General features: G+C 59.2%; 51 protein-coding genes, 1 tRNA gene and 1 pseudogene (2 of these 53 running past the window's edge). 28 read left to right on the top strand and 25 right to left on the bottom strand.

Annotated elements, in window-relative coordinates:
• The 3 genes from hutU to hutC all read right to left on the bottom strand — a co-directional run.
• Positions 1–1,362: the 5' portion of a urocanate hydratase gene (gene hutU / locus AB4P97_RS25925; RefSeq protein WP_395601791.1), read on the bottom strand. It extends 336 nt beyond the left edge of the window; only the first 1,362 of its 1,698 coding nucleotides appear in the window; it begins with the start codon at positions 1,360–1,362; its stop codon lies beyond the left edge, outside the window.
• Between the two features lie 435 nt (positions 1,363–1,797).
• Positions 1,798–2,367, bottom strand: a complete 570-nt coding sequence (locus tag AB4P97_RS25920) for a HutD family protein (protein ID WP_395601790.1) — start codon at positions 2,365–2,367, stop codon at positions 1,798–1,800.
• Positions 2,364–3,074: a histidine utilization repressor gene (gene hutC, locus AB4P97_RS25915; RefSeq protein ID WP_181818442.1), complete on the bottom strand. Its 711-nt coding sequence runs from the start codon at positions 3,072–3,074 to the stop codon at positions 2,364–2,366. The genes AB4P97_RS25920 and hutC overlap by 4 nt, the downstream gene beginning before the upstream one ends.
• 145 nt (positions 3,075–3,219) lie before the next feature.
• Here hutC and AB4P97_RS25910 point away from each other — a divergent pair, with 145 nt between their 5' ends.
• The gene (locus AB4P97_RS25910) at positions 3,220–4,584 is read left to right on the top strand and encodes a formimidoylglutamate deiminase (RefSeq protein WP_395601789.1); all 1,365 of its coding nucleotides are present in this window, start codon (positions 3,220–3,222) and stop codon (positions 4,582–4,584) included.
• Between the two features lie 120 nt (positions 4,585–4,704).
• Here the strand turns inward: AB4P97_RS25910 and AB4P97_RS25905 are convergent, their stop codons facing one another.
• Positions 4,705–5,274, bottom strand: coding sequence for a lipocalin family protein (locus tag AB4P97_RS25905; RefSeq protein ID WP_047299365.1), 570 nt, complete (start codon positions 5,272–5,274; stop codon positions 4,705–4,707).
• A gap of 30 nt (positions 5,275–5,304) precedes the next feature.
• Complete coding sequence (locus tag AB4P97_RS25900; protein ID WP_042557222.1) at positions 5,305–5,559, bottom strand: lipoprotein; 255 nt, start codon at positions 5,557–5,559, stop codon at positions 5,305–5,307.
• A 193-nt stretch (positions 5,560–5,752) separates the two neighbouring features.
• On the opposite strand from AB4P97_RS25900, the pseudogene AB4P97_RS25895 reads away from it, so the two are divergent.
• Positions 5,753–6,829, top strand: a pseudogene (locus AB4P97_RS25895) (cache domain-containing protein); the annotation flags it as partial.
• Positions 6,830–6,970: 141 nt separating this feature from the next.
• Positions 6,971–7,735: a methyl-accepting chemotaxis protein gene (locus AB4P97_RS25890; RefSeq protein WP_390896384.1), complete on the top strand. Its 765-nt coding sequence runs from the start codon at positions 6,971–6,973 to the stop codon at positions 7,733–7,735.
• 134 nt (positions 7,736–7,869) lie between these two features.
• Here AB4P97_RS25890 and AB4P97_RS25885 read toward each other — a convergent pair whose 3' ends face one another.
• From AB4P97_RS25885 to AB4P97_RS25865, 5 genes are all read right to left on the bottom strand, one after another.
• Positions 7,870–8,472, bottom strand: a complete 603-nt coding sequence (locus AB4P97_RS25885; RefSeq protein ID WP_273877244.1) for a DUF924 family protein — start codon at positions 8,470–8,472, stop codon at positions 7,870–7,872.
• Between the two features lie 3 nt (positions 8,473–8,475).
• A complete protein-coding gene (locus tag AB4P97_RS25880) occupies positions 8,476–9,486 on the bottom strand; it encodes a class 1 fructose-bisphosphatase (RefSeq protein ID WP_042557219.1) in 1,011 nt (336 codons plus the stop codon).
• Positions 9,487–9,828: 342 nt separating this feature from the next.
• Positions 9,829–11,193: a DUF3999 domain-containing protein gene (locus AB4P97_RS25875; RefSeq protein WP_395601788.1), complete on the bottom strand. Its 1,365-nt coding sequence runs from the start codon at positions 11,191–11,193 to the stop codon at positions 9,829–9,831.
• A complete protein-coding gene (locus tag AB4P97_RS25870; RefSeq protein ID WP_395601787.1) occupies positions 11,190–14,762 on the bottom strand; it encodes a DUF2339 domain-containing protein in 3,573 nt (1,190 codons plus the stop codon). Before AB4P97_RS25870 ends, AB4P97_RS25875 begins: the two co-directional genes overlap by 4 nt.
• Before the next feature lie 252 nt (positions 14,763–15,014).
• Positions 15,015–17,465, bottom strand: coding sequence for a glycogen/starch/alpha-glucan phosphorylase (locus AB4P97_RS25865; RefSeq protein WP_261736230.1), 2,451 nt, complete (start codon positions 17,463–17,465; stop codon positions 15,015–15,017).
• A 257-nt stretch (positions 17,466–17,722) separates the two neighbouring features.
• Between AB4P97_RS25865 and AB4P97_RS25860 the strand changes: the two genes are divergently transcribed.
• Positions 17,723–18,160, top strand: a complete 438-nt coding sequence (locus AB4P97_RS25860) for a YkgJ family cysteine cluster protein (protein ID WP_042557215.1) — start codon at positions 17,723–17,725, stop codon at positions 18,158–18,160.
• A 161-nt stretch (positions 18,161–18,321) separates the two neighbouring features.
• Here the strand turns inward: AB4P97_RS25860 and typA are convergent, their stop codons facing one another.
• Both typA and thiI read right to left on the bottom strand, forming a co-directional pair.
• The gene (gene typA, locus AB4P97_RS25855; RefSeq protein WP_042557214.1) at positions 18,322–20,142 is read right to left on the bottom strand and encodes a translational GTPase TypA; all 1,821 of its coding nucleotides are present in this window, start codon (positions 20,140–20,142) and stop codon (positions 18,322–18,324) included.
• A 139-nt stretch (positions 20,143–20,281) separates the two neighbouring features.
• Entirely contained in the window at positions 20,282–21,736 is a 1,455-nt protein-coding gene (gene thiI, locus AB4P97_RS25850; RefSeq protein ID WP_210624047.1) for a tRNA uracil 4-sulfurtransferase ThiI, read from the bottom strand.
• 327 nt (positions 21,737–22,063) lie between these two features.
• On the opposite strand from thiI, the gene glnA reads away from it, so the two are divergent.
• The 6 genes from glnA to ntrC all read left to right on the top strand — a co-directional run bounded on the left by glnA (position 22,064) and on the right by ntrC (position 29,653).
• Positions 22,064–23,470, top strand: coding sequence for a glutamate--ammonia ligase (gene glnA / locus AB4P97_RS25845; RefSeq protein WP_042557212.1), 1,407 nt, complete (start codon positions 22,064–22,066; stop codon positions 23,468–23,470).
• A 128-nt stretch (positions 23,471–23,598) separates the two neighbouring features.
• Complete coding sequence (locus AB4P97_RS25840; RefSeq protein WP_395601786.1) at positions 23,599–25,659, top strand: hypothetical protein; 2,061 nt, start codon at positions 23,599–23,601, stop codon at positions 25,657–25,659.
• A 111-nt stretch (positions 25,660–25,770) separates the two neighbouring features.
• Positions 25,771–26,283, top strand: a complete 513-nt coding sequence (locus AB4P97_RS25835; protein ID WP_395601785.1) for a DUF4124 domain-containing protein — start codon at positions 25,771–25,773, stop codon at positions 26,281–26,283.
• On the top strand, positions 26,280–26,903 hold the full coding sequence (locus AB4P97_RS25830; protein ID WP_395601784.1) for a DUF4124 domain-containing protein: 624 nt from the start codon (positions 26,280–26,282) through the stop codon (positions 26,901–26,903). The genes AB4P97_RS25835 and AB4P97_RS25830 overlap by 4 nt, the downstream gene beginning before the upstream one ends.
• Before the next feature lie 231 nt (positions 26,904–27,134).
• The gene (glnL, locus tag AB4P97_RS25825) at positions 27,135–28,220 is read left to right on the top strand and encodes a nitrogen regulation protein NR(II) (protein ID WP_042557209.1); all 1,086 of its coding nucleotides are present in this window, start codon (positions 27,135–27,137) and stop codon (positions 28,218–28,220) included.
• A complete protein-coding gene (gene ntrC / locus AB4P97_RS25820; RefSeq protein WP_042557208.1) occupies positions 28,217–29,653 on the top strand; it encodes a nitrogen regulation protein NR(I) in 1,437 nt (478 codons plus the stop codon). The genes glnL and ntrC overlap by 4 nt, the downstream gene beginning before the upstream one ends.
• Positions 29,654–30,260: 607 nt before the next feature.
• Here ntrC and AB4P97_RS25815 read toward each other — a convergent pair.
• The gene (locus AB4P97_RS25815; protein WP_042557207.1) at positions 30,261–30,701 is read right to left on the bottom strand and encodes a hypothetical protein; all 441 of its coding nucleotides are present in this window, start codon (positions 30,699–30,701) and stop codon (positions 30,261–30,263) included.
• On the opposite strand from AB4P97_RS25815, the gene AB4P97_RS25810 reads away from it, so the two are divergent.
• On the top strand, positions 30,700–31,155 hold the full coding sequence (locus tag AB4P97_RS25810) for a tRNA (cytidine(34)-2'-O)-methyltransferase (protein ID WP_003220777.1): 456 nt from the start codon (positions 30,700–30,702) through the stop codon (positions 31,153–31,155). The genes AB4P97_RS25815 and AB4P97_RS25810 overlap by 2 nt on opposite strands.
• 181 nt (positions 31,156–31,336) lie before the next feature.
• Here the strand turns inward: AB4P97_RS25810 and secB are convergent, their stop codons facing one another.
• The 3 genes from secB to AB4P97_RS25795 are packed head-to-tail and all read right to left on the bottom strand — an operon-like array spanning position 31,337 to position 32,549.
• A complete protein-coding gene (gene secB / locus AB4P97_RS25805; RefSeq protein ID WP_042557206.1) occupies positions 31,337–31,822 on the bottom strand; it encodes a protein-export chaperone SecB in 486 nt (161 codons plus the stop codon).
• 57 nt (positions 31,823–31,879) lie between these two features.
• Positions 31,880–32,134, bottom strand: a complete 255-nt coding sequence (grxC, locus tag AB4P97_RS25800; protein ID WP_042557205.1) for a glutaredoxin 3 — start codon at positions 32,132–32,134, stop codon at positions 31,880–31,882.
• Between the two features lies 1 nt (position 32,135).
• Positions 32,136–32,549, bottom strand: coding sequence for a rhodanese-like domain-containing protein (locus tag AB4P97_RS25795; RefSeq protein ID WP_042557204.1), 414 nt, complete (start codon positions 32,547–32,549; stop codon positions 32,136–32,138).
• Positions 32,550–32,702: 153 nt separating this feature from the next.
• Here AB4P97_RS25795 and gpmI point away from each other — a divergent pair, with 153 nt between their 5' ends.
• From gpmI to AB4P97_RS25770, 5 genes are all read left to right on the top strand, one after another.
• Positions 32,703–34,232 (top strand): 2,3-bisphosphoglycerate-independent phosphoglycerate mutase, encoded by a 1,530-nt coding sequence (gene gpmI, locus AB4P97_RS25790; RefSeq protein WP_395601783.1) that lies wholly within the window; start codon positions 32,703–32,705, stop codon positions 34,230–34,232.
• A 253-nt stretch (positions 34,233–34,485) separates the two neighbouring features.
• Positions 34,486–35,790: a murein hydrolase activator EnvC gene (locus AB4P97_RS25785; protein WP_047299349.1), complete on the top strand. Its 1,305-nt coding sequence runs from the start codon at positions 34,486–34,488 to the stop codon at positions 35,788–35,790.
• Positions 35,791–35,821: 31 nt separating this feature from the next.
• Positions 35,822–37,141, top strand: a complete 1,320-nt coding sequence (locus AB4P97_RS25780; RefSeq protein WP_042557201.1) for a S41 family peptidase — start codon at positions 35,822–35,824, stop codon at positions 37,139–37,141.
• A 2-nt stretch (positions 37,142–37,143) separates the two neighbouring features.
• Positions 37,144–37,920, top strand: coding sequence for a divergent polysaccharide deacetylase family protein (locus AB4P97_RS25775; RefSeq protein ID WP_395601782.1), 777 nt, complete (start codon positions 37,144–37,146; stop codon positions 37,918–37,920).
• Between the two features lie 118 nt (positions 37,921–38,038).
• Positions 38,039–39,412, top strand: a complete 1,374-nt coding sequence (locus tag AB4P97_RS25770) for a Vps62-related protein (protein ID WP_395601781.1) — start codon at positions 38,039–38,041, stop codon at positions 39,410–39,412.
• Here AB4P97_RS25770 and AB4P97_RS25765 read toward each other — a convergent pair.
• From AB4P97_RS25765 to AB4P97_RS25735, 7 genes are all read right to left on the bottom strand, one after another.
• Positions 39,393–40,148, bottom strand: coding sequence for a substrate-binding periplasmic protein (locus AB4P97_RS25765; protein WP_395601780.1), 756 nt, complete (start codon positions 40,146–40,148; stop codon positions 39,393–39,395). The genes AB4P97_RS25770 and AB4P97_RS25765 overlap by 20 nt on opposite strands.
• A 341-nt stretch (positions 40,149–40,489) precedes the next feature.
• Positions 40,490–41,260, bottom strand: coding sequence for an imidazole glycerol phosphate synthase subunit HisF (gene hisF / locus AB4P97_RS25760; RefSeq protein ID WP_007897430.1), 771 nt, complete (start codon positions 41,258–41,260; stop codon positions 40,490–40,492).
• 93 nt (positions 41,261–41,353) lie between these two features.
• Positions 41,354–42,103, bottom strand: coding sequence for a 1-(5-phosphoribosyl)-5-[(5-phosphoribosylamino)methylideneamino]imidazole-4-carboxamide isomerase (hisA, locus tag AB4P97_RS25755; protein WP_395601779.1), 750 nt, complete (start codon positions 42,101–42,103; stop codon positions 41,354–41,356).
• A gap of 101 nt (positions 42,104–42,204) precedes the next feature.
• A complete protein-coding gene (locus AB4P97_RS25750; RefSeq protein ID WP_042557196.1) occupies positions 42,205–42,465 on the bottom strand; it encodes a DUF2164 domain-containing protein in 261 nt (86 codons plus the stop codon).
• Positions 42,466–43,104, bottom strand: a complete 639-nt coding sequence (gene hisH / locus AB4P97_RS25745; protein ID WP_008080553.1) for an imidazole glycerol phosphate synthase subunit HisH — start codon at positions 43,102–43,104, stop codon at positions 42,466–42,468.
• Positions 43,104–43,697: an imidazoleglycerol-phosphate dehydratase HisB gene (gene hisB, locus AB4P97_RS25740; RefSeq protein ID WP_042557195.1), complete on the bottom strand. Its 594-nt coding sequence runs from the start codon at positions 43,695–43,697 to the stop codon at positions 43,104–43,106. Before hisB ends, hisH begins: the two co-directional genes overlap by 1 nt.
• A gap of 273 nt (positions 43,698–43,970) precedes the next feature.
• Positions 43,971–45,635, bottom strand: coding sequence for an OFA family MFS transporter (locus AB4P97_RS25735; RefSeq protein ID WP_042557194.1), 1,665 nt, complete (start codon positions 45,633–45,635; stop codon positions 43,971–43,973).
• Between the two features lie 353 nt (positions 45,636–45,988).
• Here AB4P97_RS25735 and AB4P97_RS25730 point away from each other — a divergent pair, with 353 nt between their 5' ends.
• From AB4P97_RS25730 to AB4P97_RS25710, 5 genes are all read left to right on the top strand, one after another.
• A complete protein-coding gene (locus AB4P97_RS25730; RefSeq protein WP_395601778.1) occupies positions 45,989–48,214 on the top strand; it encodes an AsmA family protein in 2,226 nt (741 codons plus the stop codon).
• Positions 48,211–49,278, top strand: coding sequence for an A/G-specific adenine glycosylase (gene mutY, locus AB4P97_RS25725; protein ID WP_042557192.1), 1,068 nt, complete (start codon positions 48,211–48,213; stop codon positions 49,276–49,278). The genes AB4P97_RS25730 and mutY overlap by 4 nt, the downstream gene beginning before the upstream one ends.
• Positions 49,275–49,547, top strand: coding sequence for an oxidative damage protection protein (locus AB4P97_RS25720; RefSeq protein WP_008024947.1), 273 nt, complete (start codon positions 49,275–49,277; stop codon positions 49,545–49,547). The genes mutY and AB4P97_RS25720 overlap by 4 nt, the downstream gene beginning before the upstream one ends.
• 103 nt (positions 49,548–49,650) lie before the next feature.
• Positions 49,651–49,726, top strand: a tRNA-Phe gene (locus tag AB4P97_RS25715).
• Between the two features lie 125 nt (positions 49,727–49,851).
• On the top strand, positions 49,852–50,199 hold the full coding sequence (locus AB4P97_RS25710) for a hypothetical protein (protein ID WP_395601777.1): 348 nt from the start codon (positions 49,852–49,854) through the stop codon (positions 50,197–50,199).
• A gap of 13 nt (positions 50,200–50,212) precedes the next feature.
• Here AB4P97_RS25710 and AB4P97_RS25705 read toward each other — a convergent pair whose 3' ends face one another.
• Positions 50,213–50,494: a YceK/YidQ family lipoprotein gene (locus AB4P97_RS25705; protein ID WP_395601776.1), complete on the bottom strand. Its 282-nt coding sequence runs from the start codon at positions 50,492–50,494 to the stop codon at positions 50,213–50,215.
• Between the two features lie 375 nt (positions 50,495–50,869).
• Between AB4P97_RS25705 and AB4P97_RS25700 the strand changes: the two genes are divergently transcribed.
• The 6 genes from AB4P97_RS25700 (at position 50,870) to vapC (ending at position 54,675) form a co-directional block, all read left to right on the top strand.
• Positions 50,870–51,928, top strand: coding sequence for a YhcG family protein (locus AB4P97_RS25700; protein ID WP_042557189.1), 1,059 nt, complete (start codon positions 50,870–50,872; stop codon positions 51,926–51,928).
• A gap of 67 nt (positions 51,929–51,995) precedes the next feature.
• The gene (locus AB4P97_RS25695) at positions 51,996–52,970 is read left to right on the top strand and encodes an alpha/beta fold hydrolase (protein WP_042557188.1); all 975 of its coding nucleotides are present in this window, start codon (positions 51,996–51,998) and stop codon (positions 52,968–52,970) included.
• Between the two features lie 29 nt (positions 52,971–52,999).
• Entirely contained in the window at positions 53,000–53,413 is a 414-nt protein-coding gene (locus AB4P97_RS25690; protein ID WP_042557187.1) for a hypothetical protein, read from the top strand.
• A gap of 6 nt (positions 53,414–53,419) precedes the next feature.
• Positions 53,420–53,872: a hypothetical protein gene (locus AB4P97_RS25685; protein WP_042557186.1), complete on the top strand. Its 453-nt coding sequence runs from the start codon at positions 53,420–53,422 to the stop codon at positions 53,870–53,872.
• Positions 53,873–54,037: 165 nt separating this feature from the next.
• On the top strand, positions 54,038–54,268 hold the full coding sequence (vapB, locus tag AB4P97_RS25680; RefSeq protein WP_042557185.1) for a type II toxin-antitoxin system VapB family antitoxin: 231 nt from the start codon (positions 54,038–54,040) through the stop codon (positions 54,266–54,268).
• A complete protein-coding gene (gene vapC / locus AB4P97_RS25675) occupies positions 54,268–54,675 on the top strand; it encodes a tRNA(fMet)-specific endonuclease VapC (RefSeq protein WP_042557184.1) in 408 nt (135 codons plus the stop codon). The genes vapB and vapC overlap by 1 nt, the downstream gene beginning before the upstream one ends.
• 70 nt (positions 54,676–54,745) lie before the next feature.
• Here vapC and gabP read toward each other — a convergent pair whose 3' ends face one another.
• A complete protein-coding gene (gene gabP, locus AB4P97_RS25670) occupies positions 54,746–56,137 on the bottom strand; it encodes a GABA permease (RefSeq protein ID WP_042557183.1) in 1,392 nt (463 codons plus the stop codon).
• A gap of 553 nt (positions 56,138–56,690) precedes the next feature.
• On the opposite strand from gabP, the gene AB4P97_RS25665 reads away from it, so the two are divergent.
• On the top strand, positions 56,691–57,418 hold the 5' portion of the coding sequence (locus AB4P97_RS25665; RefSeq protein WP_042557182.1) for an ABC transporter ATP-binding protein. Its footprint extends 46 nt past the window's final position; only the first 728 of its 774 coding nucleotides appear in the window; its start codon is at positions 56,691–56,693; its stop codon lies beyond the right edge, outside the window.

Genomic DNA, 57,418 nt, shown 5'->3' with positions numbered 1-57,418 from the left:
GGAGTCGAGGTGGTCGCGACCGATCACGATTGGCGCGGACAGCTCACCGCTGCGAACCATTTCGTTGAAGGCCAGACCGAGCTTGGCGCGCAGGCCCAGGCCAACCCAGCAGATACGTGCCGGCAGACCCTGGAAGCTGATGCGCTCGCGGGCCATGTCCAGCCAGTTGTGCAGGTGGGCGTCGTCCGGGATCAGCTCTTTGACCTTGGCGTCGGTTTTGTAGATGTCTTGCGGATCACCCGACAGCGCCGCCCAGCGGAACGGGCCGATGCCACGGCAGAACAGCGGACGGATGTAAGCCGGCACGAAACCCGGGAAGTCGAATGCGTTCTCGACGCCCTCTTCCTGCGCCATCTGACGGATGTTGTTGCCGTAGTCGAAGGTCGGAATGCCTTGTTTCTGGAATTCCAGCATCGCTTTGACGTGCACAGCCATCGACTGCTTGGCCGCTTTGATCACAGCGGCCGGTTCGGTCTTGGCGCGGGCGCGGTATTCGTCCCAGGTCCAGCCGGCCGGCAGGTAGCCGTTGAGTGGATCGTGGGCGCTGGTCTGGTCGGTGACCATGTCCGGGCGCACGCCGCGCTTGACCAGTTCCGGCAGGATTTCCGCCGCGTTGCCCAGCAGGGCGATGGAGATCGCTTTGCCTTCTTTGGTGTATTTGGCGATGCGCGCCAGCGCGTCATCGAGGTCAGTAGCTTGCTCGTCGACGTAGCGGCTTTTCAGACGGAAATCGATGCTGGCCTGCTGGCATTCGATGTTCAGCGAGCAGGCGCCGGCCAGGGTTGCCGCCAGAGGCTGAGCGCCACCCATGCCGCCCAGACCCGCGGTCAGGACCCACTTGCCGGTGAGGTTGTCGTTGTAGTGCTGACGACCGGCCTCAACGAAGGTTTCGTAGGTGCCTTGAACGATGCCCTGGCTGCCGATGTAGATCCAGCTGCCGGCAGTCATCTGGCCGTACATGGCCAGGCCTTTGGCGTCGAGTTCGTTGAAGTGCTCCCAGCTCGCCCAGTGCGGTACGAGGTTGGAGTTGGCGATCAGGACGCGCGGGGCGTTGCTGTGGGTCTTGAACACGCCGACCGGCTTGCCGGATTGCACCAGCAGGGTCTCGTCGTCATTCAGGTTGGTCAGGCTCTCGACGATCTTGTCGTAGCACTCCCAGTTACGGGCGGCGCGACCGATACCGCCATAAACCACCAGCTCTTTCGGGTTCTCGGCGACTTCCGGGTCGAGGTTGTTCATCAGCATGCGCAGCGGCGCTTCGGTCAGCCAGCTCTTGGCGGTCAGCTTGTTGCCGCGGGCGGCACGGATTTCGACGTCACGGTGCTTTGTAAATGCAGTAGCAGTACGGTTGTTATCAGTCACGAAAAGACTCCTCAGCGATCAATTCAAACCAACCCTGGCAGTGGGCAAGCAGCCTGCGCGCATCAATGCGCGACAAGCGAATCAGTGGACGCTGCGGACTCATACGCATACGTCTTTACTTGTACATACAAGCATATGCAATCAAGCGGCCAACTTGGTGACGCGGTGTTCAAGAAAAATCGCGGACACGGCTGGAGATCGCCTGAATCAAGGGTTCTGGCGATGATGAAATTTTTCGCGGGGCTGGTTTGGGGAGTTGGGGGATGGTTACGAGAGCATGGTTTCGCGCCACGCTGGGGCGTTCGGTAACAAGTTGGTGCGTGGTTGGGAACACCCCAAAAGCAAAAGATCGCAGCCTTCGGCAGCTCCTACAGTGGGATTGATGTACACCCTGTAGGAGCTGCCGAAGGCTGCGATCTTTAGATTGTTTGTGAATCAGCGTGTAGTGAGTTCGATCACGCAGCAACCGGCATTGACGGATATCTCAACCAGCCCGGTGTTACCGTCCAGTTGCAGGCAGTCGTGTCGGCCAAGTTGTGCCGTCTTCTCACCGACCACAATTTCAAGCAACTCACTGACACTGAACACCAGCACCGTCCCCGCCGAACTGAAAAACCGTTGCTCGCCATCCAGCCACTGCAACCGCGCGCTATAACGCTGCGGCGCATAAATCAGGTTGAAGTCGCGAATCGCCCCACCGAGCAAGGTGCAGGAAACCTGGCTCTCACCGCTGAATGCAAAGGGATCGAGCGGTAGCAGTGGCCGAGTATCGTCGCCGTCGACGCACAGGGTCATGCCGTCACCCTGCAACACGGTAATCACCCGCTGGTAACCGGCAAAGCTCGAAAAACCGCCGGACTCGGCGATGTCGGCAATCGAAAGACGCCAGCCGAAACCGTCGAGGCCAGCGCCAGCGTCACGGGTGATTTCTTCAGTGCTACCGCCGCCGTTTTTCCACGGCATGCGCGGATAGCCTTCGGCGCGTAGGACTTTCAATGAACTCATTTATGGAACCGCCCTTCCAGACGATGACGGGAACCGGGGTGAATCAGACGCGCAGCGGTCACCGGCTGACGGCCCGACCACGTGCGGCGGCGGATCAGCAGGCATGGCTCGCCTTTTTCGATCTGCAGCAACTTGCACTCGGACGCTTCGGCCAGGATTGCTTCGACCACATGCTCGCCCTCAGTCAGCGGCGCCACCTGGTTCAGATAGGCGTATGGCGTTTGCAGCGTGAAGTCCTGCTTGAGATATTCCGGGGCGACCAGCGCGTTGACGAAACGGTCTTCGATTTGCACCGGAATATCGTTTTCGTAATGCACGATCAGCGAGTGAAATACCTTTTGCCCTTCGCGCATGTCCAGCGCCAGTGCGCGCTCGGAACCGGCAGCCTCTTCTTCGAGGGTGATGACCTGGCAGGTGTGGCGATGACCGCGGGAGGCGATTTCATCGGCGATGTTATGCACTTCAAACAGCGCGGACTGGCTCTTCGGCTCGGCGACGAAGGTGCCGACGCCTTGCATACGCACCAGCAGGCCGTCGGCGGTCATCTCGCGCAGCGCGCGATTGATGGTCATGCGGCTGAAACCGAGCTGATTGACCAGTTCGCTCTCGGACGGCACGCGGTAGTGCGGCGGCCAGTTACCGCTGTCGATCTGCTGGGTGATCATCTGTTTGACGCGAGCGTACAAGGGCGCCGGACTATCGCCCATGTTCGCGGCCAACGGGGAAACTGGAGGCGGAGTCGGCACGGTGGATCCTTGTTCGTCGGTAGAGGTTGCTAGCTTGCCGGAGTTTACCGGGCAGGCAAACGTCTGTATATGTATATACAAATAACACACGATGGGGTGCTGAACCATGTCCGCCTTCTTTGCCGAACGCGCGCTGCTGCCTAACGGATGGGCCAATAATGTACGTCTTGAGGTCAGCGCCGATGGCCTGCTGACCCAAATCCTGGCCGATTCCACCGCAGATGGCGCCGAACGGTTGAGCGGACCGTTGCTGCCGGGAATGCCCAACCTGCACTCCCACGCTTTTCAGCGAGCGATGGCCGGACTGGCCGAAGTCGCCGGCAATCCCAATGACAGTTTCTGGACCTGGCGCGACCTGATGTATCGCCTCGTCGGAAAAATCAGCCCGGATCAACTCGGCGTGATCGCCCGTCAGCTGTACATCGAAATGCTTAAGGCCGGTTACACCTCGGTCGCGGAATTTCACTATGTTCACCATGACAGCAATGGTCAGCCTTATGCCGATCCGGCTGAACTGGCGTTGCGCATCAGTCAGGCTGCCAGCGAAAGCGGCATCGGTTTGACCCTGCTACCGGTGCTCTACAGCCACGCCGGTTTCGGCGGCCAGACGCCAAACGACGGCCAGCGCCGATTTATCAACAGCACCGAAAACTACCTGAATCTGCAATCGCGTTTGCAGCCCTTGTTGGCGCAGCAAAAGGCGCAATCACTGGGTCTGTGTTTCCACTCGTTGCGCGCGGTGACCCCACAGCAGATCAGCGAAGTCCTGGCGGCCAGTGACAAGCATTGCCCGGTGCACATCCACATCGCCGAACAGCAGAAGGAAGTCGACGACTGCCTGAGCTGGAGCGGTCGCCGCCCGCTGCAATGGCTGTATGAAAACACTGAAGTCGATCAGCGCTGGTGCCTGGTCCACGCCACTCACGCCAACCCGGAAGAAGTCACGCTGATGGCCAAGAGTCGCGCCATTGCCGGCCTGTGCTTGACCACCGAAGCCAACCTGGGCGACGGGATTTTCCCGGCGGTGGATTTCATGGCTCAGGGCGGGCGCATGGGTATCGGCTCTGACAGCCATGTGTCGCTAAGCGTGGTCGAGGAATTGCGTTGGCTGGAATACGGCCAGCGTTTGCGTGATCAGCGGCGTAACCGTTTGTATGGCGCGGATCAGCCGATGGTCGGACGCACGTTGTACGACGCGGCACTGGACGGCGGCGCTCAGGCACTGGGGCAGCCGATTGGTGCGCTGGAAGTCGGCAAGCGCGCTGACTGGATTGTGCTCGATGGCAACGATCCGTATCTGGCGACGGCGAGTGGGGACGGGATTTTGAATCGCTGGTTGTTTGCTGGCGGTGATCGTCAGGTGCGTGATGTGCTGGTCAATGGTCAGTGGGTTGTGCGTGATGGCCGGCATGCCGGCGAAGAGGACAGTGCGCGTGCCTTCACCCAGGTCCTGCGCGACCTCCTCGGCTGACACAAAACAAAAATGTGGGAGCGAGCCTGCTCGCGAAAGCGGTGTATCAGCAACATTTTCGTTAACTGACACGCCCTCTTCGCGAGCAGGCTCGCTCCCACATTTGATTTGTGGTGGTGTTTAGTTTGAAGTCTTGGCCATCTGCCGATCCGACGCTCGCCAGATCAACCGCGTCGTGTCGTAACCCTGCTGGCGGGCCTTGCTCAACAGTTCTTCGCGCACCACACCGTTGACGGTTGGCGTGCGCGACAGCAGCCACAGGTACTTGCGACTCGGGTCGCCGACGATAGCGGTCTTGTAGTCGTCGCTGACGTACAGCACCCAGTATTCGCCCTTCGCCACACCCGGAATCAGGCGCGAGAACCAGTTGTCGAATTCGACCCACAACTTGTCGGTCTTGCCCGGCACCTGTGGATAAGCCGTGCCCTTGGCCTCTTCCCACTGCCAGTCAGGGGTCAGGCAGCGATTGAGCACCGCAACATTGCCGTCAGGCTTTAGGGTGTAGCGGGCTTCGGATTGCGCGCAATTGCGCTGGAAGTACATCGGCAAGCGCGCCAGCTCGTACCAGGTCCCCTGATAACGCTTGAGGTTGACGCTGTCGACGGTTTTCGGCGCCAACGAATCCACGCCGGAAGTGGCGCAGCCGGCCAGTACCAGGCCGGCAAAAAGGACAAATAATAACCGCTTCATTTTTCTTCTCCGTGGGCGCGAAGCCCCGGTTTACTTCAGGCCTTGGCCGGAAAACATCAGCACTTTGTCACCGGCGTATTGCACGCTGATAAAGCTGTTCTTGTCGCCCCAGGTGCAACTGGACATGCCGAGCGCGCCCGAGCAGTCAGTCGGTTTGCCGAGCAGGGTCTCCACTTCAGCCTTGGCCATGCCAGCCGAGAGCTTCGCGTAGTTTTCCTGATTGACCTTGCTGCATGCGGCCAACAGCACGCAAAACGACAGAAGGGCGATAGATCGCAGCGACATTGTGTAACTCCTGGAACGAGGGGGGGATGGCAGGGTGCCAACCAGAAGCTTAGAAGAGAAAACCGTCATCTGGTTCCGTACACAAAAGGCTATTTATTAGCCCGCCCGTCTGACTTTTACCTTTAAATCAGTCACTTTCCAGGGCTATTGAGCATTTCGTCGCATTTAAGCAAAGCCGCCTAATCTTTGGCGCATGGCGGTCGAAATAAATGGCAGCGCAAAGCCCGATAGTGTGGCAAATTGCCGCCCTTTCTTGACCAGCCCCTTCGCGGTAGTTCATTCGATGACCAGAAACATGAAATTCAGCCACAAAATCTTGTTGGCTGCCGCCCTCGTGGTGGCCGTTGCGTTCGCCTGTTTCATTTTCTTCAACGACTATCGACAACGCGAAGCGCTGAGCAGCAGTACCGAGTCGACCATGCAGGAACTCGGCAGCCTGACCACCAGCAACATCCAGACCTGGCTGGAAAGCCGCATTCAACTGCTGCAATCGCTGTCCCAGCAGGTCGCGGTTGACGGCAACGCCCCCGCCAGCCTGAAACGCATCATCGACCTGCCCGCCTACACCGGCAATTTCCAGCTCAGCTACTTCGGCGGTACTGACGGCGTGATGTTCTCCGTGCCCGCCGGCAACCGCGCGCCGGATTACGATCCGCGCGCCCGCGGCTGGTACAAAGCGGCCAACAGCGCGCAGCAGACCATCGTCACCGAACCGTACATTGCCGCCTCGTCGGGCAAACTGGTGATCACCGTTGCCACCCCGGTGCAGCGCCAGGGCCAGATGCTCGGCGTGGCCGGTGCCGATATCGACCTGACCAGCGTCAGCGCGATCATCAACTCGCTGAACTTCGGCGGCCACGGTCACGCGTTCATCGTCAGTGCCGATGGCAAAATCCTGATTCATCCGGACAGCAAACTGGTGCTCAAGACCCTGGCCGAGGCTTACCCCAACGGCGCACCGAAAGTCAGCCCGGGTCTGAAAGAAGTCGAATTCAACGGCAAGACCCAGCTGATCTCCTTCACCCGCGTCAACGGCGTACCGTCGGCCGACTGGTACGTCGCGCTGGTCTTGGACAAAGACACCGCATTCTCGATGCTCAGCGAATTCCGCACCTCGGCGCTGATCGCCATGGTCATTGCCGTGGTGATCATCATCTTCCTGCTCGGCATGCTGATCCGCGTGCTGATGCAACCGCTGCTGACCATGGGCCGCGCCATGCACGACATCGCCGAAGGTGAAGGCGACCTGACCAAACGTCTGGTCATCCACGGCAACGACGAATTCGGCGCGCTGGGCACATCGTTCAACCGTTTCGTTGAGCGTATCCACACCTCGATCCGCGAAGTGTCCTCGGCAACCGGCCAGGTAAACGAAGTCGCCCTGCGCGTGGTCGCAGCCTCGAACTCGTCGATGTACAACTCCGATCAACAGGCCACTCGCACCAACAGTGTGGCGGCAGCGATCAACCAACTCGGCGCCGCCGCCCAGGAAATCGCTCAAAACGCCGCCCTCGCCTCGCAGCATTCCAGCGAAGCGCGCAGCCTGGCGGTCGACGGTCAGCAGGTTGTGGATAGAACCATCCACGCGATGCAGCAGCTCTCGGCGAAGATCAGCGATTCGTGCGGCAACATCGAAACCCTGAACAGCAACACCGTGAACATCGGCCAGATTCTGGAAGTGATCACCAGCATCTCCCAGCAAACCAACCTGCTGGCACTGAACGCCGCGATCGAAGCGGCGCGTGCCGGTGAAGCCGGTCGTGGTTTCGCCGTGGTCGCTGACGAAGTGCGCAACCTCGCGCACCGCACGCAGGATTCGGCGCAGCAAGTGCAGAAGATGATCGAAGAGCTACAAGTCGGCGCACGTCAGGCGGTCAGCATAATGACCGAGAGCCAGCGCGAGAGCGAAAGCAGCGTCGGCATCGCCAACCAGGCCGGCGAACGCCTGGGCAGCGTGACCCAGCGCATCGGCGAGATCGACGGGATGAACCAGTCGGTCGCAACGGCGACTGAAGAGCAGACTGCTGTGGTTGAGTCGATCAACGTTGATATCAACGAGATCAACACGCTGAATCAGGAAGGTGTGGAGAACTTGCAGGCGACGTTGCGGGCTTGCTCGGATCTGGAGCAGCAGGCGGCGCGGTTGAAGCAGTTGGTGGGTAGCTTCAGGATCTAAATTACTGCAACTGACCCTCTCGCGGGCAGGCCCGCTCCCACAGAGATCTTCGGTGTTCACACAATGTGTGCTCCACCCCAAAACACTGTGGGAGCGGGCCTGCCCGCGAAAGCGGCATCAGCCGCACTGAAGATTTAGAATCTGGACCCGGGTTCGGAAAGAAACGCCAACTCCTCAGCCGTAGACTCCCGCCCCAACACCGCATTGCGATGCGGAAACCTTCCAAACCGCGCAATCACCTTCTGATGCCGCTCGGCATAATCCAGATTGTCGGCAAACACTGCCCGCTCCGCTTCCGGCTGTTCAGCCACAAGCTCCATGAATCGGGAAACCGCTTCGTTCTGCACCGCGAGGTTTTCGCAGTGTTCGAACACCAGATAAATGAACACTCGCTGAATGGGCTTTAACTGCCGATCAAAATCCGCAGCAATGCCTTGCGCGACGAGCTTCTGCGCACGCAAATCACCGGAGAACGCTTTGGGAGAGTCGCGAAAGATCATTCGCGGCAGTTGATCGAGCAGCAGCACCACCGCCAGCCAACCTTCGGGACATTGCGTCCACTCGGTCAATTCGCCAGCCAGGGCCTGATCGACAAAGACCCCGAAACGCGTCTGCGCTTCGAGGTCTTGACTGTCACGCTTACCGAACCACAACTTGCCCTTGTCAGCCGATATCTCATTCGGTGATTCGGCATTTCCGAACCACCAATCGAGCAACGGCTGCCAGGGCGCGTTCATGGTTTATTCCTTGTGGTAAGCCGTAGCGCGTGCGACTTCTTCTTTCGAGCCCAGGAACACCGCTACACGCTGGTGCAGCCCGTCCGGCTGAATGTCGAGGATGCGCTGGTGACCGTCGGTGGACGCGCCGCCCGCCTGTTCCACGAGGAACGACATCGGGTTGGCTTCGTACATCAGACGCAGTTTGCCAGGCTTGGATGGCTCGCGGCTGTCGCGTGGGTACATGAACAGACCGCCACGGGTCAGGATGCGATGCACGTCGGCAACCATCGCCGCGACCCAACGCATGTTGTAGTTCTTTTTCAGCGGACCTTCTTCGCCGGCCAGCAACTCGCCAACATAACGTTGTACCGGAGCTTCCCAGTGACGCTGGTTGGACATGTTGATGGCGAATTCCTGGGTCGATTCAGGAATGGTGATGTCTTCGTGGGTCAGCACGAAGCTGCCCATTTCGCGGTCCAGGGTGAAGCCTTTGACGCCGTGGCCCAAGGTCAGCACCAGCATGGTCTGCGGGCCATAGATCGCGTAGCCGGCAGCAACCTGCTGAGTGCCTGGCTGCAGGAAAGCCTTTTCGTTCAGCGGCTCGTTCTGGGTCAGGTATTCGTTCGGGCAACGCAGCACCGAGAAGATCGTGCCGACCGGCGCGTTGATGTCGATGTTCGACGAACCGTCCAACGGGTCGAATACCAACAGGTACGCGCCTTTCGGGTATTTGCCCGGGATCTGGTAGGCATTGTCCATTTCCTCGGACGCCATGCCGGCCAGGTGACCGCCCCATTCGTTGGCTTCGAGCAGGATCTCGTTGGAGATCACGTCGAGTTTCTTCTGCACTTCGCCTTGCACGTTTTCAGTGCCCATGCTGCCCAGAACACCACCCAGGGCGCCTTTGGACACGGCGTGGCTGATTTCTTTACAGGCGCGCGCCACCACTTCGATCAGGAAACGCAGATCGGCAGGAGTGTTGTTGCTACGGGTCTGCTCAATCAAATAGCGACTCAGGGTAACGCGGGACATGGACGGCTCCGGTGGAATGGGGGGCTAAAAACCCGCGCAGTTTACAGGGAGTCTGAAAACGTAGCGAGCGAAGACGCCCGGTAACGTGCGTCGGGGCGCAATTGCCTGTATCAGACGTGAATGGGTACAGAGAGTTCAGGTAGCGGGTTTAGCGTAGTTGGAAATCAGATGAATGTGGATGCGGCCAGATTGGTCAGGTCTTGAATATTGACTGACTGTCAGGTCCTCATCGCTGGCAAGCCAGCTCCCACAGGTTTTCCTGGCGTACACAAAATATGTGGTCGGACCAGAATCACTGTGGGAGCTGGCTTGCCAGCGATTGGCGCGCAGCGCCGGCCATTCTCAGGAATTGGTCGGCGGCTTGCGCAACAGACTGAACGCCATCGCCCCAAGAAACACCACACTCAGCAACAACACCGCCCACAGCCCGATCTTCTTCCAATTGGTCCCAGCCACGGCTGCTGTGGTCGTGGTCGACGTCTGAGTAGCCACCACATCCCCCTGAACCGTCGCCTTGCCCAATGTCGCCAGTTTCTCCGGTTTGAAATCCGGTATCAGCGTCGTCAACGGCAGATTCGCCGTTTTCACATTCGGATTCCCCAACGCCAGACTGTACGGGCCCTCCCCTCGCGCAAGGAAGATCACCTGCGTCGCCCGTATTGCGTATTTCAGGCTCGGCACCTGTTCACCCAAACCGCCGCCGCGCTCATCCACAGTCAGCTTCAACTGCTGCACGGTTTGCCCGTACAGCTGCAATTCGTTCTGCACCACGTCCTGAGCATTCTGCGTCAGGCGATAGAGCAGACCGCTGCTCAACGTCTGCCACGGCAGGCTGCTGTCGCGTCGACCCGCCAAGGTTACCGGCGCCAGACTGTTCGATTGCTTCAGCTCGACCTGGACCCGCTCGACATTCAGCCCCATCGGCAACTGCCAGGTGTATTCGCCGGGTTTGCTGCTACTGCCCGCCAACGCTTGCGACCAGACCAACGGCAGCGGCACGTTACGCGGGTCGCTGCTTTTCAGCTGGGCCGAGGTCAGGACCGGTGCCGAATTCGGCGACTCCCAGAGCAGTCGCAGATAACGCGCCGATTGCCCCGGCAGAGTCACCTCATGCTGCTCGATCCGCTCATCGGAAAAGGTCAGCCGCGCCACCTGCCCCTCGCCCCACGGCTGCCAACGCTGCAAGTCGTCGCTGGCCTCGATGCTGAAACGCTGGAAGCCATCGCGCTCGCTGGTCCAGTCGAGGATCAACTGCTGCAATGGTGCCTTGATCGCACTGGCATCAAGCAACCAGCCGCGCAGCACTTCTTCACCCGCCTCCAACTGACTGGATGGCTGCACCTCAACCAGCGTGCCGTTGGTGGTGGATTGCACCCGCACGTTGGGCGCGCGCTCAGTGGCGTCGGCGGCGTTGTACAGCGGGAACCACTTCACCTCGTGCAACTGGCCGTCGTCGCGGGTTTTCGCCGATTCGCGGGCCAAGGCGTAGGCCTGTGATTCGCCGGCAGCGTTGAATACACGCAAGTCGCTGAGATCGGTCTGGCGCGCCTGCAATTGCGCGCTCAGCGGCAACTCCAGGCGATACCACGGCCCATCGCCCGTCACCGACAGCGGCACCTGCGTGGCGAAGTCCGCCGGTTTTTCCTGAGCGCCGGCAACCATCACCACGCCCAACGCCAACCACCCCAGATTCAGCATGCGACTCAAGATGCAACTCCTTCGGTTTCCGGGGCTGGCTTTTGCGCCGCCGGGTCAGCTTCGACGCGTTTGGGTGGCAGCGGCGCGAAGTAGCCCACCACCAACAGCAATACGCCAACGCCGATAAACGAGACGATCCGGGCGAGGCCGCCACGGTTGCTCAGTTCGACAAAAATCAGTTTGGCCACCACCAGCGCAATCAGCGCTGCACCGATCAGCCAGACTTCACGACGATGACGCAGGTGTCCGCCGATCATCAGTCCCAGCGCCATCAGCGTCCAGACGATGGACAACCCGGCTTGCACCAGCATAGAGGCGAGCAGCTGATCGAGTTCGAATGGAATGCCGGCCCAGTGGTGCGCGGCGCGGGTCACCAACGCGGTGCAGAAAGCGAACAGTGAAACCCCGGCGACCAGTTGCGTGGCGTAATCGGCGTAGTCCTGACGGATCGACAGCTGCGAAACTGCGCTGCGTGACCAGACGTAAATGCCGAACAAGGCGAACAGCAAACCCAGCTCCAGCGGATTGAGCAGCGGCACGTACGGCAATGGCTCAGCGTTGCCATCGCTGACCCCGTTGGCCATCCAGAACCACGCAAGCATCAACACTGCCAAAGGCGCGGCGGCATACAGACGATACTCGCGGGCGAACGCCGCCATCGGCCAAGGCCAGTTGCGCGGTGCTGCCGCCAGCAACAGATACAGACTCGGCAGAAGCGCCCAACCCAACCAGCGCCAGGCGTTGTATTGCTCGGACAACAGGAGCAAGCCGTAGCGCAACTCCAGCGCGAGCACGCCGATCAGCAGCCAGCAACCGAGCACATGGGCGGCACTCAAGGCCCGTGCCGGCAACATTGACGCCAAACGGCGCAAGCTGAAGAAGTGCACAGCGAACACCAATGTCCACGTCAGCCAGCCGAAGTCTGCCGCTGGGTGATAACGCGAGTGCCAAGCCGCCAGCAACACCAAGCCTGACGCGGGGATCAGCAGCGTGCAAAGCAAGCCCAGCGCCGGCCACTTCAAGCGCAGCGACAGCAGCGTCCACAACAGAACACTCAACGCCGCCACCAACAGCAGCAACGTACCTTGCAGTGTCACCGGTGCAAAACGCAGCACCTCACTGACCCACGCCAACGCCCACCAACCAGCGCCCCATACCAGCAAGACTTGGGACAGACGCTGCAAACTCAGCGCATCAAATGCTGAAGCGTGATTGCCCCGTTGCAGGCGCCAGGCACCGATCATCGCCGCCAGCCCCAGCACCAGCGGCGTCCAGAACCCACCATGGGCCAACGGCTTCAGACCTTCGGAAGACAACGGCCCGAGCAACTCGGGGCCGGCGAGCAAGAACGCCGCGCCACCGATCACCTGCAACAGCAGTCCGAAGACAAAACTCACACGCTGTTGGAGGTACAGGCTCAGCCAGATAATCAGCAAACCGCTGGCGGCCCACACCGCACTCGCCGTTTGCCACGGCAGGACAAACAACACCGCCAGATTGATCAGCGCCAGGCCGGCCAGCAGCACCACCGACAAACCGCGCAACAGGCGTACGTCGCCGCGCACCATTTCGTCGCGAGCGGCCAAAAGCATGCCGGCGATCAGCGCCAGGCCAATCAAGGATGCGCTGAGCAGACCGCTCCAACCGGCACTCAATACCGCCGCCGAATCTTCGCCAGCGCCCTGCAGCCGCAGCAGGAACAACGCACCGCCGAGCAATTGCACTCCGAACGCGGTGAACAGGAACGTGCGCGATTGCAGCCGCAGGCCTACAAACAAGGTCGCCAGGCCGGCCAACGCCCAACTGATCGCCGTGCCCTGAATGAAGAAAAACAACGGCGCCAGCAGATAAAGGAACGTCAGCCCCAGGCACGCCAACACCGGCAACCCCTGGCGTTCCCAAAGCGAAGCCTGCTCCGGCGTGGCTTTGCGCAGTTGATAGAAGCTGAACAACAGCGCCGCGCCGAGCATCAACGCGCCCAGTGGAGCACCATCGAGCAGGCTCCTTTCGCCGATATTCAGTTGGCTGAGAAACGCCAGCGCAGAACCGAACTGCAGCAACAACGCAAAGGCCCGGGCGAACGGTCGATGCTGACGCAAGCCCAGCCAGAAAATCCCTGCGCCCTCCACCGCCCATGCCGCCGACGTCCAGCGTGCATCAAGGCCCAGCGGAATCGCCAGACTGGCGAAAATCACCCCAAGTGCCAGACAGGTTTCGCCCAGCAGTACCGCGCGCCCGCCCATCAACACCTTGGCCAGGCCCATGTAAATCATGCCCAGCGCCAAGGCACTGAATGCGGCGGCGAACTCAAGATGCTGGACCAGCGCAAACTGCAACCCGAAGCCCACGATTGGCGGGCCGAACAGCATCGTTCCGTCAACGTAATCGCCCTTGCGCGCCGACCAGTGCAGCAGCGCCTCGCGATCACCGTCCGCAGGAGCGTCAGGCATATCGAGCAATTTACGCCGGGCAAACAGCAGGCCGATGGCGAGGTACATCAGGAAGAACAGAATCAGGAATGGCTCGGTGCTCAACAGCAGTTCCGGCGCGTAAGAGCGCAGGCCCCAGGCGAAGCCAATGCCGAAGGTGCCGACGAAACCGATCAAGTTAAGCAGGCGCCAGGCCTTGAACCAGGCGATGGCGAGAATGCCGGCATTCAGCAGCGCGAAATAACTGAACAGCGCGACATGGTTGCCGGCGCCGGTCGAGGTCAGGATCGGTGCGGCGAAACCACCCAGCGCAGCCGCGGCAGCCAGGCCCAACGCATCTTGCGTGATGGCGAGGATTGCCGAGAACACCGTGACCGCCACCAGCAAACCCAGCGCGGCGGAAGGATCAAGCAGCGGATGCAATCGCATCGCCGCAAACACCGTCAGGTACAGCACCGCGATCCCGGTGCCTTGCAGCATCAATGCGTAGCCGTTGTTACGCTGGCGCAGCCACCAGCCCAGCGCCAGCAAACCCAATGCCGCGGCCGCGACCCCGGCGTAACGCAATTCGATCGGCACCACCATGCCTTCGGTGGCGTAACGCAGCAGAAACGCCAGACCGAAAAACAACAGCACCACGCCGACACGCAGCACGGTGTTGCCACCGAACAACCAGTTGCGTGCAGCGCTGATGCCGCGCTCGAAAAGGTTCGGGCCACGGGGTTCGGCGGGTTGTTTGGGTTCGGTAGTGACGGCGTCCAGACGCCAGACATCGTCCGGCAATGGTTGACCGGCTTCGCTGGCGACGGCGGATATTGGCTCACGTTCGGGCGGCAGTTCCCAAACCAGTTCGGGTGCCGGGGCGTCTTCGACGATGTCGACAGACTCACTGACCGGTTCAACGCCTGGCGGTGTCACCGCATGAGAAGGCGAGCCTTCCAGCAGAAACAGACGCTGCGCAACGCCTTGCAAAGCCTCCCTGACCTGTTCAAGTTGGTGCTGTTGCTCGGTCATCTGCGTGCCCAGGCGCGCGATGCGGATCGTCTGACCAATCGCCAGGCCCAGCAGCGCACCCAACAGCGCATCACTGAGCGATTCGTCGAGCAGCCAGCCGAGCACCAGCCCGATCAACATGAACATCCATTGCATGGTCGATATCCCTAAGCGGCCCACAGGGGGCGAGTCCGGCAATTGCATCAGTCTAGGCACAAACCTTGTGGGAGCGAGCCTGCTCGCGAAAGCGTTGTCACATTCAACAGAAATGTTGACTGACAAACCGCTTTCGCGAGCAGGCTCGCTCCCACAGTGGCTGTGTTGTGCCTGAACCAGCACTGACCGGCGCTCAGTATATCGATCCGGCCCAACAACCGTTGGGCCTTGCGTACATTTTGTTGCGGAAAGTTACTCCAGCGCCTTCCAGATATCCGTGGCGTACTCGCGGATTGTCCGGTCGGACGAGAACCAGCCCATCCGCGATGTATTCAACACCGCCGAACGCCACCAGTTATCAGCGTCATGCCAATGCGCTTCGACGCGCTTCTGTGCTTCCCAGTAGGAGTCGAAGTCGGCGCAGACCAGGAAGCGGTCGTAGTCCACAAGCGAATCGATCAGCCCGGTATAGCGCGAAGTGTCATCCGGCGAGAACACGCCGCTGCGGATCGCTTGCAACACATCGTTGAGGCGATGGGATTCCGCGATGTCCGGCGCAGCGCTGAACTCGTGGTTCTGTTTGCGCGCTTCAACCTGCTGGGCGCTGAGGCCGAAGATGAACATGTGCTCGGCGCCAATACGCTCGCACATCTCCACGTTGGCGCCATCAAGGGTGCCGATGGTCAGCGCACCGTTGAGGCCGAACTTCATGTTACTGGTGCCCGACGCCTCGAAACCGGCGGTGGAAATCTGCTCCGAAAGGTCCGCCGCCGGAATAATGCTCTCCGCGAGGCTGACGTTGTAGTTAGGCAGGAACACCACTTTCAACAGGCCACGCACGGTCGGATCGTTGTTCACCACCCGGGCGATATCGTTAGTCAGCTTGATGATCAACTTGGCCTGGTGATAACTCGCCGCCGCCTTACCGGCGAAGATCTTCACGCGCGGCACCCAGTTGACTTCCGGCTCAGCGCGAATCGCCTGATACAACGCCACGGTGTGAAGCAGATTAAGCAATTGGCGTTTGTACTCGTGGATCCGTTTGACCTGCACGTCGAACAACGCCGCCGGATTGACCGCGACCCCCAGCCGTTCATGAATCAGATAGGCCAAGGCTTTTTTGCTGTGCAGACGTTGTTCGGCGAAGGCTTTGCGGAACGCAGGTTTCTCGGCGAATGGCTCCAGATCCAGCAGGCGTTCTTCAGGGTTGTCGAGCAGGTCCGGGCCGAGGGCATCAACCAGCATCGACGTCAGCTCGGAGTTGGCCTGGTACAGCCAGCGGCGGAAGGTGATGCCGTTGGTTTTGTTGTTGATCCGCTCCGGGTAAAGCTTGTGCAGCTCGGAGAATACGGTTTTGCGCATCAGTTGCGTGTGCAACCCGGACACGCCGTTGACGCTGTGCGAACCGAGAAACGCGAGGTTGCCCATGCGCACCCGACGACCGTTGTCCTCTTCAATCAGCGACACCGCGCGCAGCACGTCGAAATCATGAATGCCCTTGGCGCGCAGCGAATCGATGTGCTGGGCGTTGATCAGGTAAATGATCTGCATATGCCGTGGCAGCATGCGTTCCATCAAGCCGACCGGCCAGGTTTCCAGCGCTTCGGGCAGCAATGTGTGATTGGTGTACGAGAGCGTATCGACCGTCACCTGCCACGCCGCATCCCATGCCACGTCGTAGACGTCGACCAATTGGCGCATCAGTTCGGCGACGGCAATCGAGGGGTGCGTGTCGTTGAGCTGGATGGCGGCGTGATCGCCCAGGGTCAGCACCGAGGTGTGCGTGTTGCGATGGCGACGCAGCAAATCCTGCAACGAGGCGGCGACAAAGAAGTATTCCTGACGCAGGCGCAGTTCCTGCCCGGCCTCCGTGCTGTCCGCCGGATAGAGCACGCGGGAAATACTTTCGGCACGGGCCACTTCAGCGACAGCGCCCAGGTGGTCACCAGCGTTGAAGCGCTCCAGGTGCAGATCTTCCATCGCCCGCGCACGCCACAGGCGCAAGGTATTGACGCTCGCCCCACGCCAGCCGACTACCGGTGTGTCGTAGGCAATTGCGCGGACGGTCTCGGCAGGTGACCAGACTTGCCTGGATTGGCCGCTGGCATCGATGACGGTTTCCACGCTGCCACCGAAGCCGATGGGGTAGGCGACTTCCGGACGCTCGAACTCCCACGGGTTGCCGAAATCCAGCCAGTGCTCGGTCTGCTCCTGCTGCCAGCCATCGACGATGGCCTGGCGGAACAAACCGTGTTCGTAACGAATACCGTAACCGTGGCCAGCAATGCCGAGGGTCGACATGCTTTCCATGAAGCACGCCGCCAGTCTGCCGAGGCCGCCGTTGCCGAGCGCCGCGTCGGGCTCCAGCAGGCGGATGCGCTCAAGATCGACGCCGAGCTCGGTCAGGGCTTCACGCGCCACATCGAGCAGGCCAAGGTTGCTCAGGCTGTCGTAGAGCAAGCGGCCGATGAGGAATTCCAGCGAGAGGTAATACACCCGCTTCTGACCTTTGCGGTAGATCTGCCGGGTGTGGTCCATCCAGTGCTCGACCATGTGATCACGCGCGGCCAACGCAATGGCTTCGAACCAGTCATGGTCGAAGGCGTGATCAGGGTCTTTGCCCACCGCGTAGGTGAGTTTGGTCAAAACGGCGTCGCGGAATGCGGCCACCTCTGCTTCGCGAACTAGTGGTTCTTGAGTCATTGATACGACCTCGGGCGAGCGGGGAATTGTCTGAGCCTAGACGGTCTGACCGACGGCGGAGGCTCTGGTTCGGCAGTATTTCCTGAGACAGGAGATGGCCCGGCATTACCCTGGCGGATGAGCTAATGAATGCAGGGGCCGTGCCGAATTGTTCGGCAAAATGCCTGCATGCAGAAAAAATCTGGCGAAAGGTTGTTCAAAAATCCACCAGTCCCGGTATGATCGCGCGCCCTGATGCACACGCCTGGTAACTCCCGATGATGAAGCCCAACCTGATTGCCGCCGCCGAGATCGATCGTCTCGATACGTGGGCCAAATATACGGCCCCGATGTGTGGCTCTTGTATCTCCAGCTGCTGCACGCTGCCGGTCGAGGTCAAGATCAAGGATCTGGTGCGCATCGGCGTGGTCGACGAGTTCGAACTGGGCGATCCGCCGAAGAACATCGCCAAGCGTTTGCAAAAGGAAGGCTTGGTTGAACGCTTCAACCAGAAGTCGGGCATCTTCACCCTCCAGCGCATGAGCAACAACGATTGCTACTACCTGGATCGTAAGAGCCGCCTGTGCACCATTTATGACAAACGCCCGGACACTTGCCGCAACCACCCGAAGATTGGCCCACGGCCGGGGTATTGCGCGTACAAGCCGAAGGAAGTGGTGCGCGAGCAGAATTTTCGGGCGATCGAGAAGTTCTAAAAATCAAAAGATCGCAGCCTTCGGCAGCTCCTACAGGGAAATGCGTTCCAATGTAGGAGCTGCCGAAGGCTGCGATCTTTTTTGCTTTTTACACTCCAGACAAACAAAAACGCCCCCGGTCTCGCGACCGGGGGCGTTTTCATTCAGCCTGAACTAAATACTTAGATCTTGGCTTTCTTGGCAGCGCGGGTACGCTCGCTTTCGTCCAGGATCTTCTTGCGAAGACGGATGGACTTAGGAGTAACTTCGCACAGCTCGTCTTCCTGGATGTATTCCAGAGCCTGTTCCAGAGTGAACTTCACTGGTGGAACCAGAGCGATGGTTTCGTCTTTACCCGAAGCACGCATGTTGTCGAGCTTCTTGCCTTTGGTTGGGTTGATACCCAGGTCGTTGTCGCGGCTGTTCTGGCCGACGATTTGACCGGTGTAGATCTCTTGACCGTGTTCAACGAACAGCTTGCCACGCGCCTGCAGGGTTTCCAGGGAGTAGGTCAGAGCCTTGCCGGTTTCAACCGAAACCAGAACGCCGTTCTGACGGCCGGACATGTGGCCCGACTTGACGGTGTCGTAGCGATCGAAGATCGAGGTCAGGATGCCAGCACCGTTGGTCAGGGTCAGGAACTGGTTACGGAAACCAATCAGACCACGAGCAGGGATGTTGTATTCCAGACGCACACGGCCTTTGCCATCCGGCACCATGTTGCTCAGGTCGCCCTTACGCAGGCCCATCTCTTCCATCACTTTGCCCTGAGCTTCTTCAGGGATGTCGATGGTCACGTTTTCGAACGGCTCTTGCTTGACGCCGTCTACTTCACGAATGATCACTTCCGGACGGCCCAGGGCCAGTTCGAAGCCTTCGCGACGCATGGTTTCGATCAGTACCGAGAGGTGCAGCTCACCACGGCCGGAAACCTTGAACTTGTCAGCGGTGTCGCCTTCTTCAACGCGCAGAGCAACGTTGTACAGCAGCTCTTTGTCCAGACGGTCCTTGATGTTACGGGACGTCACGAACTTGCCTTCTTTACCGCAGAATGGCGAGTCGTTTACCTGGAAGGTCATCGAAACGGTTGGCTCGTCGACGGTCAGAGGCTTCATCGCCTCGACAGTGTCCGGGTGGCACAGGGTGTCGGAGATGAACAGCGAGTCCATACCGCTGACGCAAACGATATCGCCTGCGAAAGCTTCTTCAACGTCGATACGGTGCAGACCGTGGTGACCCATCAGCTTCAGGATACGACCGTTACGCTTCTTGCCGTCGGCACCGATAGCAACAACCGGAGTGTTCGGCTTGACGCTACCACGAGCGATACGGCCAACGCCGATAACACCCAGGAAGCTGTTGTAGTCCAGTGCCGAGATTTGCATCTGGAACGGACCTTCACGGTCAACTTTTGGCGCTGGAACGTGGTCGACTACCGCTTGGTACAGCGGGGTCATGTCTTCAGCCATGTCGGTGTGATCCAGACCGGCAATGCCGTTCAGGGCCGAGGCGTAAACAACCTGGAAGTCCAGTTGTTCTTCGGTAGCACCGAGGTTGTCGAACAGGTCGAAGATCTGGTCCAGAACCCAGTCCGGACGCGCGCCTGGACGGTCAACCTTGTTGATGACCACGATCGGACGCAGGCCGGCTTCGAAAGCCTTCTTGGTCACGAAACGGGTTTGCGGCATAGGGCCGTCTTGAGCGTCAACCAGCAGCAGAACGGAGTCAACCATCGACATTACACGTTCAACTTCGCCGCCGAAGTCGGCGTGGCCCGGGGTGTCCACGATGTTGATGTGGTAGCCGTTCCAGTTGATGGCGGTGTTTTTCGCCAGAATGGTAATACCGCGCTCTTTTTCCTGGTCGTTGGAGTCCATCACGCGCTCGTCGTTGAGCTCGTTGCGCTCCAGAGTGCCGGATTGACGCAGGAGTTTGTCTACCAGGGTGGTTTTACCATGGTCAACGTGGGCAATAATGGCGATGTTGCGTAGATTTTCGATCACTTGTGTATCTCGATCAGAGGATTCGGTTTGCTGACAAGTCTTGGCAGCGATTAGCAGTAGTGTCCGGCATGGCCGTTACAGCTTGACGGCGGTGTCGGGGGGCCGGTGACGCAGGCCACAGGCAAACAGCCCCGGGCACTTAGCTCGGTCGATAAACGCGCACATTGGCATGCCCCTCACTGAGCAAATGGTGGGCATGCAGGCGACTCATCACGCCTTTGTCGCAATACAGCAGGTACTGGCGAGTAGGGTCCAGTTCCTTGAAACGTGCGTTCACTGCATAGAACGGCATCGTCTGTACCTCTATGCCGGCAAGCTCCAGCGGTTCGTCTTCAGCGGCATCCGGGTGACGGATGTCGATGACGATCTGACCGGCCAGCGCTTCGCCGACTTCTTCAATCTGCAAATCCTGGCCCAATTCATCGATGACTCGATCAATGGCGACCAGTTTGGCGTTGGCGAGCGCACGCTCGAGCACCGCCATATCGAATTCTTTCTCTTCGTGTTCAACGCGGCCACGCTTGGCGGCGGTCTTCGGATTGACCGAGATGACCCCGCAGTACTCCGGCATGTGCCGGGCAAAATCGGCAGTGCCGATTTCGTTGGCCGTGTCGATGATGTCCTGTTTGTGCGCAACGATCAGCGGACGCAGCACCAGCTTGTCGGTCACGCAGTCGATCACCGACAGGTTCGGCAGCGTCTGGCTCGATACCTGGGAGATCGCTTCGCCGGTGACCAGCGCATCGATGCTCAGGCGGTCGGCGATGACAGAGGACGCGCGCAACATCATACGCTTCAATACGACGCCCATATGACTGTTATCGACTTTACCGAGAATTTCGCTCAACACTTCTTCGAACGGCACACTGACAAATAGCACGCGTTGCGAGCTGCCGTACTTCTTCCAGATGAAGTGCGCGACTTCCATCACGCCCAATTCATGGGCACGACCGCCCAGATTGAAGAAGCAGAAGTGCGCCATCAGGCCGCGGCGCATGATCTGGTAGGCCGCAACGGTGGAGTCAAAGCCGCCGGACATCAATACCAGCGTCTGCTCCAAAGCGCCGAGCGGGTAACCGCCGATGCCGTTGTGCTGGCTGTGGATGACAAACAACCGTTTGTCGCGAATTTCCATGCGGACTTCGATTTCCGGCTTTTTCAGGTCGATTCCGGCGGCGCCGCACTCACGGCGCAGCTTGCTGCCGACGTATTTTTCGACGTCCATCGAGCTGAACACGTGCTTGCCTGCACGTTTGCAGCGCACCGAGAAAACCTTGCCCGCCAGCGCATCGCCGTAGTGCTGTTTGCACTTCTCGGTGATGTCGTCGAAGTCGCCCAGCGGGTACTCGTCGATCTGCAAAAAGTGTGCAATGCCCGGCATGCACGTCAGGCGTTCGCCCATCTCTTTAAGGGCTTTGGCGTCGGTAACACGGGTTTCCAGTTCGAGGTTGTCCCACACACCGTTCACCACCACAGCCGGGTCCAGATCGCGGAGCACGGCGCGGATGTTTTTGGCCAACTGGCGGATGAATTTCGTCCGGACAGGTCGACTCTTGATGGTGATCTCGGGGAAGACTTTTACGATTAGTTTCATGAAAACAGCGCGCGCAGGGCCAGCCGAAAAAGGGGGGCGCGGATTATAGCGGAAATTGCTCAAGGTTTAACCAGTTAATGTGCAGAAGGTTTTGCATGCACCAAAACAGGTCATTTTCAGATCAAGACGCTACATTAGAGGGCGATAATTTCTGCATTAAGACGTTTTGCACCTTAATAAGCGTGAATATGGGGCATAAAACCCATGCTGGGGCACTGGCATGCAATTTGCTCCCTTGTGAGGCAGGTTGCCTTGGCAGAGTATTCGCGCCGGCATCACCACTATTAAGGGCATCCACTACCCGCCCTAATTCACCCGGAGGACACTATGTCGAAGTCGGTTCAACTCATCAAAGATCATGACGTCAAGTGGATTGATCTGCGCTTCACGGACACCAAAGGCACTCAGCACCACGTGACCATGCCGGCTCGCGATGCGCTGGAAGACGACTTCTTCGAAGTCGGCAAGATGTTCGACGGTTCCTCCATCGCTGGCTGGAAAGGCATCGAAGCCTCCGACATGATCCTGCTGCCGGACGACGAAACTGCCGTTCTCGACCCGTTCACCGAAGACGCCACCCTGATCCTGGTGTGCGACATCATCGAACCGTCGACCATGCAAGGCTACGATCGCGACCCGCGCGCCATTGCTCACCGCGCCGAGGAATACCTGAAGACCACCGGTATCGGTGACACCGTCTTCGCCGGCCCAGAGCCAGAATTCTTCATCTTCGACGAAGTGAAATTCAAGTCGGACATCTCCGGCTCGATGTTCAAGATCTACTCCGAACAAGGTTCCTGGATGTCCGACCAGGACATCGAAGGCGGCAACAAGGGTCACCGTCCAGGCATCAAGGGTGGCTACTTCCCGGTTCCGCCGTTCGACCACGACCACGAAATCCGTACTGCCATGTGCAACGCACTGGAAGAAATGGGCCAGACCGTTGAAGTTCACCACCACGAAGTGGCAACTGCCGGTCAGAACGAAATCGGTGTCAAGTTCAACACCCTGGTGAAGAAAGCTGACGAAGTTCAGACTCTGAAATACGTTGTACACAACGTTGCCGACGCTTACGGCCGCACCGCTACCTTCATGCCGAAGCCGCTGTACGGCGACAACGGTTCGGGTATGCACGTACACATGTCCATCTCCAAAGATGGCAAGAACACCTTCGCTGGCGAAGGCTATGCCGGCCTGTCCGAAACCGCTCTGTACTTCATCGGCGGCATCATCAAGCACGGTAAGGCACTGAACGGCTTCACCAACCCGGCCACCAACTCCTACAAGCGTCTGGTGCCAGGCTTCGAAGCGCCGGTAATGCTGGCCTACTCGGCTCGCAACCGTTCCGCCTCGATCCGTATTCCTTACGTCAACAGCCCTAAAGGCCGCCGTATCGAAGCACGTTTCCCGGACCCGGCTGCCAACCCGTACCTGGCTTTCGCAGCACTGCTGATGGCCGGCCTGGACGGTATCCAGAACAAGATCCACCCAGGCGATGCCGCTGACAAAAACCTGTATGACCTGCCGCCTGAAGAAGCGAAAGAGATCCCACAAGTTTGCGGCAGCCTGAAAGAAGCCCTGGAAGAGCTGGACAAGGGCCGTGCGTTCCTGACCAAGGGCGGCGTGTTCTCCGACGACTTCATCGACGCTTACATCGCGCTGAAATCCGAAGAAGAAATCAAGGTCCGCACCTTCGTACACCCACTGGAATATGAGCTGTACTACAGCTGCTGATCCGGTAGCGCTGCGCTACGCGGCGTGACAAAAAGAGGCCTCCTTCGGGAGGCCTTTTTTGTGTGCGCTCATCCATGGATAATCCGCCGTTTCTGCGCCGCGACTGGCGCCTTGACGAAGGGATTCGTATGAAGTGGTTATGGGCTCTGACCCTGATGGCCGGCCTCGCCAGCCAGACTGTTAACGCGGCCGAGTTTTATGAAAACAAAACGCTGGCTCATCCGCTGATTCAGGGTTTGCAGGAGAGCTCGGCCACTCTGGCATTTATCAAAGAAGCCGGCGGTGTCAAAGGCTATTACTGCGTATGCGACAAGCCTGAGGCTAGCCCACAACGGCTGGATGACTTCGGCCAGGCCTCCATCGAATCGGTGTTCCTGACGCAACTCGACAGCGAAGATCCCATCCGCCTGGTGCTTTTCAAGCAGCAAACGAAATACCGGATCTACGCCTACAAATACGACGCCAGCAGCCAGCTCTACACACGCGTCACAGGACTGCAAAAAGCCCTCGACCGAATCGCCGAAGGCCAGAAGCGGCTCGACGCCCTCACAATCAAGAAAGCAATGGCGCAGCTAACGCCGATCAACTATCGCTTCTACTACGAGCAATCGGGCATTCCCGAGTTTGACCAACTCGATCTCACCGCAGGAGCGCTGGTCGGTTATTTCGATGAACAGACCAAACCACTCGACATCAACACGCCCGGCACTGGTCAGTACTATTTCAAAAAAACCTATCAGGAAAAAAACGGGCGTTTTCTCACCGTCACGTTTTGGCGCGGCATCAATACGTCCCTTAACGACGGCAATCGCATGCTCTACAACTACCAGGTCAGCCGCATGGCCTGGGAAACCGCGCCCGCTACTTTCAGCGGTAGCGAGGATGGCGATTCGGTTTCCTTCAATTTCGGCGAAATCAGCGGCCAAGGCTCATACGAAAAAGGTGTGCGCGTGGGTGCCTGGTCTTTCACCAAAGAGTCTAAATACTCGGCCAGCGGTCACTATGTGGCGGGCAAGCGACAGGGTGAATGGGTCGAAACCGAATATTCGAAGACCTTGACCGGCCAGTATGTCGACGGTGAACGCGAGGGGCGCTGGACGATCCTCGACGATGGCGATCCCGATAACACGACGACCGGGTTCCAGACATACAGGCGTGGCGTACTCGATGGTCCGAGTGAAGAAATCACTGGCACCATTACCGTGCGTGGCAATTTTATCAACGATCAGCGCGAAGGCCCTTGGGTGACCGAAGCCGGCACCGGTTTTTACCACAATGGCGTGCAAAGCGGTCTGTGGACGCTCAAGGCTGATAAAGGCCACAGCCAGACAGTGAACTTCGTTGCCGGCAAAAAGGATGGCGAGTTACGCGACACCGATGCCAGCGGTGTCCTGACGTTGATCGAGCATTACACGGCTGGCGTACTGAATGGCACTCGCGAGGGCTACAGCCCAAGCGGTAAACGGCTCTACTCGCAGTCCTACGAAAACGGCAAACTCGAAGGCCGATCGCTGGGTTACAGCGACGACGGCCAAGTGCTGATGAACGATATTTCCTGGCATAACGGAGAGCGCGAAGGTCCCTATCTGACCTTTCTGCACGACGGCACACCTGCAACAGTTGGACGCTTTGAAACGGGGCGCTTTATCGGCCTGATGAAACGCTACGACGAAAATGAAATGATCTATGAGGAATCCAATTGGTGCCGCTTCGACAAGAACGGCCCGACCATTGATCGCTGTGGAAAATTTCGTACGTTCACCCACGGCAAACTGACCAACGAAACGGATTTTTTGTTTGGCAGCAGCCAGGCCGAAGTCAGTTACGACTACAAAACCGGCAATAAGACCCGCGAAAAGATCATCGGTGAAAACGACCAGATCACCGTGCGCACGTATTACGAAAACGGCCAGATCGAATGCCAGAAAAACTCGGTGGGCTTCAGTTGGATGACCGTCAACCAACAACAAGTCAAAAGCTACGAATACGGCGGTGATCTGGCCGGTGAACAGCTTTGCTATTACCGCAACGGCGTGGTCAAAAGCCGGGCGTTTTACGACAAGGGGCCGGTCGGTTGCACGATCCAGTACGACGAGACCGGAAAACAAACCTACCACGGCCCTGAAGGCTGCCCCAGCCCCGTAGCGCCCGTCGGAAAGCAGAAACGCATGCTCAACTTCAGCAGTTGAGCAATCAGTCAAAACCGGGATGGTTTGTGTGAGCGGATGTTGTCTCAGTTAGGCTTACCGTCGTCCCTGGCCTATGCTGCAAGCCAATCTCATTGTTGATCGGTCGAGCCCATGGGTCGTGGTCTTCTATTCCTCCTGCTGGTTATTGCCCTGCCCGCCGTCGCGCAGATCTACAAATACACCGACGCCAACGGCCACACGGTGTACAGCGATCATTCGCCGGACGGCGTCGACGCGCAGCCGGTGGAGTTGCCGCCGCTCAACCGTGTCGAATCGCAAACGCCGAGCACGCCCCCAGCGGTCGAGACAGACAATCGCCAGCCTGAGCGCAACGCTTATGAGGTGCTGGAACTGGCCGGCCTGCCCACTGAAGAAGCCCTGCGCGCCAACAACGGCACCTTCACTGTCAATGTGCTGATCAAGCCGCGCCTGCAACCGCCGCATCAATTAAGACTGGTTTTGGACGACGAGCCTTACGGGCAGCCGAGCAACGTGCCAATCCTGCAACTGGTGAATGTCGATCGCGGCGAACATCGTCTGGCCGTGCAGGTGATCGACGGCGAAACGATCGTCCAGCAGAGCCCGCCAGTACTCTTCACCGTGCAAAGGGTGCACAAGCCATGATCCGCGCATGGCTGATCGCCGCGCTGGCCATGACAGCGCTGCACGCCTCGGCCGAGGTGTTCACTTATATCGATGCGCAGGGCAATCGTGTCTACACCGATCAGCCACGGGGCAACGCCAAGCGGGTGCCGCTGACCACCAGTAATCGCATGCCGGCTACCCCCACGGCTGCTGCGCCGATGACCACCGCGAAAAAATCGCCGGAACAACCCCCGTTCCATTACGACATGCTGCGCGTTCTGGTGCCCGAGCCCGACGCGACCATTCGCAGCAGTGCCGGTGAGCTGATCGTCAGCATCACCAGCGAGCCCGGCTTGCAAAAGGGCCATCTGTATCGCTTGCTGCTGGACGGCAAAGCCACCGGCGAGCCCGGCGTCAGCCCGGTTTTTCCGCTGAGCAATATCGACCGTGGCAGCCATAGCCTCTCGATAGAAATTCTTGATGCGCAGGGCCGCACTGTCGAGCGCACCGCCAACCAGCCCTTCCACATGTTGCGCATCTCGCTCGCGCAAAAACGCCAGGTTAAACCCTGCGTTAATGAGGACTACGGCGTGCGCCCCGAGTGTCCGCTGAAAGACAAACCCGAAGAGCCTAAAAATCCCTTCCTGCGTTTCTTCTAACGCCATTCAGCTTTGCGCACTATATTGGTGCAATAGATTGCACCGTACTCACATTCCATCCCATTTTGGTTCGAAACTTCCCGTTCCAGCTGGCAGAACGCCACGCAAACGAGCGTCAAACGCCCGTTTCAGGGGTTGAACGCTTCTTTTCGGAGCCTTGGTTTGGTTTTTGCATTTTCCATCTAAACACGCTTGTTTCTTGCGCACGCTCCGCCCCCAAAAGAGGCCTTGATGACTATTAGCGACGCAATCCCACGCTTGCTGCTCGACAACCTGACCACCGCCACCATCTTGCTCGATGCCGAATTGCGCCTCGAGTACATGAACCCGGCAGCGGAGATGCTGCTGGCGATCAGCGGCCAGCGCAGCCATGGGCAGTTCATCAGTGAGCTGTTCACTGAGTCCACCGAGGCGCTCAACTCGTTGCGCCAGGCCGTGGAGCAGGCGCACCCGTTCACCAAGCGCGAAGCCATGCTCACCGCCCTCACTGGTCAGACCCTGACGGTGGATTACGCGGTGACGCCGATCCTCAACAACGGCGCGACCCTGCTCCTGCTGGAAGTCCACCCGCGAGATCGCCTGCTGCGGATCACCAAGGAAGAGGCACAGCTGTCGAAGCAGGAAACCAGCAAGATGCTGGTGCGCGGCCTCGCCCACGAGATCAAGAACCCGCTCGGCGGCATCCGTGGCGCTGCGCAATTGCTGGCCCGCGAGCTGCCGGAAGAAAGCCTGCGCGATTACACCAACGTGATCATTGAAGAGGCCGATCGCCTGCGCAATCTGGTCGACCGCATGCTGGGTTCGAACAAGTTGCCGTCGCTGGCCATGTGCAACGTTCACGAGGTGCTCGAGCGCGTGTGCCATCTGGTCGAAGCGGAGAGCCAGGGCTGCATCACCTTGGTGCGCGATTACGACCCGAGCATTCCCGACGTGTTGATCGACCGTGAACAAATGATTCAGGCCGTGCTGAACATCGTGCGCAATGCGATGCAGGCGATCAGCAGCCAGAACGAGCTGCGTCTGGGCCGCATCAGCTTGCGTACCCGGACCATGCGCCAGTTCACCATCGGCCACGTCCGCCATCGCCTGGTGACCAAGATCGAGATCATCGACAACGGCCCGGGCATTCCGGCGGAACTGCAGGAAACCATTTTCTTTCCCATGGTCAGTGGCCGCCCGGACGGTACCGGGCTGGGCCTGGCCATCACCCAGAACATCATCAGCCAGCACCAGGGCCTGATCGAATGTGACAGCCATCCAGGCCACACCACGTTCTCGATCTTTCTGCCACTGGAACAAGGAGCCACATCGACATGAGCCGTAGTGAAACCGTGTGGATCGTCGATGACGACCGTTCTATCCGTTGGGTTCTGGAAAAGGCCCTGCAGCAAGAAGGCATGACCACCCAAAGCTTCGACAGCGCCGATGGCGTGATGAGTCGTCTGGCCCGTCAACAGCCAGACGTGATCATCTCCGACATCCGCATGCCGGGCGCCAGCGGTCTGGACCTGTTGGCGCGGATTCGTGAGCAGCACCCACGGCTGCCGGTCATCATCATGACCGCTCACTCCGATCTGGACAGCGCTGTCGCCTCCTATCAGGGCGGTGCGTTCGAGTACCTGCCAAAGCCGTTCGACGTTGATGAGGCGGTGTCGCTGGTCAAGCGCGCCAATCAGCATGCGCAAGAACAGCAAGGCCTGCAGGTCGTGCCAGCACTGACCCGCACCCCTGAAATCATCGGCGAAGCGCCGGCGATGCAGGAAGTGTTTCGTGCCATCGGCCGCTTGAGTCACTCCAACATCACCGTGCTGATCAATGGCGAATCCGGCACCGGTAAAGAATTGGTCGCCCACGCTCTGCACCGTCACAGCCCGCGTGCGGCCTCGCCGTTCATCGCGCTGAATATGGCGGCGATCCCCAAGGACCTGATGGAGTCCGAGCTGTTCGGCCACGAGAAAGGCGCGTTCACCGGCGCGGCCAACCTGCGTCGCGGGCGCTTCGAACAGGCCGATGGCGGCACGCTGTTCCTCGATGAAATCGGCGACATGCCGGCGGACACCCAAACCCGTTTGCTACGGGTTCTGGCCGATGGCGAGTTCTATCGCGTTGGCGGCCATGTGCCGGTCAAGGTTGACGTGCGGATCATCGCCGCGACTCACCAGAATCTGGAAACCCTGGTGCACGCCGGGAAATTCCGTGAGGACTTGTTCCACCGCCTCAACGTGATCCGTATCCACATTCCTCGCCTGTCGGATCGTCGCGAAGACATCCCGACGCTGGCCCGACACTTCCTCAGCCGCGCGGCGCAGGAACTGGCGGTCGAGCCGAAGTTGCTGAAAAGCGAGACTGAGGAATATCTGAAGAACCTGCCGTGGGGCGGCAACGTGCGACAGCTGGAGAACACCTGCCGCTGGATCACGGTCATGGCGTCCGGGCGCGAAGTGCACATCAGCGACTTGCCGCCAGAGTTGCTCAACCTGCCGCAGGATTCGGCGCCAGTGACCAACTGGGAGCAAGCGCTGCGCCAGTGGGCCGATCAGGCGTTGGCGCGTGGCCAGTCGAACCTGCTCGACAGCGCAGTGCCGGCGTTTGAGCGGATCATGATCGAGACGGCTCTGAAGCACACCGCCGGGCGTCGTCGTGATGCCGCGGTCTTGCTGGGTTGGGGGCGAAATACCCTGACGCGCAAGATCAAGGAATTGGGGATGAAGGTCGATGGCGGGGATGATGATGAGGGGGATGAGGGGTAAAAACCTCGTTCGCTTGAGGCCGTATGTGTACTCAAGATATCTCCCCCTCACCCCAGCCCTCTCCCGAGGAAGAGGGAGCCGATTTATGTCGCTGCCAAATGTGAGTTCGACTCGGACTTTCATGTCGGCGTAGTTCTTTATAACAACTCGGTCAGTCCCCTCTCCCTCTGGGAGAGGTTAGGGTGAGGGCAATTCAGCCGTGCACCACCGTAATGCACTTTGACCCGCAATCGAGCATATCCGGCGGCTGACTAGCCAAATCCAAACCACTGCAAAACTTCAACTTCGAAAACACGAAAGCCCCGTAATCTGGGGCTTTCGTGTTTCCGACAGCTGCTTTTGTTTCAAAAAATTAAAACCTGGCACACCTCCTGCAATAACTCTTACAGGTGATTCGTTTCACCACCCGTTTCGGGGACCTTGGTACAGGCAGGCCGGGGATTCCCCTCTTTACATCGGGCTCGCACCGCAAAGCGACGAGCTCACCCTTTTGGGATCCTTGGTACAGGCAGGCCGGGGGTTCCCTCTTTACACCGGGCGTTTCGCTCAAGCGAAAGTCCACCCCGTTTTGGGAACCCTGATACAGGCAGGTCAGGGATTCCCGCTTTTATTGCTCTCGCAGGTGAATCTCCAGCCGCCAGCGGTCATCGACCTCGCTGCCGGCCCAATCGCCCTGCAGCGGCCGCGCCGCCAGCACCGTCAGCAACAACCCGCCATCACTCATTCGCGTACGCCAATTCACATCTTTGCCATTGAGCTTGAGCTGGCCTTTCTGCGACCGCCCATCAGCCTGAAACAACAGCGCCACCGTGCCGTCGATGATCTCGCCGTGCAGTTTCGGTTCGTTGTTGAACCACACCACCAACCCGCTTTCAGTCACTTCGACCTGCTGCAATACGCTCGGATCTGGCGTGGTCAGGCGGCCAATCATCAAACCGATCATCAATCCGACAATCGCCAACGAACCGATCACCCGCGGGAATAGTTTCGAACGCGAGTCCGCTAGCGGCGTAGAATGCGCGTCATCTTTACCTTCGGAGCCGTGCATGTTTCACGTCATCCTTTTTCAACCAGAAATTCCGCCGAATACCGGCAACGTTATCAGGCTGTGCGCCAACAGCGGCTGCCACCTGCATTTGATCGAACCGCTTGGCTTCGAGATGGACGACAAGCGCCTGCGTCGGGCCGGTCTCGACTACCACGAATACGCCACGCTGCAACGCCACGCCGACCTCGCCAGTTGCCTGGAAAGTTTAGGCAATCCACGCCTGTTCGCGTTCACCACCAAGGGTTCGCGGCCGTTTCATGATGCTGCGTTCGTGCCGGGCGATGCGTTCATCTTCGGCCCGGAAAGCCGAGGCCTGCCACCAGAAGTGCTCGACGCCCTGCCGGCCGAACAGCGCCTGCGCCTGCCGATGCGCGAAGGCTGCCGCAGCCTGAACCTGTCCAACACCGTGGCGGTGGCCGTGTATGAGGCGTGGCGGCAGAACGACTTCAAGTAACACTGCAGCGGATCTATCAACCCTCTGTAGGAGCTGCCGAAGGCTGCGATCTTTTGATCTTGTTTTTCGGGGATCAAGATCAAAAGATCGCAGCCTTCGGCAGCTCCTACACGAAGGTTTCGTTTGCCCCATGAAAAAAGCGCCGTTTGAAGGCGCTTTTTTCATGGGGCAAACGAAGCTTTTATTGAACGGTTGGCGTCTCGCCGCTTTCCTGCATGCGCTGCAGCTCTTGCGCGTACAGGGCATCGAAGTTCACCGGAGCCAGCATCAGCGCCGGGAACGAACCGCGGGTTACCAGGCTGTCCAGGGTTTCGCGAGCGTACGGGAACAGGATGTTCGGGCAGAACGCACCCAGGGTGTGGCTCATCGAAGCCGCGTCCAGGTTCTTGATCAGGAAGATACCGGCCTGTTGCACTTCAGCGATGAAGGCGACTTCTTCACCGTTTTTCACGGTAACGGACAGGGTCAGTACGACTTCGTAGAAATCGCCTTCCAGTTCTTTCTGACGAGTGTTCAGATCCAGACCGACCGCCGGGTCCCACTGCTGGCGAAAGATCGCCGGGCTTTTCGGGGCTTCGAAGGACAAGTCGCGTACGTAGATGCGCTGCAAGGAGAATTGCGGTGCGGTTTCTTCTTCGCTGGCTGCAGTGTTCTGTTGGTCAGTCATCTCAGATCCTTTCTGATCTTGGGTCTTTTAGGGAGTGCTGTACGTGGGTGCAGCCGTTCAGGCCTTGAGCAGCGCGTCGAGCTTGCCGGCGCGCTCCAGGGCGAATAAATCGTCACAGCCGCCGACGTGCTTGCTGCCGATCCAGATCTGCGGCACGGACGTGCGTCCGGCTTTCTGGGCCATTTCGGCACGCACCTGCGGCTTGCCATCGACCTTGATCTCTTTGAAGGCCACGCCTTTGTTCTCGAGCAGGTACTTGGCTCGCGAGCAGTAAGGGCAGTAATCGCTGGAGTAGACGATGACTTCGCTCATGTCACTTCACCAACGGCAGGTTGTCGCCTTTCCAGCTGGAGATCCCGCCGGACAGCTTGGCGGCGGTGAAGCCGGATTTCATCAGTTCGCGGGCATGAGTGCCAGCGGTCTGGCCCAGGGCATCGACCAGAATGATGGTCTTGGCCTTGTGTTTTTCCAGCTCGGCGACGCGTGCGGCCAGTTTGTCCTGAGGAATATTCACCGCGCCAACGATGTGGCCGGCAGCGAAATCCTTGGCTGTGCGAATGTCTACCACCACGCCTGCATCTTTGTTGACCAGCGCGGTCAGCTCACCGGTGCTCAGGCTTTTACCGCCGCCCTGCATCGTGTGCGCCAGCAGCAGAGCCAGCAGTACGACGAAGATACCGACAAGAATGTAGTGGTTAGTGGCAAATTCAATCAGGTGAGCAACCATCGAAGGAGGTTCCAGGGCGTTAAAATGTCGGCCAGTATACACAGCCACTATGGTGGGCCAAACCCCGTCCGGCGGTGACGCGGTCGGAACTTCGCTTTAAACTCCAACTCCCTTTTCCATCGCCCTCTTCTTTATTAGCCACGAGTGGATTCCATGACTACCACGCCTAAACCTTTGGTCCTGATCATTCTCGACGGCTTCGGTCACAGCGACAGCCCCGAATCCAATGCCGTTTTTGCGGCGAAGAAGCCTGTGCTGGATCGCCTGACGGCCAACCAGCCGAACGGCTTGATCTCGGGCAGCGGCATGGACGTCGGTCTGCCGGACGGCCAGATGGGCAACTCCGAAGTCGGCCACATGAACCTCGGCGCCGGTCGTGTGGTGTATCAGGACTTCACCCGCGTGACCAAGTCGATCCGCGACGGCGAGTTCTTCGAGAACCCGACCCTCTGCGCCGCTGTGGATAAAGCCGTGGCTGCCGGCAAAGCCGTGCACTTCATGGGCCTGCTGTCGGATGGCGGCGTGCACAGTCATCAGGATCACCTGATCGCCATGGCCGAACTGGCCTTCAAGCGCGGCGCTGAAAAAATCTATCTGCACGCTTTCCTCGACGGCCGCGACACGCCGCCCAAAAGCGCTGCTTCGTCGATCGAACTGCTCGATGCGACTTTCCAGGCACTCGGCAAGGGCCGCATCGCCAGCATCGTCGGCCGCTACTTCGCCATGGACCGTGACAACCGCTGGGATCGCGTGGCCCAAGCGTACAACCTGATCGTCGACGGCAACGGCGAATTCAACGCTGCCACCGCTCAGGAAGGCCTGGACGCCGCTTACGCCCGTGGCGAGAGCGACGAATTCGTCAAAGCCACCACCATCGGTGAGCCGGTCAAAGTCGAAGACGGTGACGCCGTGGTGTTCATGAACTTCCGCGCCGACCGTGCCCGTGAGCTGACCCGCGTGTTCGTCGAAGACGATTTCAAGGACTTCGAGCGCGCGCGCCAGCCAAAACTGGCCGGTTTTGTCATGCTGACGCAATACGCCGCGAGCATTCCTGCACCGTCGGCTTTCGCGGCGGGCAGCCTGGAAAACGTGCTGGGCGACTATCTGGCAAAAAACGGCAAAACCCAGCTGCGCATCGCTGAAACCGAGAAATACGCCCACGTCACCTTCTTCTTCTCCGGCGGCCGTGAAGAACCGTTCCCGGGCGAAGAACGCATCCTGATCCCGTCGCCGAAAGTCGCCACTTACGACTTGCAGCCGGAAATGAGCGCGCCGGAAGTGACCGACCGTATTGTCGACGCCATCGAAAACCAGCGTTACGACGTGATCGTGGTCAACTACGCCAACGGCGACATGGTCGGCCACAGCGGCGTGTTTGAAGCGGCAGTGAAAGCGGTTGAATGCCTGGACACTTGCGTCGGGCGCATCGTCGAAGCACTGGACAAGGTGGGCGGCGAAGCGCTGATCACCGCTGACCACGGCAACGTCGAAAAAATGGCCGATGAAGAAACTCACCAGGCGCACACCGCACACACCACCGAGCCGGTGCCGTTCATTTACGTCGGCAAGCGTGACCTCAAGGTCCGTGAAGGCGGCGTGCTGGCGGACGTGGCGCCGACCATGCTCAAGTTGCTGGGTCTGGAAAAACCGGTGGAAATGACCGGGACTTCGATTCTGGTTTAATCCGCGGCCTCAAAACACCTCTCAACCCTGTGGGAGCTGGCTTGCCAGCGATAGCAATCTGAAAGCCAACAGCTATGTTGAATGTTCAGACGCCATCGCTGGCAAGCCAGCTCCCACAGTGGCTTATGGGGTTTTCGAAATGGAATTAAGCCTGTCTGGCGCTCCAGTTATCACACAGCCCCAATTGGGCGTTTTTTTTGCAGCCTCGGGCGGGCATACTAGGCCGTCCATTACCCTGGTGCCGCCCGCCCCTATGCTTCGCGTCCTGATTGCCCTCGCTCTGACCTGCCTGCTCCAACCGGCCTTCGCTGACGAGCGCGCGCAAACCCAACAGCAGCTGGACGCAACGCGTCAGGACATTGCCGAGCTGAAAAAGCTGCTGAGCAAGGTTCAGGAAGAAAAGTCCGGCGTACAGAAAGAGCTCAAGGGCACTGAGACCGAGCTGGGCAAGCTGCAGAAGCAGGTCGATGCACTGCAAAAAGAACTGCAGAAAAGCGAATCCGAGCTGCAACGACTCGATGCAGAGAAAAAAAAACTCCAGAGCGCGCGCACTGAACAACAACGACTGATCGCCATTCAGGCCCGTGCGGCCTATCAGAACGGCCGTCAGGAGTACCTCAAACTGCTGCTCAACCAGCAGAATCCCGAGAAGTTCGCCCGCACCCTCACCTATTACGATTACCTGAGCCAGGCTCGCCTGGAGCAGCTGAAAAACTTCAACGAAACCCTGCGCCAACTGGCTAATGTCGAAAAAGACATCGGCTTGCAGCAGGCGCAATTGCTGGTACAGAAAAGCGACCTCGACACCCAGCGCGACGAACTCGAAAAAGTTCGCAAGGAGCGCCAGCAAGTGCTGGCCAAGCTCAACGAGGACGTCAAGGCTCGCGACCAGAAACTCGCCGCCCGCGAGCAGGATCAGGCAGACCTGTCTAAAGTCCTCAAGACCATTGAAGAAACTCTGGCCCGCCAGGCCCGTGAGGCAGAAGAAGCGCGAAAAAAAGCGCTGATCGCCCAGCAGGAAGCGGAAAAAAAGCGTTTGCGTGAGGCGCAAGCCCACGCGGATGCAGAATCGGACACCAGTGACGCCCCACGAAAACCTGTCAAATCGTCTCCCGGCGCACTGGTTTCCAGCAGTGGCGAAACCTTTGGCGGGGCTTTTGCGGCAACCCGGGGAAAACTTCCATGGCCGGTTGATGGTCGATTGCTGGCACGCTTCGGTGAAAGCCGTGGCGATGACGCCCGCACCAAGTGGGATGGCGTGATGATCAGCGCCTCCGCCGGCAGCCAGGTGCATGCCGTACACGGTGGGCGCGTGGTGTTTGCCGATTGGCTGCGGGGCGCCGGGTTGCTGGTGATCCTCGATCACGGCAATGGTTTTCTGAGTCTTTACGGTCACAACCAGACACTGCTCAAGTCGGCGGGTGACGTGGTTAAAGCCGGTGAGTCCATCTCCACTGTCGGTAACAGTGGCGGTCAGGACACATCAGCGCTGTATTTTGCAATTCGTCAGCAGGGTCACCCGAGTGATCCGGCGCAATGGTGTCGTGCGCAAGGATAAGCGCACCACCTAATTCAGGAGTTTGTTCGACATGCTGCATTTGTCCCGCCTTACCTCGCTGGCCCTGACGATCGCCCTGGTGATCGGCGCGCCTCTGGCGTTTGCCGCTCAACCGGCTCCGGCCGTCGCTCCGGCAGGCACAGCTGCGACCTCCAAGGCCCCGCTGCCGCTGGAAGAGTTGCGCACCTTTGCCGAGGTCATGGACCGGATCAAAGCCGCATACGTCGAGCCGGTGGACGACAAGACTCTGCTGGAAAACGCGATCAAGGGCATGCTCAGCAACCTTGATCCGCACTCGGCTTATCTGGGCCCTGAAGACTTCACCGAGTTGCAGGAAAGCACCAGCGGCGAGTTCGGCGGCCTGGGCATTGAAGTCGGCGCCGAAGACGGCTTTATCAAGGTCGTCTCGCCAATCGATGACACGCCTGCGTCGAAGGCCGGCATTCAGGCTGGCGACTTCATCGTCAAGATCAACGGTCAGCCGACTCGCGGCCAGACCATGACCGAAGCCGTGGACAAGATGCGCGGCAAGATCGGCCAGAAAATCACCCTGACCCTGGTACGCGACGGTGGCACGCCATTCGACGTGACCCTGGCGCGCGCCGTGATTCAGGTGAAGAGCGTCAAGTCGCAGCTGCTGGAGTCGGGCTACGGCTATATCCGCATCACTCAGTTCCAGGTCAAGACCGGCGATGAGGTCTCCAAGGCCCTGGCGAAGATGCGCAAGGACAACGGCAAGAAGCTCAACGGCATTGTTCTCGACCTGCGCAACAACCCGGGTGGCGTGTTGCAGGCCGCGGTGGAAGTGGTCGACCACTTCATCACCAAAGGTCTGATCGTCTACACCAAAGGCCGCATCGCCAACTCCGAGCTGCGTTTCTCTGCTACCGGCAAAGACGAAAGCGAAGCAGTGCCGATGGTCGTGCTGATCAACGGTGGCAGCGCCTCGGCGTCGGAAATCGTCGCCGGCGCCCTGCAGGACCAGAAGCGCGCCGTGGTCATGGGCACCACCAGTTTCGGCAAAGGCTCGGTACAGACTGTGCTGCCGCTGAACAACGACCGCGCACTGAAGATCACCACCGCGCTGTACTTCACGCCCAATGGCCGCTCGATCCAGGCCCAGGGCATCGTCCCGGACATCGAAGTGCGCAAAGCCAAGATCACCAGCGAGGCGGACAGCGAATACTTCAAGGAAGCCGATCTGCAGGGCCATTTGGGCAACGGCAACGGCGGCGCCGACAAACCGAGCGGTTCCGCAGGCAAGGCCAAGGCCATGCCGCAGGATGACGATTACCAGCTGGCCCAGGCCCTGAGCCTGCTCAAAGGCCTGAGCATTACGTCCGGCCGCTGAGGATGTCTTTGCGTTTCGTTTTCGTTCTGCTGTGCTGTCTGGCGGGTGCTGCTCAGGCACAACCCGCCGGCTCTGCGCCTCACAAAGCCTACCTGACACTGATCATCGACGACCTGGGGCAAAGCCTGCCCCGGGATCGCCGCGTGCTGGCCCTGCCCGGCCCGGTGACCGCGGCGATCATGCCCGACACGCCCCACGCCACCGAATTTGCCCGTGAAGCCCATCGTGCCGGCAAGATCGTCATCTTGCACATGCCCATGGATCCGGCGACCGGCCCGTACGCCTGGCACCCCGAACTGCCCATCGAAGAACTCGAAAAGCGTCTGAACGCCGCGTTCAAAATGGTCCCGTACACCGCGGGCATCAATAACCACATGGGCAGCCGCATGACGGCGCAACCGGAGGCAATGGCCCGGTTGATGGGAGAGTTGCAGCGACGTCACAAGTTCTTCGTCGACAGCCGCACCAGTGCGCAGACCGTGGCCGCGCAGCAAGCGCAGAAGATTAATCTGGCGAGTGTTTCGCGCGATGTTTTTCTCGATGACGAGCGCACCGAGGCGGCAATCTTCACCCAGTTGCAGACCGCGATCAGCCTCGCGCGCAAACAGGGTTCAGCGGTAATGATCGGCCATCCTTATCCACAAACGCTGGCCGTGCTGGAGCGAGAGTTGCCCAAGCTTAAAGCTCAAGGCATTGAGTGGATCGACATCAAACAAATGATCAGCGTGCGCAGCAATCGCGCCATGGCCGGCCATGGCAAGGATGGCCTCTACCGGTAACGGCCTGTTGCGTCAGGCAATAGATAGTTACCACCAGTCACCCCTCGCACTTCCGGATAGTGAGACCTGCAACAGGTCGCGACTCCCTTGAGTCGCTGTTCAACTATCAGGAGTGACCATGACTATTTACGACAACGCTCAAGTATCCGACTGGCAGAGGGAACCCATCAGGGTCGACAACCTGCTGATCAACTTTACGACCGAGTTCCTGAGCATCTGGGACACCTACGGCTCCAGTGCGGAACCGGCGTCTTTCTGGCGCCCGACCCCGGCGGCCGATGTGCTGCCCGGCTACTTTCCATTGGGCGACGTCGTCCATCCGGGCCGTGACAACATCAACAACAAGAAAGTCGTGGCGGTGGTGTGCGAGGCGAGCACACCGGCGGCCGATCCCGAAAAAGGCAAAGCCCTGAGCGCACCGACCGACTTCGAGTTGGTCTGGAAAGACTCAGGCTCCGGCGCGACCAAGAACGGCTCCGTCTGGCGCCCTCTCCCGCCGGAAGGTTACGTCGCGCTGGGTTCGGTGTGTTCCAACAGCCACGAAAAACCTTCTCGCAATGCCGTTCGCTGCGTACGGGCCGACCTTGTCAGCGCGTCAGCCACATGCGATCTGATCTGGAATGACAAAGGCAGTGGTGCGCGGCAGAGCATCAGCACGTGGAGCGCCGCGCCGCCGGTGGCCGCTTCGGGGGAAATGCACCTGGCGCCCGGCACGTTCGCCGGAGTCAGCGGTTACGCGCTGCCGGCGAATTTTCTGGTGTATTCGTTACGCCTGCACCTTGCGGTTCAGGTCAATCCAAAACCGACAGCACCCGTGCTCCTCGGGGTGACGCCTGAGCCCCTGCACGCGCCTGAGCAGCCGACCTACACCGCCAGGCTGCCCTGGTTCGCCGTCAAGGATCCCTTGTTCACTCCACTGGAGCAGCGCGACCACTCGCCCTTCTATCAACTGGAGCGCACGGATCACTATGTGCTCGTCGGCCATGGTCACAACAGCGGGCAAGACACTACGACATTCCGATGGTCAGCCCAGCGCGCGCAACGCACGCGAGGTCAATGGGCGTTCTCGACACTGACCTCCATCGAATTCGGCGTGCAGTGGGGCGCGCAGGCACCCAGTCCGTTTCTGTTTTCGGCGCGGCTCAGCCATGAGTTGACGCAATGCGAAATGCCCAACAATGAATGGCTCGATACCTCTGCGATCGACGTCGTAGCGGTAGTGGACAGCCATAAGGCCGTGGCGGTTTATCTGATTCAGAGTGACTACAGTCTTGTGCGCGCAGACGGTACGCCGGTGACCACTACGTTCAGTTATACCGACGGTCGCAGCCTGCACATCAGCCAATACACACCGGGGACGCCTGCCAGCACTGTTGCTGTGGCGCCGGAAGCGCAAGTGCCAGAGGTCGCGGACATCCACGAGACGGACAACGACAGCGCCACCCCGCTGGCGGAAACGGCGCTGGAGGAGGTTACAGATACCGCGCCATGATTTCGTCCACTACACCTTCTTTGCGCAGTTGATCGAGCGCGCCCTGCAGCCTGGCGACGACGTCATCGGAGACGTCCTTGTTTAACGCCAGGTATAACTCGGCGCTATTGAAGCGCAGCACCGTTTTCAGCCCCGTCACACCCTCCTGCCGCGCGAGGTAACGCCCGGCAGGATCTCCCGTTGCCCACAGATCAATCTGTCCGCTGACCAGCTTCTTCGCGTTGTCCTGATCGCGCAGCACGACCACGGGCTTCAAGCCTTGCTTGGTCAGCGTCTCGGCAATCGCGTCACCTTTATAGGCGCCGATTTTGTACTTGCGCGCGTCATTGAGGGTTTCGAGGGTGATCTTGCTGTCAGCCTTGGCCAACAGGATCCAGTCGTCGGGGCCGATCGGACCGACCCACTTGAAGAGTTTTTCACGATCCGGCAGACGCGCCATCACAAAGGCACCGTAACCGGGATTCTCCAGCGCCAGTTTGTACACCCGCTCCCAGGGGAACCGCAGGGTCAGGCTGTAAGTGACGCCGGCACGCTGGAATATCTCGCGAACGATGTCGGTGGCGATGCCGTTGATGTTCTCGCCCTGGGCGAAATTCTTGCCGTTCTTCGCCATGTTGTAGGGCGGGAAGTTTTCGGTGAGGAGCACCAGATCAGTGTCGGGACTGTTTTCGGCCCGGACGGTGTTGAGCAGCAACACAGAGGCACTGGCAAGAACAAGAAGCAGGCGTTTGATCATGTCGGGCTACCGAAATCCATGGCGTGCCCAAGAGTGCCTTGGGCACGCCATGCTGTCCACTGGCCTGTACCGTTTTAGCGCATCCGGATCTCGCGATACTTCTATCGATCAAAAACTGTACGTGATGCACACGGCTGTTATTCACCAGCACATTACAACAATGCCATATTCTGGTACCGCTCGATGCCCTGCCATTGACGCTGTGCAGTTACACCATGGATCGGAATCTAAGCACTTCAGAGGTCCGTACAGATCTGCTGCAAAGCTCTGGGACAGATTGATGACCTGGCCGCTTGACGATCGATCTGAACCGCCAAGCGGCGCCGCCGCATCTGAGGCACTTAGCGCATCACGATCCCGCGATGGGCCATATAGGCCTTGGCTTCCTGCACGGTGTATTCGCCAAAATGGAAAATACTCGCCGCCAACACTGCGCTGGCGTGGCCTTCAAGGATGCCGTCGGCCAAGTGCTGCAAGTTGCCGACACCACCGGAAGCGATCACTGGAATGCCCAGTGCATCGCTGATGGCGCGGGTCACGCCGAGGTCGAAACCGTTTTTCATGCCGTCCTGATCCATGCTGGTCAGCAGGATCTCACCGGCCCCCAGGCCTTCCATTTTCTTCGCCCACTCGACCGCGTCCAAACCGGTCGGCTTGCGCCCACCGTGGGTGAAGATTTCCCAGCGCGGGGTTTCGCCCGGGCCGGAAACCTTCTTCGCATCAATGGCGACGACGATGCACTGCGAGCCGAAGTGCTGCGCGGCTTCGCCAACGAATTCCGGGTTGAACACGGCTGCGGTGTTGATCGATACCTTGTCCGCGCCGGCATTGAGCAGGTTGCGGATGTCTTGCACGGTGCGCACGCCACCGCCAACGGTCAGCGGGATGAACACCTGACTGGCCATGCGCTCGACTGTATGCAGCGTGGTGTCGCGGCCATCGACGCTGGCGGTGATATCGAGAAACGTAATCTCGTCGGCGCCCTGCTCGTCATAACGACGGGCGATTTCCACCGGGTCACCGGCGTCGCGGATGTTCTCGAACTTCACACCTTTGACGACCCGGCCGTTATCCACGTCCAGGCAAGGGATGATGCGCTTGGCTAACGCCATGGGCTTAATCTCCGATTAAGAGTTGCAAGCTTCAAGCTACGAGCTGCAAGAAAAAGCCGATCACGGTCGAGTTTCTAACTTGCAGCTTGCAGCTTACAACTTGGAGCTGGACACGTAGCAATCACAAAAAGATTGAGCCTCTGCAACATCCAAAGTGCCCTCATAGATCGCCCGGCCAGTGATGGCGCCGATGATGCCCGGCGCCCTGGCGTCGAGCAGCGACTTGATGTCACCGAGGTTGTGGATACCGCCGGAAGCGATCACCGGGATCTTCGTTGCCGCAGCCAGCGCAGCGGTGAACGGTACGTTGCAGCCCTGCATCATGCCGTCTTTGGCGATGTCGGTATAAACGATCGAAGACACGCCGTCGGCTTCAAACTGCTTGGCCAGATCGATGACCTGCACGGTGCTGATTTCAGCCCAGCCGTCAGTGGCGACAAAACCGTCCTTGGCGTCGAGGCCGACGATGATCTTGCCCGGGAACGCGCGGCATGCTTCGGCGACGAAGGCCGGATCTTTCACGGCTTTGGTGCCGATGATCACGTAGCTCACACCAGCCTTGACGTAGTGCTCGATGGTTTCCAGCGAGCGAATGCCGCCGCCGATCTGGATCGGCAGGTTCGGATAGCGTTTGGCGATGGCGGTAACCACTTCGCCGTTGACCGGCTGACCTTCGAAGGCGCCGTTCAGGTCGACCAGATGCAGACGACGGCAGCCGCCCTCCACCCACTTGGCAGCCATGCTCACCGGGTCATCGGAGAACACCGTGGAATCTTCCATGCGGCCCTGGCGCAGACGCACGCAGGCACCGTCTTTAAGATCGATAGCAGGAATAATTAGCATGCTTTTCCTTCGTCAAAGAGCTGCAAGCTGCAAGCTTTAAGCTGCAAGCGCGCACGTGTGTCTGATTCTTGCAGCTGACAGCTTGAAGCTTGCAGCTGCTCCTAATTTTTTTCGAGCGCCCACAGGTCGCTTTCGATGCTTTCAAACCGCTCTTTGAGGTGGGTCTGCACATCGAAAATCGCCCTGTTGTAATAGTGCGGAGCAATTTCGCGGGTAAACAGCTCAAGAATTTCTGCCGCTTCGAACGAACCCAGGTCCAGTTCGAAACGATCCTCCATGAACCGCTTGATCTTGTGATTGGCCTCGTTCTCCTGTTCGGGAGTGAGGGTCAGGATCGGCGGTTTGGACTTCTTGGCGGCCATTTACCAGCGACCGTCCCACGCTGCGAAGTTCTGCAGCAATTGCAGGCCATGGGTATGGCTTTTCTCCGGGTGAAACTGCACGGCGAAACGCGAACCATCGGCCAGCGCTGCAGCGAAATCGACACCGTAATGACCGCCGCCCACCACCTGCCGCGCGTTGGCAGCGGCAATGTAGTAGCTGTGCACGAAATAGAAACGCGCCATGTCCGGAATGTCGTGCCACAGCGGGTGACTGACCTTCTGCTTCACCTCGTTCCAGCCCATGTGCGGGACTTTCAGGTGTTCGCCGTCTTCATGCAGGTCTTTGCCGAAGAACTTCACAGCGCCCGGGAACAGGCCGATGCAGTCGACGCCGTCGTTCTCTTCGCTGGTATCGAGCAGGGCTTGCATGCCGACACAGATGCCGAGGAACGGACGATCCTGGCTGACTTCACGCACCAGCGAATCAAACCCGAGGCGACGGATCTCCGCCATGCAATCGCGAATCGCGCCGACCCCCGGAAACACCACACGGTCAGCTTCGCGGATCACGTTCGCATCGCTGGTGATCAACACTTTACCGGCGCCGACATGCTCGAGGGCCTTGGCCACCGAGTGCAGGTTACCCATGCCGTAATCGATAACTGCAACCGTCTGCATTACAGAACGCCTTTGGTCGATGGCATCTGCCCGGCCATGCGCTCGTCGAGCTCCACAGCCATGCGCAGCGCGCGGCCGAAAGCCTTGAACACGGTTTCGATCTGGTGGTGAGTGTTGGTGCCACGCAGGTTGTCGATGTGCATGCTGACCAGCGCGTGGTTGACGAAGCCCTGGAAGAATTCCTGGAACAGGTCAACGTCGAAGCCGCCAACGGTGGCGCGGGTGTACGGCACGTGCATTTGCAGGCCCGGACGACCGGAGAAATCGATCACCACGCGCGACAGCGCTTCATCGAGCGGCACATAGGCGTGGCCGTAGCGACGGATGCCTTTTTTATCGCCGATGGCTTTGGCGAAAGCCTGGCCGAGGGTGATACCGACGTCTTCCACCGTATGGTGGTCGTCAATATGCAGATCGCCCTTGCATTCAATATCCAGGTCGATCAACCCGTGACGGGCGATCTGATCCAGCATGTGCTCAAGAAAAGGAACACCGATATCGAATCGGGCCTTTCCGGTGCCATCAAGGTTGATCGAGGCTTTGATCTGGGTTTCCAGAGTGTCGCGCTCGACAGAAGCCTTACGTTCGGCCATCACCAGCTCCGCAAAATCATTGGGCGAAAAAGGCAGCCATTATAGGCACGCGGGCGCGAAACAGAAACACGAGAGGTGATATGACTGACGGAGTGAATCCGGGGGTGTCGCGGGTAGACATGTGCATACAAGCTACCGGGCACACCACAAAAACAAGTGTGGGAGCGAGCCTGCTCGCGAAAGCGGTAGATCAGCCAACATTTATGTCGACTGACACTCCCTCTTCGCGAGCAGTCTCGCTCCCACCGTTTTCGCGCTTATGCAGCTAACAACTTAGTTAAACAGTACCGCCGTTTTCTGCAGGGTCACCCACACACCCCACGCCAACGGAATACCCACCACCAGCCACGCAGCGACGGCCAACGGCTTGCTGCCCGGTGCCGCTTTCCATTCCAGAACGGTGGTCGCATCGGCACCTTTGTCATGGCCCAGCGCCTGTTCGGCAGCCAGTTCGGCGTCGGTCATGAAGTACTTGTCAGCCACCGGGCGCACCAGCAGGTTGCACAGGAAGCCCAGCACCAGCAGACCGGCGAGGATATACAACGTGATGTCATAAGCGGCAGCGCGTTCAACGCCGATGCTCAGTTGATACTCACGCAGGTAGTTCACCAGCACCGGACCAAGCACACCGGCCGCCGCCCAAGCGGTCAACAGCCGACCGTGGATCGCGCCAACCATCTGCGTTCCGAACAGGTCGGCCAGATACGCCGGAACCGTGGCAAAACCACCGCCGTACATCGACAGGATGATGCAGAACGCCGCCACGAACAGCGCAACGTTGCCCAGGTGACCCAGGTTCGGGATCAGCGCGTACAGGGCAAAACCCAGCGCAAAGAACACGAAGTAAGTGTTTTTACGGCCCAGGTAGTCCGAGAACGATGCCCAGAAGAAGCGGCCACCAATGTTGAACAGGCTCAGCAGACCGGTAAAACCGGCAGCAATTGCGGCGATGGAAGCCAGTTGCCCGGCATCCAGTTGGCCGAACGGCAGGTCAACACCAATCAATTTGCCGCCGAACACTTCCTGCAACAATGGCGAAGCCATGCCAAGGATGCCGATACCGGCAGAGACGTTCAGGCACAGCACCAGCCACACCAGGCGGAATTGCGGGGTTTTCCACGCCACATTCACGTGTACGTGACGATGAGTGATCATCGCGTTCGCGGCTTTTTTCGCCGGAGCGGTCCAGCCTTCAGGCTTCCAGCCGGTTGGCGGCACGCGGTAGGACAGTGCCCCGCCGATCATGAACACGAAGTAGATCGCGGCCATCACCAGGAAGCTCTGCCACACGCCGACGCCAGTTGGCGATGCGAAGTGGCCCATCAGCGCTGCGGCCAACGGTGCACCGACCATCGCGCCACCACCGAAGCCCATGATCGCCATGCCGGTCGCCATGCCGCGCTTGTCCGGGAACCACTTGATCAGGGTCGACACCGGCGAGATGTAGCCCAGGCCCAGACCGATACCACCGATCACGCCGGAACCGATCCACATCAACCAGATCTGGTGGGTATAAATCCCCAGCGCCGAAATCAGCAGACCGCCGCACCAGCACAGCGCCGATACAACGCCAGCCTTACGTGGCCCGGCGTGTTCCAGCCAGCCACCCCAGATCGCTGCCGAGCAGCCGAGGAAGATGAAGAACAGGGTGTAGATCCAGCCGAGCATCGAGATCGGCCAGTCGCATTGCGACGAGAAGACTTGTGCGATGAAGCTCATGTCCGGCGCGCAAGCCACCGGTGCAGTAACGCCCAGCGCCTTGGACAACGGCAACCAGAACACCGAAAAGCCGTAGGCCATGCCGATGCACAGGTGAATGGCCAGAGCGGCCGGTGGAACCAGCCAACGGTTGAAACCGGGCTTGGCGATGATGCGTTCCTTGGACAGGAACGCGGGCTGATCGGCTTTGAAGCCATCCGCCGTGATGCTCGTGCTCATTGTGTATCCCCCAATTATTAGTATGGTTCGCCAGCCACTGTTCACCCCCGGCCTTATGCACGCAGGCATGACCGTTTTTTTGAGTGAAGCTCCTTGAAGGCGCGACGTTAAGTCGCAGAAGGACGGACGAACCGGCGAAGGTTACCATTTGCACGTGACAGAAAAACCAAACTGATATCACCTTTTTTCTGTCACCTGATCGTATCTCTGCGGGGAACCCCCATCGCATCCGTTGTCGAAGCGCTACAAGCGGCGAGTCAACGACCTAGGCAGGACGCCTCAGCAGTGAAGACTGATGCAGCGCTATACTCCCCGGCTAAATTACGAATTCGACTAATTACAAGGACTCGCCCATGAAAGCGTTCGGCAAAATCCTGGGTCTGGTACTTCTCGGGCTGTTGCTGATCATTGTGGCGGCAGGCTTTGCCCTGACCCACCTCTTCGATCCCAACGACTATAAAGACGAGATCCGCCAGATAGCCCGCGACAAGGCCCACATCGAGCTGACGCTCAATGGCGATATCGGCTGGAGCCTGTTCCCGTGGCTCGGCCTGGAATTGCACGAAGCCAGCGTCGCCACCCTCGCCAAACCCGCCGAACCGTTTGCCGACTTGCAGATGCTCGGTCTGTCAGTGCGCGTGCTGCCGCTGTTGCGCCGCGAAGTGCAGATGAGCGATGTGCGCGTCGAAGGTCTCAACCTGCGCCTGAACCGTGACAAGAACGGCCATGGCAACTGGGAAGATATCGGCAAGGCGCCAGTCGCGCCTGGTGCAACGCCGCCGGCCAATGCTCCCGGCCAACCCGCCAGCGAGCCCACTGTAGCGGTGGAAAAACCGGCGCAGCCGATCCGCCTCGACATCGACAGCCTGACCGTCAACAACGCCCGCGTTGAGTACACCGATGAACTCAGCGGCAAGCAGTTCAGTGCCGAGAGCATTCAGTTGAGCACCGGCCCGGTGCACGACTCGACCAACATCCCGATCAAGGCCACGGCATTTCTCGGCACCAATCAACCGGTGCTGCGCGTGCGCACCGAGCTCAACGGCGAGCTGCGCTTCGAGCGCGCCCTGCAACGCTACAAATTCGAAGACATGAAGCTCTCTGGCGAAGTGGCGGGCGATCCGCTGCAAGGCAAGACCATGACTTTCTCCGCCCAAGGGCAAATATTGCTCGATAAAGCCGCGAACGTCGCCGAATGGACCGGAATCAAAATCTCCGCCAACCAATTGCGCGCCTTGGGTGAACTGAAAGCCAACGACCTCGACAAGACCCCGCAGATCACCGGCGGTATCTCGATCGCCCAGTTCGATCTGGCAAAATTTGTCGACAGCATCGGCCAGAAACTGCCGGCCATGGCCGAAGGCAGCCTGAGCAAAGTCGAACTGGTCAGCCGCATTGCGGCCACACCGACCAGCGTCGCGTTCGACAACATCAACCTGAAACTCGACGACAGCAGCTTTAGCGGGCGCATCGCCGTCGAAGACTTCGCCAAGCAATCGTTGCGGGCGACCCTCAAGGCAGACACCTTCAACGTCGACCGTTACCTGCCGCCGAAATCGGAAAAGGCCAACAACGCCACGCAAACCCGTCAGGCCGAAGTCGCCAGCACCGAAGCCAATGCCATCGCCGGTGCGGGTTCTACACCGCTGCCAGACAAACCGAGCAAAACCGCCTGGAGCACCGAGCGCCTGCTGCCGGTTGAACGCCTGGCCAAACTCGATGTGGACGCCGACCTGACTTTCGGCCAACTGACCCTCGACAAACTGCCGATCCAGAATGCCGCGCTCAAAGCCACCGGCCAGGGCGGCCTGCTGACCCTCGGCAACCTCAGCGGCGAGCTGTACAACGGCGGCTTCGAAGCCAAAGGCACCCTCGACGTGCGCCCGAGCGCCCCGGTGCTCAACCTGCAGACCAAAATCAACCGGGTGCCAGCGGAAAAAATCCTCGAAAGCCAAGGCAAAAAACCGCCCGTCACAGGTTTGGTGACGCTCACCAGCAACCTCACCGGCAGCGGCAACAGCCAACAGGCGCTGATCGACAGCCTCAACGGCAACGCCAGTTTTGTCATCAACAACGGCGTGCTGCTCAACGCCAACCTTGAGCAGCAACTGTGCAAAGGCATCGCCACCCTCAATCGCAAATCACTCAGCGGCGAGCCACGGGGCAAGGACACTCCGTTCCAGGAACTCAAGGGCAACCTGACCTTCCGTAACGGCATCGCCAGCAACCCCGACCTCAAGGTTCGTATTCCGGGCATGACCGTCAACGGTGACGGCGACATCGATCTGCGGGTGCTGGGCATGGACTACCGCGTCGGCATCATCGTCGAAGGCGACACCAGTGCCATGCCGGATCCGGCCTGTCAGGTCGGCGACAAATTCGTCGGCATCGAGTGGCCACTGCGTTGCCGTGGCCCGCTGGAACTGGGCGCCAAGGCGTGCCGTCTGGACAACGAACGCATGGGCCAGGTCGCAAGCAAACTGGCCGGCGACAAACTCAGCGAGAAGATCGACGAGAAACTTGGCGACAAAGTCAGCCCGGAATTGAAAAACGCATTGAAGGGGCTGTTCAAGCGATGAGAGCGGAGCAGTTTTCAGAGGCGGTGCTGGATTGGTTCGACCGCCATGGCCGCCACGATTTGCCTTGGCAGCAGAACATCAACCCGTATCGGGTGTGGGTGTCGGAAATCATGTTGCAGCAGACTCAGGTCAGCACTGTGCTCAACTACTTCGACCGTTTCATGGCCGCGCTGCCAACGGTCGAAGCACTGGCCGAAGCGCCGGAAGACGAAGTGCTGCACCTGTGGACCGGCCTGGGTTACTACACCCGCGCACGCAATCTGCAGAAAACCGCGAAGATCGTCGTCAGCCAGTACGCTGGCGAGTTTCCGCGCGATGTCGAGAAGCTGGTGGAGCTGCCGGGTATCGGCCTGTCCACCGCTGGCGCCATCGCGAGCATCAGCATGGGCCTGCGCGCGCCGATCCTCGATGGCAACGTCAAACGCGTTCTGGCGCGTTTTACCGCGCAAGAGGGCTACCCCGGCGAGCCGAAGGTCGCCAAACAGCTGTGGGCCAACGCGGAGCGCTTTACGCCGCACGATCGGGTCAACGCCTACACACAGGCAATGATGGATCTCGGCGCCACGCTGTGCACCCGCAGCAAGCCAAGCTGCCTGCTGTGTCCGCTGGAGCGTGGCTGCGAAGCCCACATGCTCGGCCTGGAGACGCGCTATCCGATTCCCAAGCCGCGCAAAGCCATCCCGCAGAAACGCACGCTGATGCCAATGCTGGCCAATGGTGAGGGCGCGATTCTGCTTTATCGCCGCCCCTCGACGGGTTTGTGGGGCGGTTTGTGGAGCCTGCCGGAACTCGATGACCTCGACGACCTGCAACATCTCGCCGATCAGCACTCGCTGGCACTGGGCGAGCAGCAGGCGTTGCCGAGCCTCGTCCACACCTTCAGCCACTTCCAATTGTCCATCGAACCCTGGCTGGTTCAGGTACAGGAGGCCAGCCATCACGTGGCCGAGGCCGACTGGCTCTGGTATAACCTCGCCACCCCGCCGCGCCTGGGCCTCGCCGCCCCGGTCAAGACCTTACTCGAACGCGCGGCCGCCGTATTGAATGCAGGAGAGTCAGCATGACCCGCACCATCATGTGCCGTAAGTACAAAGAAGAACTGCCCGCTCTGGAACGCGCCCCTTTCCCGGGCGCAAAAGGTCAGGATATTTTTGACCACGTCTCGGCCAAGGCCTGGGCCGACTGGCAGAAACACCAGACCCTGCTGATCAACGAAAAACGCCTGAACATGATGAACGCCGAAGATCGCAAATATCTTCAGGGCGAAATGGACAAGTACTTCTCCGGCGAGGAATACGCCAAGGCCGAAGGCTACGTTCCGCCTGCGGAGTAACCCCGCAAAATCGGGGGTCGGATCGTAAGCGACGGAATTAATTTAAGAAATTTTAAAAAAGTCGTTGACGAGAATCCGAAAAACCCTTTTAATGCGCCCCGTTGCCCAGATAGCTCAGTCGGTAGAGCAGGGGATTGAAAATCCCCGTGTCGGCGGTTCGATTCCGTCTCTGGGCACCAAATACCGAAAACCCTGAATCGCAAGATTCAGGGTTTTTTTATGCCTGCGATTTGACGAGGGCTGTTGCCGCCCCAAGGATTCGCGATACCTTGGCCGCCCCTTACGGAAGAGGGTCCCCCCCGCGATGAACCAGAAACGAACCCGCATCCCCCTGCCGCATCCGCCGCCCTATCGCCCAAGCCGGGTGACTTACTGGCTGACCGTTCTCGTTGCCGTGCTGATGGCCTTCGCCATCAGTGCATCGATCTGGATGCTGATCGACAGCTGGGTCACTGGCTACATCACCACCAACAATCGCGGCCCGCGCAGCACCTACACCCTGGCCCTGCAACCTCGGCGGTTCTGGATTGAGTTTGTGTGGCAGAGCATAGGCACTGTTTTTTTGCTGGTGATCGGGGTGTTCGGGTTATGGGCTTATCGCAAAGCGCAGGAGTCTGTGGAAAAACCCAAGGGCAAGCGCACAAAGCGATAAACCAGGGCTGCTTTCAGAGGGCGTTGACGTAATCGACTGGCAGCAAGACCGTGTCCACTGCAGCATCTACCGGCAGGGACACCACCGTGATCAGCGGGCAGACGATCATGATGTAACAGATGACGGCATGGGGCATGCCGTCTCCCCCTCTCACGCCAAGCAAGTGCAAGTTGCCATCAACACCTTTGTAGTAAGGCTCTGCAGAGTCACCGTTCAATCGCCCGATCATCGTTCCACAACCGGCCAGCATCAACACCAGGCCCACCACTGAGCCAATACGCAAAATCCTTTTCAAACCAGCGCGTCCTTAATCACCAAACATGAGGCGCGGGATTGTACCCGCGTCTCAACTTTGCAATCACACTGATCGCTATCCCGCTTCATTCCAGCGGAACACCAGATTGCGCCGTTATGACGACTCCCGGGCTGTTGCAGAGCACAACAGTTACCTTTTGCTTGATCAAAAGCGCGAGGGCCGCGTTCTAGAAAGATTTGAACTTGGCGCTCGTACGAAATGGACTACAGACCGAAGCCACCTGAAACGCTTTCACCAGCAACTTCCTGCAACAACGATCCCGTCTTCCTGCTGACTTCACAGCCTCGCCCGACATCCCTGGCCAGCGACTGCCGGCATGCTTGCGCTCCTTTTTCCAATGACGTGGAAGACCCGATGAGCAAGCTTGAACCTGCCGACACGCAAGATCCGAAAATCGATTCATTGCTGGGCGATCTTGGCGAACTGATTCGCCAGGCTCGGCAAAAAGTGCTGCGTGTGGTCGATACGATTCAGGTTCAGACCTGCTGGCAGATTGGCCGGCATATTGTCGAGTTTGAACAGGAAGGCGCCCGGCGGGCCGGGTATGGCCAGCAGTTGCTGGCAACACTGGCGAAGGAGCTGACGGCGCAGTTCGGGAAAGGCTTTGATGCATCGAACCTTCGTTACATGCGCCTGTTTTATCAAGCATTTCCAATTCGTGACGCACTGCGTCACGAATTGAGCTGGACCCACTATCGCAGGTTGCTCAGGGTCGAAAGTGAAAAGGCTCGCCAGTGGTATATGGACGAATGCGCCACCCTCAACTGGTCGAGCCGCGCCTTGGATCGCCAGATCAATACGCTCTACTACGAGCGCCTGCTAATGAGTCGGGACAAGGCAGGCGTGATAGAGGAAGCTACCACCAACATCGCCGCACTGAACTGCAATCCACGCGAGTTCATCCGCGACCCCGTCATTCTCGAATTTCTCGGCCTGCCATCTCCGGGCAAGGTCAATGAAACGGGGCTTGAGCAAGCGCTCATCGATCATCTGCAGAGCTTCCTGCTGGAACTGGGCAAGGGCTTCTCTTTTGTGGCTCGACAACAACGCATAAGCGCCGGCGGTTCGGATCTGTACATCGATCTGGTGTTTTACAACTACCTGCTCAAATGCTTCGTGATCATTGACCTCAAACGTGGCCAACTCAGCGCACGCGATGTGGGGCAGATGGATATGTATGTGCGCATGTACGACGAGCTCAAGCGCAGTGAGGGTGACAAACCGACCGTCGGGATCATTTTGTGCGCGCAAGATAACGAGGCGGTCGCGCGTTACTCGATCCTCAAAGGCAATGAGCAACTGTTTGCCAGCAGTTACAAAACAGTACTGCCCAGCGTGGAAGAGTTGCGAGCGGAGCTGCAAAGAGAACAAGCATTGATCGAGGAACGCATGCTCTCTGAATCCACCGAATAAACGCCGCGGATTGTCCCTTGGGCGTGTCGAGACTATCGTGGGCAGCATCCCGCAAAGGTCGAGCACCATGAGCTGTCAGGACACGCCCCCATTGCAAGCTGCGCAGCGCAAGCCGCCATTGGCTGCCGAGCTTCAAGGTGATCAGTTCAAGGAAACAGCCGCCGACGGTTTTGTCCTTGGTGGTTTTACCTGGCGTCATGCCCTGCCCGACATCCAGCGCCCGGTGGTGATCATCAACGCCGCCACTTCGGTGCGCTGCCGTCATTACTCGCGTTTCGCTGATTATCTCTTCGCCAATGGCTTCGACGTCATCACCTACGATTACCGTGGCATCGGAGAATCTCGACTCGGTTCGGTCAAAAGCCTTAACGCCTCGTGGACAGACTGGGGCGCGCTGGATTTCGAGGCGATGCTCCGGCGCGCAAAACGGGAATTCCCGGGGCAGCCAATCGATGTTGTCGGCCACAGTTTTGGTGGCTGCGCGGCTGGCCTCGGTGAGTCCGGACAGGTCATCCGACGGCTGGTCAGCGTCGGCGCGCAGTTCGCCTACTGGCGCGATTACGCGCCTGAACAGCGCTGGCGGATGTTCGGCAAATGGCATCTGCTGATGCCGCTGTTAACGCTGTTCTGCGGCTACTTCCCCGGCAAACGTCTCGGCTGGCTGGAAGACACGCCGGCAGGCGTAGTGCGCGACTGGAGCACGCCCACTGCGCGTTACGAACGTCGTCCAAGCGGCAGAGCGATGTTGGCGAGAACAGGCCAACTGCCCTTTGCCAACGTCCGCGCACAGACCTTGGCGATCAGTATCAGCGACGACCCTTACGGCACGATTGCAGCCATCGAGCGCCTGCTCAGCTACTTCAGCCATGCGCCAAAAACCCACCTGCGCATCGCCCCACAGGACATCGGTGAGCAACAAGTCGGACATTTCGCCTTTTTTCGCAGCGCATACCAAGCCACACTATGGCCCATCGCTCTGAACTGGCTGCAAACCGGCAAACTGGCCCCCGACACCCCGGGGCGGGAAGTACCGCGCAGCTGAGCCTCATTCAACGCACGACGGAACACACCATGGCCTCCGCCAACAAGCAGCAAAAACGCGCCGCCCGGGCCAAAACCAAGGCCAAGCAGAACCGCACCAAACGCGCCGAGGCGCCGGTCGAGCTGGACCCGAACGATGACCGCATCGACTTCGAATCGGTGGACCTGACCGAGCTGTTCAAGAAAATGATCGACGCCGAGAAGATCAGTCAGCAAGCGATGTGCACCGCATTCCTCGAAGACCCGCTGCTGGAACTGGTCTACGAGCAGGAAGGCGAAGAAGGCTCCATGGATTTCATCCTCGCAGCGCTGATCGAGTATCGCCAGTGGTCGCAGGAAACCGACGAGGCCGGCGCGCTGGCGTGGATCGAATCCCCCGCGTTCCAGGCCGACTATGTGGCGGCGTCCGACGCCATCGCTGCACAAACCCAACAGAAGAACTGAGTTCCCATGGCATCCCTGAACAAGCAACAAAAACGCGCCAAACGCGCCAAGGCCAAAGCCAAGCAAATCCGTATGGTTGGCCGCAAGCCGCTGGATCAGGACGAAGACCTCGGCCACCTCGCCGAGCCGATCCCTGAATACACTCTGGCAATGTTCAGCAAAATGCGGGACGCCGAAGCCGTCAGCCGCAACGACATGCTGCTGACACTGCTGCGCGAACTGGCGTTCATCATCATCGATCACCCTGATCTGCTGGACATGGAAAACGCCGACAACGAAGGCATGGCCGCCACCCACCTGGCCGCCGACATGTTGATCGACTACCGCATGTGGGCCGACGGCATGACGATCGAAGCCGCCCAGGCCTGGCTGAGCGAGCCGCAGTTCATCACCGACTTCGGGATTGCGCTGGATACGTATGCCAAGTCAGTGGAATCGCAGGAAGAAAAGAGCGAGTAATCCGCGCTCACAAACAAAAACGGCCGCTAGTCATCACTGACAGCGGCCGTTTTCGTTTGAATAGTGCATCCCCCTTCGTCAGAAGGAAGCGTATATCCCATTGACATATCCCATCCTCTATCTATCCTTTGTTTCATCGAAAGATGGGACCTTGGGGGGTCAACTATGGAACAGACCACGATTTTCATGAGCAATCGGAGCCAGGCTGTACGGCTGCCCAAGGCAGTTGCAATGCCCGGCGATGTAAAACGAGTAGAAGTTATCGCCATTGGCAGGACACGCGTGATCACGCCTGTTGGCGAAAGTTGGGACAGCTGGTTCGATGGCGACAGCGTGACAAGCGATTTCATGGATGATCGTGATCAACCTTTCGATCAGGAGCGTGAGTCGTTCTGATGATCAAATACATGCTGGATACCAACATCTGCATCTTCACTATCAAGAACAAACCCCAAATTGTCCGGGAAGCTTTCAATCGCCATTCCGGACAATTGTGCATCAGCGCTATCACGCTCATGGAGCTTATTTACGGCGCTGAAAAGTCAGCGGCCCCGGAAAGGAATCTCGCAATTGTCGAAGGTTTCGTCGCGCGGCTGGAGGTCTTGCCTTTCGACAATGACGCAGCAGCACAGACAGGGATGATTCGATCTGAATTGGCGAAAGCCGGAACACCGATTGGGCCATACGACCAAATGATCGCAGGCCATGCGCGATCACTTGGACTTATCGTGGTGACGAACAATGTGCGGGAATTTGAACGAGTATCGGGTTTGCGCATAGAGGACTGGGTTCATCCCAACTGAGTAATCCTCACAAACAAAAACGGCCGCTAGTCATCACTGACAGCGGCCGTTTTGTATTACGCGCTACAGATCAGTTCAACACCACCGCACCACGTTTTTCCTGCTTGCGACGGCGTGACACCAGCAGACCGGTCGCCACTACCATCAGGCTCAGCAGGCCGGTGGCGAGGATTTCCACGCGGTGCGCTTCCTGGAACAACATGATGGTCAGGGCCGCGACGATGAAGATGATCACCGCGTAGGTCAGGCCCGGGAACAGCCACATGCTGAAATCGATTTTCTCGCCACGGGCCATGCGCTGTTTGCGCATCCGCAGTTGCGAGAACGCGATCACCAGGTACACCAGCAGTGCGATCGCACCGGAGCTGGCCAGCAGGAATTCGAACACGGCGGCCGGCGCCACGTAGTTGGCGAATGTGCAGAGGAACGCGGCGCCAGTGGACAACATCACCGCCCAGTAAGGCGTACCGCTTTTGTTGGTGCGAGTCGACATGGCCGGTGCGTCACCGCGCTTGCCGAGGGAGAACAGCATGCGCGATGAGGTATAGAGCGCCGAGTTCAGGCAGCTGGTTACAGCGACCAGAACCACGATATCGACGATCATTTTCGCGTTCGGGATGCCCATGCGCTCCAGCACAGTCTGGTAGGAACCGAGGTTCGCCAACATAGGATCGTTCCATGGCACCAGCGCCACGACGATGAAGATCGACACGAGGTAGAACAGGCCGATCCGCCAGATTACCGAGTTGGTGGCCTTGGAAATCTGCTTGCCCGGGTCCTTCGATTCCGCGGCCGCGATGGTCACGATCTCGGTCCCCATGAACGAGAACATGGTGGTCAGAATCGCGCCCAACACCGCGCCCATGCCGTTAGGCAAGAAGCCGCCGCTGTCGAACAAGTGCGAAACGCCGCTGACCTGGCTGTTCGGCAGGTAGCCGAAAATTGCCGCAAGACCGAGCCCGATGAACCCGATGATCGCCAGCACCTTAACCAGCGCAAACCAGAATTCGAACTCGCCGTAGTTCTTCACGCTGAAAAGGTTGGTCACGGTCAGCAGCAGGGTGATGACCAGCGCAAACGCCCAGATGCCTACATCGGGGAACCACGCGTGCAGGATGGTCGCGGCGGCGTTGGCTTCCAGCGGAATCACCAACACCCAGAACCACCAGTACAACCAGCCGATGGTGAAGCCGGCCCAGTGCCCGATGGCACGGTCGGCATACGTCGAGAAAGAGCCGGTGTCGGGCGAAGCAACCGCCATTTCGCCGAGCATCCGCATCACCAGCACCACCAGGGTACCGGCGGCTGCATAGGCCAGCAGCACTGCAGGACCTGCGGCGGCGATGGCGTGGCCGGAGCCAACGAACAGACCGGCGCCGATAACACCGGCGATCGACAACATGGTCACATGACGCGGTTTGAGCCCCTGTTCGAGGCCATTGGAGCTTGGGGTACTGCTCATCGAAACTACCTTTGCAAGGAAAGCGATTGCGTCCGGCCCGTCCGTAATTTCATTTCCGTAAAAAGAAACCAACGGGGCGTTCCTTATTCTGCACGCAATAATTGCGCCAAAATATTTCAAACTCTTTCAGGCCGGGGCTTTGCGCGCGACCGGACAGTCATCGCAAGTCCTTGGATTTAATGGCAATCTGCCAGAGCGTTACCCTGCGACTCACTTTGAAGACGAATCCGCGCACCAGAAACACACTGAAAAATTGTGGGATGCACAATAAAAGGGCGAATCGGGAACGTTCGGCCGGATAGCGCTTCCAACACCCCGCCAAAGCTGGCAACATCGCGCCTTTTTTTACGCGACACCCACGCGATTGCACGTTCAAACACCCGTTCGGTTGTTGATGGGGCGACAGTCTGCTGTGCTGATGCGACAACCCGCCACATGCCACCCGTTTACCGCTCGTAGCGCTGTTGGCTGCCATTGAAACGCTATGCTAGCTTGGCCGCCTCGCCAGGAAGGCCATCCAACAGCAGGAGCGCAACATATATGAGGAACGCACATGGCTGAGGCCACGCCCGCGCTTGAAATCCGCAACTTGCACAAACGCTACGGACAGCTTGAGGTGCTCAAAGGCATCTCGCTGACCGCCCGCGACGGCGATGTGATCTCGATCCTGGGTTCCTCCGGTTCCGGCAAGTCCACGTTCCTGCGTTGCATCAATCTGTTGGAAAACCCGCACCAGGGCCAGATCCTGGTGGCCGGTGAAGAACTCAAGCTCAAGGCTGCCAAGAATGGCGAACTGGTTGCCGCCGACGGCAAACAGATCAACCGCCTGCGCTCCGAGATTGGTTTTGTGTTTCAAAACTTTAATCTGTGGCCGCACATGAGCGTGCTCGACAACATCATCGAAGCCCCACGCCGCGTGCTCGGCCAGAGCAAGGCCGAAGCCATCGAAGTCGCCGAAGCACTGCTGGCCAAGGTCGGCATCGCCGACAAGCGCCACGCCTACCCGGCGCAACTGTCCGGTGGCCAGCAGCAACGCGCGGCCATCGCGCGCACGCTCGCGATGCAACCGAAGGTGATCCTGTTCGACGAGCCCACCTCCGCCCTTGACCCGGAAATGGTTCAGGAAGTACTTAGTGTCATCCGCGCATTGGCCGAAGAAGGCCGCACCATGCTGCTCGTGACCCACGAAATGGGCTTCGCCCGTCAGGTCTCCAGCGAAGTGGTGTTCCTTCACCAAGGCTTGATAGAAGAGCAAGGATCGCCACAGCAGGTGTTCGAAAA

The organism is Pseudomonas sp. A1230 (assembly GCF_044218825.1).
Taxonomy (GTDB): Bacteria; Pseudomonadota; Gammaproteobacteria; order Pseudomonadales; family Pseudomonadaceae; genus Aquipseudomonas; species Aquipseudomonas iridis.
Note: the sequence above shows the minus strand (reverse complement) of the source record. Positions and strands in the feature narration are given on the sequence as shown.

Excerpts from the sequence above, each read along its gene's own strand:
- AB4P97_RS25815 (WP_042557207.1), bottom strand. The coding sequence starts at position 30,701 with ATGCACGGCTCCGAAGGTAAAGATGACGCGCATTCTACGCCGCTAGCG.
- AB4P97_RS25905 (WP_047299365.1), bottom strand. The coding sequence starts at position 5,274 with ATGAAGCGGTTATTATTTGTCCTTTTTGCCGGCCTGGTACTGGCCGGC.
- mutY (WP_042557192.1), top strand. The coding sequence starts at position 48,211 with ATGAGAGCGGAGCAGTTTTCAGAGGCGGTGCTGGATTGGTTCGACCGC.
- AB4P97_RS25880 (WP_042557219.1), bottom strand. The coding sequence starts at position 9,486 with ATGTCCCGCGTTACCCTGAGTCGCTATTTGATTGAGCAGACCCGTAGC.
- hisH (WP_008080553.1), bottom strand. The coding sequence starts at position 43,104 with ATGCAGACGGTTGCAGTTATCGATTACGGCATGGGTAACCTGCACTCG.
- AB4P97_RS25860 (WP_042557215.1), top strand. The coding sequence starts at position 17,723 with ATGATGAAGCCCAACCTGATTGCCGCCGCCGAGATCGATCGTCTCGAT.
- AB4P97_RS25830 (WP_395601784.1), top strand. The coding sequence starts at position 26,280 with ATGATCCGCGCATGGCTGATCGCCGCGCTGGCCATGACAGCGCTGCAC.
- AB4P97_RS25770 (WP_395601781.1), top strand. The coding sequence starts at position 38,039 with ATGACTATTTACGACAACGCTCAAGTATCCGACTGGCAGAGGGAACCC.
- AB4P97_RS25865 (WP_261736230.1), bottom strand. The coding sequence starts at position 17,465 with ATGACTCAAGAACCACTAGTTCGCGAAGCAGAGGTGGCCGCATTCCGC.
- gabP (WP_042557183.1), bottom strand. The coding sequence starts at position 56,137 with ATGAGCAGTACCCCAAGCTCCAATGGCCTCGAACAGGGGCTCAAACCG.
- AB4P97_RS25835 (WP_395601785.1), top strand. The coding sequence starts at position 25,771 with ATGGGTCGTGGTCTTCTATTCCTCCTGCTGGTTATTGCCCTGCCCGCC.
- hisB (WP_042557195.1), bottom strand. The coding sequence starts at position 43,697 with ATGGCCGAACGTAAGGCTTCTGTCGAGCGCGACACTCTGGAAACCCAG.
- gpmI (WP_395601783.1), top strand. The coding sequence starts at position 32,703 with ATGACTACCACGCCTAAACCTTTGGTCCTGATCATTCTCGACGGCTTC.
- AB4P97_RS25690 (WP_042557187.1), top strand. The coding sequence starts at position 53,000 with ATGGCCTCCGCCAACAAGCAGCAAAAACGCGCCGCCCGGGCCAAAACC.
- ntrC (WP_042557208.1), top strand. The coding sequence starts at position 28,217 with ATGAGCCGTAGTGAAACCGTGTGGATCGTCGATGACGACCGTTCTATC.
- AB4P97_RS25750 (WP_042557196.1), bottom strand. The coding sequence starts at position 42,465 with ATGGCCGCCAAGAAGTCCAAACCGCCGATCCTGACCCTCACTCCCGAA.
- thiI (WP_210624047.1), bottom strand. The coding sequence starts at position 21,736 with ATGAAACTAATCGTAAAAGTCTTCCCCGAGATCACCATCAAGAGTCGA.
- AB4P97_RS25870 (WP_395601787.1), bottom strand. The coding sequence starts at position 14,762 with ATGCAATGGATGTTCATGTTGATCGGGCTGGTGCTCGGCTGGCTGCTC.
- grxC (WP_042557205.1), bottom strand. The coding sequence starts at position 32,134 with ATGAGCGAAGTCATCGTCTACTCCAGCGATTACTGCCCTTACTGCTCG.
- secB (WP_042557206.1), bottom strand. The coding sequence starts at position 31,822 with ATGACTGACCAACAGAACACTGCAGCCAGCGAAGAAGAAACCGCACCG.
- AB4P97_RS25700 (WP_042557189.1), top strand. The coding sequence starts at position 50,870 with ATGAGCAAGCTTGAACCTGCCGACACGCAAGATCCGAAAATCGATTCA.
- hisF (WP_007897430.1), bottom strand. The coding sequence starts at position 41,260 with ATGGCGTTAGCCAAGCGCATCATCCCTTGCCTGGACGTGGATAACGGC.
- vapC (WP_042557184.1), top strand. The coding sequence starts at position 54,268 with ATGATCAAATACATGCTGGATACCAACATCTGCATCTTCACTATCAAG.
- glnA (WP_042557212.1), top strand. The coding sequence starts at position 22,064 with ATGTCGAAGTCGGTTCAACTCATCAAAGATCATGACGTCAAGTGGATT.
- AB4P97_RS25735 (WP_042557194.1), bottom strand. The coding sequence starts at position 45,635 with ATGAGCACGAGCATCACGGCGGATGGCTTCAAAGCCGATCAGCCCGCG.
- AB4P97_RS25920 (WP_395601790.1), bottom strand. The coding sequence starts at position 2,367 with ATGAGTTCATTGAAAGTCCTACGCGCCGAAGGCTATCCGCGCATGCCG.
- AB4P97_RS25710 (WP_395601777.1), top strand. The coding sequence starts at position 49,852 with ATGAACCAGAAACGAACCCGCATCCCCCTGCCGCATCCGCCGCCCTAT.
- glnL (WP_042557209.1), top strand. The coding sequence starts at position 27,135 with ATGACTATTAGCGACGCAATCCCACGCTTGCTGCTCGACAACCTGACC.
- hisA (WP_395601779.1), bottom strand. The coding sequence starts at position 42,103 with ATGCTAATTATTCCTGCTATCGATCTTAAAGACGGTGCCTGCGTGCGT.
- AB4P97_RS25890 (WP_390896384.1), top strand. The coding sequence starts at position 6,971 with ATGTACAACTCCGATCAACAGGCCACTCGCACCAACAGTGTGGCGGCA.
- AB4P97_RS25775 (WP_395601782.1), top strand. The coding sequence starts at position 37,144 with ATGTCTTTGCGTTTCGTTTTCGTTCTGCTGTGCTGTCTGGCGGGTGCT.
- AB4P97_RS25780 (WP_042557201.1), top strand. The coding sequence starts at position 35,822 with ATGCTGCATTTGTCCCGCCTTACCTCGCTGGCCCTGACGATCGCCCTG.
- AB4P97_RS25785 (WP_047299349.1), top strand. The coding sequence starts at position 34,486 with ATGCTTCGCGTCCTGATTGCCCTCGCTCTGACCTGCCTGCTCCAACCG.
- AB4P97_RS25810 (WP_003220777.1), top strand. The coding sequence starts at position 30,700 with ATGTTTCACGTCATCCTTTTTCAACCAGAAATTCCGCCGAATACCGGC.
- AB4P97_RS25685 (WP_042557186.1), top strand. The coding sequence starts at position 53,420 with ATGGCATCCCTGAACAAGCAACAAAAACGCGCCAAACGCGCCAAGGCC.
- AB4P97_RS25910 (WP_395601789.1), top strand. The coding sequence starts at position 3,220 with ATGTCCGCCTTCTTTGCCGAACGCGCGCTGCTGCCTAACGGATGGGCC.
- AB4P97_RS25765 (WP_395601780.1), bottom strand. The coding sequence starts at position 40,148 with ATGATCAAACGCCTGCTTCTTGTTCTTGCCAGTGCCTCTGTGTTGCTG.
- AB4P97_RS25730 (WP_395601778.1), top strand. The coding sequence starts at position 45,989 with ATGAAAGCGTTCGGCAAAATCCTGGGTCTGGTACTTCTCGGGCTGTTG.
- AB4P97_RS25720 (WP_008024947.1), top strand. The coding sequence starts at position 49,275 with ATGACCCGCACCATCATGTGCCGTAAGTACAAAGAAGAACTGCCCGCT.
- vapB (WP_042557185.1), top strand. The coding sequence starts at position 54,038 with ATGGAACAGACCACGATTTTCATGAGCAATCGGAGCCAGGCTGTACGG.
- AB4P97_RS25900 (WP_042557222.1), bottom strand. The coding sequence starts at position 5,559 with ATGTCGCTGCGATCTATCGCCCTTCTGTCGTTTTGCGTGCTGTTGGCC.
- AB4P97_RS25885 (WP_273877244.1), bottom strand. The coding sequence starts at position 8,472 with ATGAACGCGCCCTGGCAGCCGTTGCTCGATTGGTGGTTCGGAAATGCC.
- hutC (WP_181818442.1), bottom strand. The coding sequence starts at position 3,074 with ATGGGCGATAGTCCGGCGCCCTTGTACGCTCGCGTCAAACAGATGATC.
- AB4P97_RS25795 (WP_042557204.1), bottom strand. The coding sequence starts at position 32,549 with ATGGTTGCTCACCTGATTGAATTTGCCACTAACCACTACATTCTTGTC.
- AB4P97_RS25695 (WP_042557188.1), top strand. The coding sequence starts at position 51,996 with ATGAGCTGTCAGGACACGCCCCCATTGCAAGCTGCGCAGCGCAAGCCG.
- AB4P97_RS25840 (WP_395601786.1), top strand. The coding sequence starts at position 23,599 with ATGAAGTGGTTATGGGCTCTGACCCTGATGGCCGGCCTCGCCAGCCAG.